Raw genomic sequence first — 57,671 nt, 5'->3', positions numbered from 1 at the left:
ACAAGGAAGGCAGCACCTGGTGGATTGTTGAAACCAGCGACACCGGCATCGGCGTTAAATACTCCGCCGATGGCAAGGCGTGGACCCAGGGCGTCAGCATCTTCGGCAGCGGCCTGTCGTGGTGGAAGACCTACAACGGCAGCACCACCGGCATCTGGGCGCCGGACATCAAGGTCTGGAACGGCAAGGCGATTCTGTACTACGCGGTGTCGACCTTCGGCTCGCAGAAGTCGGCGATCGGCCTGGCCACCGCCACCAGCATCGCCACCGGTGACTGGGTCGACAAGGGCGCGGTACTGACTTCCGCCAGCGGCGACGACTACAACGCCATCGATCCCAACTTCTACGTCGACAGCTCGGGCCAGCCGTGGCTGACCTATGGCTCGTTCTGGACCGGCATCTACACCACCCGCGTTGATTCCAGCACGCTGAAGCCGACCGGCTCGCGCTACCACCTGGCCTACGACAGCACCGGCATCGAGAACGGCTTCATTACCAAGAACGGTTCGTACTACTACCTGTTCGTCTCCAAGGGCACTTGCTGCGCTGGCGCCAGCAGCACCTATCACATCTCGTATGGCCGTTCGACCAGCATTACCGGCCCTTACCTCGACAAGAACGGCGTCGACATGGTGAGCGGCGGCGGCACCACGCTGGATGCCGGCGGCTCGCGCTACATCGCACCGGGCGGCGAGTCGTATAACAATGGCGTGATGGCGCGTCACGAGCTTGATAGCCAGAACAGCTATAACCCGGTACTGTTCATCAGCGACCTGACCTTCTCCAACGGCTGGCCGACCTACTGATGAAACAAGGGTACGCACTGACCGGCGTGGTGGCGGCGCTGCTGGCGGCGCTGACGCTATTCGTCTCGCAGCTGACGGCCGAACCGTCGCCGGCGCAGGCCAGTGCGTCCCCTACTTCAGCTACGCCCAGCGCCGCAGCAGTGCGCTTCTTTCGTGAGCTGGGAAATTCCGATCCCGGTCCGCAGCTCGAACTGGCGCTGACCGACACCCAGCAGCTGATCGCCGATGGCGCACTGCGCGCGGTGATGGATTACTTCTTGCTGGAGCGCAGCGACGATGGCCGTTTGCAGGCACTGCGCGACTATCTGCTGAAGCGCCTGCCGCCGGCAGCGGCGCAGGACGCGCTGCAACTGGCGGACCACTACAGCGCCTATCTGGCACAGCATGATGCGCTACTGGTGGCGCAGAATTTCGTCGGCGCGCCCGACCCGGTGCGGCTGGCCAGCTGGCAGCAGCAGCGCCGCCAATTGCGCGTGCGCCTGCTGGGCGAGCGCATCACCGAAGAATGGTTCGGCACCGAGGACACCTATCTGACACAGGCGCTGACCGAAGCAGCGCATCCATCGGACACGCCTGTCGCCGATGAAGACGAGGCGCGCCATCGCGCCCACATGCAGCAGGTGCTGCGCGACGCCGTCAGCAACGCCGCGCCGGTGCGTTATCCCGCCGCGCCCATGGCCAACTGAGACGCCAGCGCGTTGTGGCGCTCGATCACCACCGGCAGGTCAACGGTGCATAGCTGGCCATCGCGCACCACCACCTTGCCGTTGATGATGCTGTAGCTGACATTGGGCGGTGTGCAGAACACCAGCGCCGCCACCGGATCATGCAGCGCGCCGGCCATGCCGATGCCATCCAGCTTGAACATGACGATGTCGGCCGACATGCCTGGCTTGAGCGCGCCGATGTCGTCGCGGTTCAGCACCTTGGCGCCGCCCAGCGTGGCCACTTCCAACGCCTGGCGCGCCGTCATCGCATCCGGACCAAAGCCGACGCGCTGCAGCAGCATGGCCTGGCGCACTTCGCCCATCATGTGGCCTGCATCGTTGGACGCGCTGCCATCCACGCCCAGGCCGACCGACACGCCACGGTCCAGCATCTTGCGGATCGGCGCGATGCCGGAGGCCAGCCGCATATTCGAACATGGGCAGTGGGCGATGCCGGTGCCGGTGCGGGCGAACAGGTAGATACCATCGTCGTCCAGCTGCACGCAGTGAGCGTGCCACACGTCGGGTCCTACCCAGCCGCAGTCCTCGGCGTATTCGGCCGGCGTCATATTGAATTTTTCGCGGCTGTAGGCGATGTCGTTGACGTTTTCCGCCAGGTGGGTGTGCATCGAGACGCCATAGGCGCGCGCCAGTCTGGCCGATTCCTTCATCAAGTCTTGCGACACCGAGAACGGCGAGCATGGCGCCACCACCACGCGCTGCATGGCGTGGCGGCTGGCGTCGTGGTAAGTCTCGATCAGGCGCTGGGTGTCCTTGAGGATGGCGCCCTCTTCTTCCACCACGCGGTCCGGCGGCAGGCCGCCCTTGGACTGGCCGACGCTCATGGCGCCGCGCGAGGCGTGGAAGCGCATGCCGATTTTGTGCGCGGCTTCGATCGAGTCGTCCAGCCGGCAATCGTTTGGATAGATGTAGAGGTGGTCACTGCTGGTGGTGCAGCCTGAAAGGATCAGCTCCGCCATCGCCGTCAGCGTGGAGACGTGCACCATTTCGGCGGTCAGGCCGGCCCAGATCGGATACAGATTGGTCAACCAGTTGAACAACTCGCCGTTCTGCGCGGCGGGAATCACACGCGTCAGGCTCTGGTACATATGGTGGTGGGTGTTGACCAGGCCAGGCATGACCACATGGCCGCTGGCGTCGATGATTTCGTCGGCGTGTTGCTGCAGGTCGGCGCTGGCGCCCACCTGTTCGATCACGTTGTCGCGGATGTAGACCGCGCCGTCCTTGATTTCGCGGCGCTGGTCGTCCATCGTCACCAGCACGCGGGCGTTCTTGATAAGTAGTGTCTTCATTTGGCAAACAGGTAGTCGCAGCCTTGGTCGGCGGGATTGCGGGCGATGATGCGGTCGTACAGGCCGAGATTTTCTCGGAGCGTGCGCTCGACGTCCTCCACCAGCAGAAGGCCGGCGGCCACCTGCTTGTCGGCGGCGGCGCGCACGGCGGCCGCGTAGGCGTCACGCGTGGCGTAGCGCGCTTCCAGGCTAGGGCGCGGATCACCGGCGGCCACGCGCTCCGCTTCGGTGCGGGCGAACGGCACGAAACTACCGTCGAAACGCGAGGTGGCCCAGGCGAAGCCGGTGCCGGGGTCGCGCAGATTCCAGCCGGTGTGGGTCCCCAGTGGCGCCTGCAGCTCCACCAGCCGCACGCCGCCCTTGTCGTTGCCATCGGCGTCCGGTGTCGGCACGCGGGTTTCGAAGTCGTCGCCATGCTTGGGCGGGACCTGGTCGGCGGTGCCGTCCATGGCCCAGCGCGGGCCGAAGTTCAGGCGCGGTTCGCGCAAGTTCTGCTCGGGCGGCGTGATGCCCACGCCTTTAGGGAAGATGGCGCGATAGTCTGCCACCGTGGTCAGCGTGCCATCGGCCAGTTGTGGATAGGCGCTGGCGGGCGGCTGCTTGCCTTGGGTAGTCCAGTCGTCCAGCGCGACGATCAACGCGCGCATCGGCAGATAATGGTCGCTGGTGGAAACGCAGGCAGTGAATGGCGCGCGCGTTTTCGAACGACCGACATAGTGCTGCGCGCCCATGAAGCCGTAGATGCGCACATTGTCGGCCGGCGCCACATCGCGCTCGCCGTCTGGCGTGGTGGCGATCAGCGAGGCGCCGCGATTCCAGAACTCGGTCGAGGTGTTGGCATAAATGAGCTTGGGCAGATTGCCCTGCTTGTCGCGCGCCTTGTCCAGCGTGGACGCGGTGCGGCCGCTGGCCGGGTCGTGCGTCGGCGTGCTGGTGAACGGGAAGGCGTCGGCCGGGTAGTCGTGTTCTTCCATCATCGACGGATGGCGAGTAGGCTGGGCGAAACGGCTGTTGAAACCCGCCGAACCACCGGCCCCCGGCACCTGCAAATAAGCGCCGTTGAATACCAGCTTGCCGCTTTCGTCGACATTGAGGCCATCGTGCATCATGCGGCCGATCAGACGGCCGGACTGGCTGATGCCGAACATCAGCACATTGCGCGGCGCCGGTGCGCCTTCGAACGGATGGTCGCGCAGGTAGGACAGCAGATCGCGGATGCCGGCCAGACCGGCGCCTGTCACGTAAGGATCTTTGGCGACATAGCTGACTTCATAGATGGTGTCCGGCTGGAAGCCGCCTTCCAGCTTGATGCGTCCGGGGCCGCCCGCCAGTTCCGGCGCCACGAAGCTCCAGGCACTGCGAGCGATCACACGGCGCGCGTCGTCCGGACGTGCGCGTTGCGTCAGCACGGCGTGAGGATCGTTGGCCTTGGCCGGTTCGTAGGTCAGGCCGCGCATGCCGGCGTAGGTGACAATATCGGCCGGCGCGTTCACGGTGAATTCGTTCTGTACCCTGCCCTTGACGCCTTTGGTCACCGGCGGCGCGAACACCAGCGGGCGCGAAGGCGGCGTGCCGGCGACTGGCGCGGTTGGCGCCACATCCCAGGTCCAGGCCGAGAACAGCAGCGAGAAGCCGTGCCGCATCAGGAAGCCGTCACCGGCATCGGCGGCGGTGGTCGGGTCATTCTGCGCCGGGCTGCGACCATTGACCTGGCCCATAATGGCGATGTTGCCGCGATTGTTGACGTCATACAGCAGCGTGGTCAGCGTCGCGGCGGTAGGCCGCAGCAGCACGAATTCGCTGGAAAACAGTACGCGGCCTTTTTTATCGCGCGGCGCGTGTTTCAGGTCGACGATGCTGGCGTTGGCGGCGGCCTTGGGATCCAGCGCGTAGTAGGCTATGCCGCGTATCTTTTCGTATGCGCCGTACTCACCAAAGGAGACGCCGGGCGCGAACGGCACACGTTCAACTACTTGAATACGTTCCACCGCTGCGTGGGCGGATGCCACCGCCGCTGCGGCAGCCAACAAGGCGAGACGGCGCTTCATGCCGCGCTCCCGCACACGTCGACCCACTGTCCGGCCGTGATGGATGCCAGCACGGCCGGCGTGATGCGCACCGCGCTGTTGATCGAGCCGGCGGCCGGCAGCACTTCATCGAAGTCATTCAGCGAGTGATCGAGATAAATCGGCAGCGGCTGCGGCAGGCCAAAAGGACAGACACCGCCGACCGGATGGCTGGTCAGCTCCACCACCTCTTCCGGCGGCAGCATCTTGCCCTTTCCGAAAGCGTCCTTGAATTTACGGTTGTCGATGCGGGCGATGCCGCTGGCGACCAGCAAGATCACCTTGCCGTCGCCGACGCGAAAGGCCAGCGTCTTGGCGATGCGCCCCGGCTCAACGCCGTGCGCTTCCGCCGCCAGCGCCACGGTGGCGGTACTGGCTTCGGTTTCAATGATGGGGATCTGGAGATCGCGGGCGTGGAAGAATTCTCGTACCGATTGCAGGCTCATGGAAAATATGCTGGACAGTGGGGACTGTCCAGCATATTAGCAGAGCTGCTTAATTATTGAGTATCAGGCTGGCGATGATGCCGGTGGTGATCGCCACCAGCACATAGTCGCCGCCGGTCTGCACCCAATGGTAGCCGCGTGGCGGCGCGTTCAGATGGTGGTCGCGCCAGTTTTCAACCACGTACTGGCGGTTGCGGTATTCGGCTGGCAGACGGCCGCCCTTGCGCAGGTCATGACGCGGACCGGCGCCGCGATCGTTGTCGCGACGGTCGTCGTGGTGATAGTCCTGGCGGTCGTTGCGTCGTTCGGGGCTGTAGTCCACGCGGCGGTTGTCGCCTTTGTCACGATTATCACGCGCCTCGTGGGCCGGCTGGTCACGGCGATTGTCCCGGTTATCGCGATTGTCACGGTCACCGCGATCCTGCGCCGAAGCTACGCCACTCACGCCGATCAGGGCCGCCAGCACAGCGGCCATCATACGATTGCTATTCATATCGAACTCCTTGGTTAATTGCTTCGATGGGCGGAGTATAGCGTATCGCATCGCCATGCTATGTTCGGTAGCGAACGCAAATCAGGTCGGCGTGTCGACGTCGTCCCATTCGCGGTCTTCAAAGCGCACCAGCCAATTCAGCGCGTAGTGACGCTCCTGCAGCACGCCTTCGTTCAGGCCCGCCGGCACCGGCGTCTTTTTCAGGATAGCCTGGCGGCTGACCCAGTGCAGACGGTAGTGCAAGTCCAGCGCATCCAGCAGCTCCTGCGGCGCACGGGCCACCGGCTGCTTGCGCAAGCCATCGGTACCGCGATCGATGACGGTACTGGAGATAGAGGCGACGTCGCAGATCGCATCCGCGAACGGCAGCGTATCCTGCAGACCGAGCGCCCATTGCAGCACCAGGATGGCTTCATAACGCCACAGGAACTGAGTGATCTCCTGTTCCGACGGCTGCTCCTGCGCCAGGAAAGCGCGTTCGGCGTCGGTCAGGCCGGCGAAGGCGGGTGGGAAGCGCTGCTGCAGATCGGCCACCGCGATTGGGGTTTTGCTGGTCAACGACTCGGCGCGGATTGCCACCACAAACAGCGCCAGCATGCGGCGCAGGATGTCTTCCGGCGCGCGCACGCGCAGCTCCGGTTCCGACACCAGCGGCGGCAGATCGGCCGGCACCTGGATCTTGCGTTCGGCCAGTTGCGCATCGGTGCGAGCCTTGCGCTGCCAGGCCGATGGCGGATACGGCACCACCGCGTTTTTATCGCCCTCCCCGGCGCCGGCCGGCAGCAGCACGCGACCCTGCGGATCGCGCACCGAACCATCTTCCATGAAGACGATGGCGTTGGCCGCTTCAGCCCAGGCATGGAAAGCAGCCATCTGCGCCGGTTCGACCGACAGGCTGAGATGCTGCTGCACGCGCTGCACGTGACGGATGGTGTGATAACGGGTGCGCGTCATCGTACCCTGGCCCTGCTCCGCCAGATAGTGCATCAAACCGTTGAGGTGAGGCGGCAGTTCGGCATCCGACAGGCCGCGACGGCCGTTCAGCACATGCGGGAAGTCCAGCTTGGGCAGCACGGCCAGCGTGCAGTAGGCGTTGAGCAGGACGTGGTTACTGGTGTCCTGCGGTTTGGAGAACAATTGTTTGAGTCGGTTCAGCATAGATTCAAGGTCGATTAGCGCATGTCCAGCGCGCGGCGACGGCGTGGCGGAGGAAAGGCGCGGTCCAGCGCGGCCAGATCCTCAGCGGTCAGCTGCAGATCGGCGGCGGCGCGATTAGCGCGCAAGTGTACAACATCCACCGCCTTGGGGATGGCAATCACGCCATCCTGATGCAGCACCCAGGCCAGCGCGATCTGCGCCGGCGTCACACCGCGCGCGGCGGCGACGGCCTGCAGGCCGGGATTTTGAAGCAGCGCCGCCTGCTCGCGGCCGGAGGTTTCCAGCGGCGAGTACGCCATGATCGGCATGCGCTGCGCGCGCGCCCACGGCAGCAGATCGAACTCGATCCCGCGCTTCATCAGGTTGTACAACACCTGATTGGTGGCCGGCGCGCCGTAACTCAACGCCTCCTCCATGCTCTCCAGGTCAAAGTTACTGACGCCGTAAGCCTTGATCTTACCGTCCTTCTTCAAGGTTTCAAAGCCGTCGAAGGTCTCGGCCAGCGAGTGATGTCCTTGCCAGTGCAGCAGATACAGATCGATAGCATCGATCTTCAAGCGGCGCAAACTGCGCTCGCAGGCCGCCTGCACGCCATCGAAGCTGGCGTTATGCGGATAGACCTTGCTGACGATGAACGCCTCATCGCGCCGTCCTTCGATCGCAGCCCCGACCACCTCCTCCGCGCCACCCTCCGCGTACATCTCGGCGGTATCGATCAACGTCATACCCAGATCGAGCCCCAACTGCAGCGCGCGCACCTCGTCCTGGCGCCGCGCCGCCTTCTCGCCCATATTCCAGGTGCCCTGTCCCAACGCCGGCACCGCCGCACCAAACTCAAATTCCACCATTTTCATCATGTCCACCTTCGGGGTCAGTTCTCAAAATCGGACACGAGCCCATGCGTAAGCTGTTCTGATTGTTTGAGGTAGCGCATTCGCTGCTCTTCCAGGGTCCATACAATGCGCGGATGAGCCGTCCACTACGCATACAATTTCCGAAGGCACTTTATCACGTTACCTCGCGCGGCGATCGCAAGGGGATGATCTATCGCGACCATGTTGATCGCTCGGTATGGCTGTCCCTCCTTGCCAAGGTTTGCGCCGATTATCACTTCATCGTCCACAGCTTTTGCCAGATGGGCAATCACTACCATCTCGTGGTTGAGACGCCGGATGGCAATCTTTCTCAAGGCATGCGACAGCTGAACGGTATGTATGCGCAGTATTTCAATCGACGTCACGATCTGGTTGGGCATCTGTTTCAGGGCCGTTACTACGCAGTGCTGGCGCAGCGGGAGGCGTATCTCCAGCAGCTGAGCCGCTATGTAGTGCTTAATCCGGTACGCGCCCAGTTGGTGACGTCTCCCGGCGAATGGCCGTGGAGCAGCTATCGCCACGTCATGGCTCAGGACTCGTGCCCGGATTGGCTGGATGTCGGGTCCACGCTGCGGATTTTTTCGGACAACCCGGAGACTGCGGTAGCAGCGTATGAACGCTTCGTGATCGCCGGCATCGGCGCACCCAGCCCATTGCTGCAGGCTCGCCATCAACTCATTCTGGGAGACGACGCATTTGTCGCGAGCCTGCAGCTCCCCACATCCGCCGACAAGCTGCGCACCGTCGCCAAAGAACAGCGACGCGCCATGGCAACATCTCTGCAAGAGTACAGCGCCCAATCACCGACGCGGAACGACGCCATGGCCAGCGCCTATCTATCCAACGCCTACACAATGGCGCAAATTGCCGCGCATTTTGGCGTCGCGATAAAAACCGTCAGCCGCGCCGTCAAAAAGAATCGTGTACGATGAAATGTCCGTTTTTGGGAACTGACCCCGAAGTGGACAATGTAGCGGATGCGATGCAATGTCCTATTTCGGGGTCTGACCCCGAAGTGGACACGAGGTGGGCATTAGTGGCCGCCGCCGAGGTAGGCGGCGATGACTTTGGGGTCGGTTTTCAGGCTGTCGGCCGGGCCGTGCACGGAGATGCTGCCGTTTTCGAGGACGTAGCCGTAGTCGGCAACATTTAGTGCGGCGGCGGCAAATTGTTCTACCAGCAGCATGGTGACGCCTTCCGATTTCAGGCGCTGGATGATGCGGAACACTTCTTCCACCAGGATCGGCGCCAGTCCCATTGAGGGTTCGTCCAGCAGGATGACTTCGGGATTCAGCATGACGGCGCGTGCCATCGCCAGCATTTGCTGTTCGCCGCCGGATAGTGTGCCGGCCAGCTGGTGCTGCCGTTCTTTCAGACGCGGGAACAGTTCCATGGCTTTTTCCAGGTCGCGCTTGATGTCGCCTTTGGGCCGTGCATGCGTGAAGCGCGGGAAGGCGCCCAGCAGCAGGTTGTCGGTGACGCTCATGGAGGCGAATACGCGCCGTCCTTCGGGTGAATGCGCCAGCCCGGCGCGGGCGATTTTGTGCGAGTCGTGGCCGGTGATGTCTTTGCCGTCCAGTGTGATCTTGCCGCCTTTCGGTTTGATCATGCCGGAGATGGCGCGCATGGTGGTGGTTTTACCGGCGCCGTTGGAGCCGATCAGGGTGACCAGTTTCCCTTTCGGGACGTCCAGCGAGATGCCATGCAAGACTTCGACTTTGCCGTAGGCGGCGTGCAGGTTGGAGATGGTGAGCATGTCTTGTCCTCGTCAGTGCGCCGCCGGCGCTTTCATGCCGCCGTGTTCTTCGCCGCTGCCGCCCAGATAGGCTTCGATCACTTTCGGATCGCTTTGCACGGCGGCCGGCTTGCCTTCGGCGATTTTCTGGCCAAAGTCCAGTACCGTCACGGTGTCGGACAGCGCCATCACGACGTCCATATGGTGTTCGATCAGGATGATGGTGATGCCGTGGTCGCGGATTTTGCGGATGATGGCCATCAGTTCCTTGATGTCGGGCGCGGTCAGACCGGCCGCCGGCTCGTCCAGCAGCAGCAGGCGCGGACTGAGGCCGAGCGCGCGTCCGATCTCCAGCAATCGCTGTTTGCCATACGGGAGGTTGCGCGCTTCTTCGTTGGCGAGTTCGGACAGGCCGACAAATTCGAGGATGCTGGCGGCGCGTTCGCGGGCCTCGCGCTCTTCTCGCTTGTAGCGCGGGCTTTGCAGCATGACGTCCAAGACGTTCGAGGCGAAGGTGTTGTGCAGGCCGACCAGGACGTTTTCGGTGGCGGTCATTTCGCCGAACAGTTGGACGTTCTGAAAGGTGCGTGCCACGCCGCCCAACGCAATCTGCGATGGCGTACGGCCGGCGATCGCCGCGCCTGCAAACGCCACCTGCCCCGCAGTCGGTTTGTAGATCCCGGTCAGTACGTTCATCATGGTGCTTTTGCCGGAGCCATTGGGGCCGATCAATCCATGCACCGAACCTTGCACGACGTTGAGGTTGACCTGATTGAGCGCCTTCAAGCCGCCGAACTGCATCAGGATCTGCTGCACGTCGAGCAGCGTGTCGCCATCCTTGCCGCCCTGCGCGCGCGGGAACGGTTCGGCGCCGCTGGCGGTGACGGCCTTGGCGTGCACCGCGCCGCGCCCCAGCAGCCCTTGCAGGAAGCCGACAATGCCGTCCTGCAGGTAGTAGACCACGAACAGTGTCATCAAACCGAAGATGGTCAGGCGCCAGTCGACGATGTTTTCCAGCTTGTAGGAGAAGGCGGCCATGCCGATCACCGCGATCAACGGTACGGCGACGCCGCCCGGCGTGGCGCGCTTGCGGACGATGGCCAGCACGGCACCGATCACGCCCAGCACGGCGGCGACAACGGCGATCTGGCGGAACAATTCAATATCGGCCAGCAGGCTGGGAAGCATGACCACGATCAGCGCGCCGATCAGCGCGCCGGAGCGCGTCTTGCGGCCGCCCATGATCACCGCTAGCAGGAACAAGATGGTTAGTTCGAAGTTGTAGGTGTTGGGCGAGATATACTCTTCCGAGTACGCATACAGGCTGCCCGCCAGCCCGGCAAAGCCGGCACTGATGATGAACGCATATACCTTGTACTTGTAGACCGAGACGCCCATGCAGTCGGAGGCGATCGGGCTGTCGCGCAGTGCTTCAAAGGCGCGGCCGAGATTCGATTTGAGGATGCGGTGCACCACCACCAGCGACAGCACCATCAGCACCGCCACCATGTAGTAGTACTCCACTTCACTGAGCTTGGCGCCAATCACCGGCTTGGTGATCTTAATGCCCATCGGCCCTTCGGTCAGGAAGGTCATTTCGTTGATGAGGATCTGGATGATGGTGCCGAAGGCCAGCGTGACCATGGCCAGATACGGCCCGGTGACGCGCAGCGCCGGCAGCGCGAGGATGGCGCCAAACACCGCCGCTCCCGCCACACTGGCCGGAATGGCGATCCAGAACGGTGCACTCAGTTTGAACACCACCACGCCAGTAACGTAGGAGCCGATGCCAAACAGGCCAGCATGCCCCAGCGACACCTGGCCGGTGTAGCCAACCACGATATCCAGCCCGAATAATAGTATGGCGTAGATGAGTATCGTCTCGAACAGATGGATATAGTAAGGATTAGGAATCAGTACCGGGTAAAGCGCCAGCACCGCCAGTCCCAACACGCTTGCGACTACCGTCGTCTTCTTCATGGCTCAGACCTTTTTGATGGCGGTTTTGCCGAATAAGCCGGCCGGTTTGATGGCCAGCACCAGCAATAGCAGCACCAATCCCGGCACGTCCTTGTAGCCGGTGGAGATGTAGTAACCGGCGGTGGTTTCAGCGATCCCCAATATCAGCCCGCCGACGATGGCGCCGACGCCCGAGGTCAGGCCGCCGATAATCGCCACCGCAAACGCTTTAAGGCCAAGCGAGGCGCCCATGGTGGCGCCGGTCAGCGTCAGCGGCGCCACCAGCACACCGGCGAAGGCGGCGACAGCGGACGACAGCGCGTACGAAAACGTGATGACCATGCCGGTGTTAATCCCCATCAGCCCCGCCGCATCGCGGTCGTTGGAAGTGGCGACCACCGCTTTGCCGTAAATCGATTTGCGGTTGAAGATTTCGACGGCGGCCATGATGGCCAGCGCGCCCACCACCACCGCTATCTGCATCGGCTGCACGTTGGCGCCCAGGATTTCGATCGGCGCCGACGACAGCGGCGACGGGAAGGTCAGGTCGTCCTTGCCCCAGATGTTTTCGGCCACGTTCTTGAAGATGATGGCCAGCGCGATGGTGGACATGATCCAGCCGAATTCGGATTTGATCTTGATCGCCGGCCGCACGCCGATCCATTCCACCAGCATGCCTTGCAGCGCGCCGAAGATGATCACCAGGGGAATCATCAGCAAGTAGCTCATGTAAGGACCGCCGTGGATATTCCCCACCAGGCTAAGCCCCACCAGCGCGCCCAGCATCAGCGATTCGCCCTGGCCGAAGTTCAGCGTGCCGGAAGTGGCGAAAGTGAGCTGGTAGCCGAAGGCGATCACCGCGTAGATCATGCCCAGCGCGATACCGCTGAACACCAGTTGCAACAGGATTTCCATGTTCTTCCCCTGCGGACGATAGAAAAATGGCCAGCCTTGTTCGCACAAGTCTGGCCACTGCGGCGCGGCACCAGGCGCGGGCCTTACTTGGCGGCGTGTACGACCTTGCCGTCCTTGACTTCACCGAACACGGTGATGTCGGCGGTGATGGCTTCGTGATCGTCTTTGCTGTATGGCTTGGTGTAGGTGGTGACCACACCCTCGACTTTTTCGTTGAGGTTTTCCAGCGCCGCCTTCACTTTCGGGCCGTCGGTGCTGCCGGCCTGCTTGATGGCGGCGGCCAGCAGGTAGATCGAGTCATAGCCCTGCGCGGCGGACACCGCCGACGGCATGCGCCCCTGCGGCGGGTTGTAGGCTTTGACGTAGGCGTCGATGAAGGCTTTGCGCTTCGGCGTATTGGGGTCCTGGATGAAGGTTTGCGGCATGCGGGTGCCGTTGCCATTCTTGCCGGCGTTGTCGATGAAGTTGGCCATCGACAGCGGCCAGCTGCCGATCATCGGCACTTTCCAGCCCAGTTTCTCCATGCCGTTGGCGATCTGCGCCAGCTCGGGGCCGATGCCGTAGGTGAGCACTACGTCGGCGCCGGCCTGCTTGGCCTTCAGCAGCTGGGCGGTCATGTCGACGTCCTTGATGTTGTACTTCTCGACCGCGACCGCTGTCAGGTTGCGCGACTTGAGTACTTTTTCCAGGTCTTCGCGACCCAGCTGGCCGTAGTTGGTGGAGTCGGCCAGGATGGCGACTTTTTTGAATTTACGGTTGTCGATCGCTTCCTTGATGATCATCTGCGACTGAATCTGGTCGCTGGCCGAGGTGCGGAAGATGTAGTTCTCCGGCTGGTCGGCAAACTGTTTGGTGATGATGGAGCCGGTGGCCACGTTGTTCATTACCGGGATCTTGGCGTCCTGGTAGAAGCGCTGCGAGGCCAGCGCCACGCCGGTATTGATATAGCCAACAGTGGCGACGACCTTCTCTTTGTTGATCAGTTCCTGGGCGATCTGCACGCCGCGTTCATTCTTGGCTTCGTCGTCGCGTTCGATCAGCTGGATCTGACGGCCCAGCAGGCCGCCTTTGGCGTTGATCTCGGCCACAGCCAGCTTGACGCCGTCGCGCATCGACACACCCATCGGCGCCGAGCCGCCGGTGAAGGGACCGGATACGCCGATCTTGATGGGGTCTGCGGCCTGAGAGGACGCCGCGAAACCCAAAGCCAGACCCGCCACCAGCAATTTCAACTTGAAATTCATCTGTCATCTCCTGTTATACAACGCTTTTTTTCGTAGTCGTACGCTGGAAAGTCGCCCCATCGGGAACCCATTGTAGGTTAGTAGAACGACAGCAGCAACAGATAGATGTGCGGCAACGCAGCAAGGGCTACATGCCCCGGCCCGCATGCTTGAGGGCGCGGTTGGCGAAACGCATCTGGGTTTCGGCCAGCGCCTCGTTGCGCTCAAAGCCCATGGAGCCGTCGCGCAGGCCAATCGCCATCGCCATCACGGCTTCCGGGTATTCGAGATCGGCGGCTTTTTCGATCCAGCGGCGGGCGCTTTGCTCATCGCGCGCGATGCCTTCGCCAGCCAGCAGTAGCTGAGCCAGCGCGTACATGGCGGCGGGCGTGCCGCGCTTGGCGGAGAACTGCAACCATTGGGCTGCGGTCTTGTAGTCGCGGGCGACGGCCATGCCGTTCTTGTACATCATGCCCAGATAGTAAGCCGCTTGCGGGTCGCCTTTTTCGGCGGCGCCACGGAACAGCTGGAAAGCGCGCGGCAGATCGGCCGGCGTGCGCTCGGAGCCACGCAGGCATAAGCGCCCTTCTTCCACCGGCCCGGCCGACGCGACACCGGCCAGCGCGAGGCTGACGGCGATGGAGAGCAGGAGGCGGTGCTTCATTTGCTCAGGTCCACAGCGTACAGGGCAAAGCCTTTGCCACCGCCGTCGTCGGCTTTCAGCTCGCTGACGTTGGACAGGCCGGCTTCGCGCGCCAAATCCAGCAGGCCAGGAGCGCTGTGGAAAACCACCGGACCGCGCAGCACGACCGGGGCGAAACGCCAGCTGCGGGTGCTGCCATTGCGGGTACGGGTCAGCTGTCTGGCTTTCTGGATGTAGGCGATCAGCACATCGCGGCTGGAGTCCGGCGCGGCGATGACGGTTTTGCTGCCATCCAGCCCAGGGAAGCCGCCACCGCCGCTGGCGCGGTAGTTATTGGTGGCGATCAGGAATTCCTGCGTCGGCGCCAGCGGCGCGCCTTTGTAGCGCAGGTCGACAATGCGCCGCCCCTCTGACTGGGTCACGTCGATCTGGTAGCTGATGTCGGCGTTGGTCAGCATGTCGAAGTTGAAGCCGGCGAAATTGGTGTTGACCAGTTCCTGCGCCGCCGTACTGGCGGGATCGATCCGGTTGAAGCGTCCGGCGGCTTTCTCCAGCCAGGCTTTGAGGCCGGCGCCATCCAGTTTCACCGCGTGCAACGCGTTCGGGTACAAATACAGATCGGCCGCGTTGTTGAGCGCCACGGCGCCGGGCTTGACGTCGGTGTAATCGGCCACGCCGGCGGCGCCGGTCTTGAACGGCGACGCCATCGACAGCACCGGTAGCGCGGCGTACTGCGGCAGGTTGGCGCGCACATAATCCTGCACGTACGCGGTCTGCGCCTGGTTCACCAGTTCGATCGCGCTGATGTCGCCCACGTCCGCAAAGTAGCTGCTCATGCGGAAATCGCTGGTGCCGACCGGCGTCTGGACGTAGCGGATGGTGGCTTCGTGTTCGGCCGCGACCAGCGGCGCGATGGCCGGATCAGCGGCGACATAGCTGCCGTCGGGCTGTTTGGTGCTGCGCGCTTCCACCGTGGTGCGGCTGCGGTCCACCAGCCAGCGCTGGCCGTCATACTTCAGGTGCAGGCCGATCACGCCCAGGTGCTTGCCCCACAGGTTGGCCATCACCGCCGGCACGCCATAGACCGTGCCCTTGTTCTTGTCCACGCCCGGCAGGTTGAAACCGGCGTGCTTGCTGGCGGCGTCCGGGAATGGCAGGTGTTCGTGCCCGATCAACATGGCGTCGACACCCGGCACCTGCGCCAGATAGTAATTGGCGTTTTCCATCTCCGGCGTGTATGACGCGCCGTCGATGCCACCGTGCGAGATGGCGACGATCAGGTCGGCGCCCTCGGCGCGCATCCGCGGGATGTATTTTTGCGCGGTCTCGCGCACACCCTCGGCGTAGACCTTCCCGGCCAGCCAGTGTTTGTCCCACGACAGCACGCCCGGTGGCGTAAAACCGATGATGCCGATCTTGATGCTGGACTTGAGCGGCTTGCCATCCGGCCCGGTGGCGCTGATCTCGCGCGTCAGGATGCGGTATGGGGCGAACAGCGGCTGGCGCGTGCGGACACTATAAATATTCGCCAGCACGATGGGGAACGCCGGGCCGGCGCAGCGCGGTGCGTCGGCTGCCACGCCGTCGACATCGAAATGGCTGCCGGTCACCTGATTCAGGTAGGCCAGCCCGTAGTTGAATTCGTGGTTGCCGATGCCGGCGCCGTCCACGCCCAACTGGTTCAGCGCTTTGTAGATGGCCAGCGTGTCGCCGCAGGCCACCGGCTTTACCAGCGCCTGATAATCGGCCAGCGCGGTGCCCTGCAAGGCATCGCCGTTATCGATCAGCAGATTATTCGGATACTCGGCGCGCGCCTGCCGGATCAAGGTGGCGGTGCGTTCCAGGCCGATGGCCGGATCGGCCTTCAGCTTGTAATAGTCATAACTCAGCACGTTGGCGTGCAGGTCGGTGGTCTCCAGCAGCGCCAGCGTGGCCTCGGCGCCGGATGGCGTGGCGCTGCCGGCGCGCAGGTCGGCGCAGCCCATCAACAGCGTGGGCAGGACGAGATAAGCGGCGTGGCGGCGGAGGCGCATCAAGGGCATCATGAAGTTATAGGCTGCGGTATTCTATCCGCTTTGTGGCATAAATGACAGCATTTCGGTTTTGGCGCACGGATCGCGGGGCGGCGCTGGGAGAGCGTAGCCGCTTACGGTATAATCCAAGGTTTGATTTCAGCCTGAGAAAAGAAGAAAACATGGAAGCCGAACGCATTAACGCCCTCACCTCCCTGCTCGCCGATCTGACCACGCGCGAAGCCGAACTTCGGAGGTATCTTTGACTTCGATAAGAAGTCGGAGAAACTCGAACAAGTAAACGGCGAGCTGGAAGATCCGGCCGTCTGGAACGACCCGAAAAAAGCCCAGGATCTGGGCAAAGAGAAAAAATCGCTGGAAGCGATCGTCTTCGCGCTGACCAAGGCCGACGCCGACCTGAAGGACATGGGCGATCTGATCGACATGGCCAAGGAAGAAGGCGATGACGACACGCTGGAAGCGCTGATCGTCGACGCTGAAGAAGTCCGCAAGGTCATCGAAGGCATGGAATTCCGCCGCATGTTCAGCAACCCGATGGACCCGAACAACTGCTTCGTCGACATCCAGGCCGGCGCCGGCGGTACCGAGGCTCAGGACTGGGCCTCGATGCTGCTGCGCCAATACCTGCGCTATTCCGAACGCAAGGGCTTCAAGGTTGAGATCATGGAGCAGTCCGACGGCGAGGTGGCCGGCATCAAGACCGCTACGCTGAAAGTGGAAGGCGAATACGCCTACGGCTTCCTGCGCACCGAGACTGGCGTGCACCGTCTGGTGCGCAAATCGCCGTTCGACTCGGCCGGCGGCCGCCACACGTCGTTCGTGTCGCTGTTCGTCTATCCGGAAGTGGATGACTCGATCGACATCGAGATCAATCCTGCCGACCTGCGTATCGACACCTACCGCGCGTCCGGCGCCGGTGGTCAGCACATTAACAAAACCGACTCCGCGGTGCGTCTGACCCACGGCCCATCCGGCATCGTCGTACAGTGCCAGAACGACCGTTCGCAGCACCGCAACAAGGCCGAGGCGATGGAAATGCTGAAGGCGAAGCTGTACGAACTGGAACTGCGCAAGCGCATGAGCGAGCAGCAGAAACTGGAAGACTCCAAGACCGACGTCGGCTGGGGCCACCAAATCCGTTCCTATGTGCTGGACCAGTCGCGCATCAAGGACTTGCGCACCAACTTCGAGACCGGCAATACCAAGGGCGTGCTGGACGGCGACCTGGACGACTTCATCTCGGCATCGCTCAAACAAGGCGTTTAATTCATGACCCAGCGTGCATTCATCTTCGACATGGACGGTACCATTGTCGACAATATGTCCTTCCACGTGAAATCGTGGCTGGAGTTTTTTCAGCGCCGTGGTCACGTGATCGATGCGGATGACTTCTTCCGCAACACGGCCGGCCGTCAGGGCCATGAAATCATGAGCACCTACTTCGGCAAATCGCTGACCAAGGAAGAAAGCGCCGCGCTGGACTTCGAGAAGGAAGCGTTGTACCGCGAAATGTACGCGCCGCACCTGGCGCCGACCACCGGTTTCGTCGACTTCATCACCCGCGCCAAGGCAAACGGCATCAAGCTGGCCGTGGCCACCGCCGCGCCGACGGAGAACATCGATTTCACGCTGGATGGCCTGGACCTGCGCAAGGAATTCAACGCCATCGCCGGCGCCGCCGACGTGGCGCGCGGCAAGCCGAATCCGGACGTATTCCTGCTGGCCGCCGAGCGCGCCGGCACGCTGCCCGTCAACAGCATCGTGTTCGAAGACGCGCCGCTGGGCGTGGAAGCGGCGCGCCGCGCCGGCATGCGCGCGGTGGTGCTGACCACCACCCTGCCGGCCGAAGCGTTTGCGGAATTCGACAATGTGATCGCGGTCGTGCGCGATTTCAGCGAGCTGGATGTGGACGAGTTGTTCGCCTCCGCCACCAATTAATCATCACCTCAACAAAAGTAAAGACCATGACTACGGATCTTCAAGACCAAGCAGCCGCCCCGGACGAAAATAAAATCATCGCCGAGCGCCGCGCCAAACTGGCCGCCATCCGCGAACAAGGCGTCGCCTTCCCGAACGACTTCAAGCCTGAACACAAGGCGGCCGACCTGCACGCACAGTACGGCGAGAAGACCCGCGAAGAACTGGAAGCTGCACCGGTCACCGTTAAACTGGCAGGCCGCATGATGCTGAAGCGCGAAGCCGGCAAGAAAGCCGCTTTCGCCACGCTGCAAGATGCCTCCGGCCAGAAAGCCGATGGCCGCATCCAGATCTACGCCACGCTGGATCTGACCGGCGAAGCCGCCATGGCCGCGCTGCACCACTATGACCTGGGCGATATCCTGGGCGTGGTTGGTACCCTGTTCAAGACCAAAACCGACGAGCTGACCATCAAGGTCACCGAGCTGCGCCTGATCACCAAGTCGCTGCGCCCGCTGCCGGACAAGTTCCACGGCCTGGCCGACCAGGAGACCAAGTACCGTCAGCGTTACGTCGATCTGATCATGAACGAAGACACGCGCCGCACCTTCAAGGCGCGTACCGCCGCGATCTCGTCGATCCGCCGCTTCATGGAAAAGAACGACTTCATGGAAGTCGAAACGCCGATGCTGCACACCATTCCAGGTGGCGCGGCGGCCAAGCCTTTCATCACCCACCACAACGCGCTGGACATGCAGATGTTCCTGCGTATCGCCCCTGAGCTGTACCTGAAGCGTCTGGTGGTGGGCGGCTTTGACCGCGTATTCGAGATCAACCGCAACTTCCGTAACGAAGGCGTGTCGATCCGTCACAACCCTGAATTCACTATGATGGAGTTCTACGCTGCCTACACCGATTACAAGTGGCTGATGGACTTCACCGAAGCCGTGATCCGCCAGGCCGCGATCGATGCCCACGGCACCGCTACGCTGACCTACGGCGGCCGTGAGCTGGATCTGTCCAAGCCATTCCACCGCCTGACCATCGTCGAAGCGATCAACAAGTACGCGCCTTCGTACACCAACGAACAGCTGAACGATGCGGAATTCATCAAGAAAGAACTGCTGAAGTTCGGCGTCAAGCCATTCGCCACCGCCGGCCTGGGCGCGCTGCAACTGGCGCTGTTCGAAGAAACCGCCGAAGCGCAGCTGTGGGAACCGACCTACATCATCGACTACCCGGTCGAAGTGTCGCCGCTGGCACGTGCCTCGGACACCCGCGAAGGCATCACCGAGCGCTTCGAACTGTTCATGGTCGGCCGCGAAATCGCCAACGGCTTCTCGGAGCTGAACGACGCCGAAGACCAGTCGGCCCGCTTCCTGGCCCAGGTGGCCGCCAAGGATGCCGGCGATGAAGAAGCCATGTACTACGACGCCGACTACATCCGCGCGCTGGAATACGGCATGCCGCCAGCCGGCGGTTGCGGCATCGGCATCGACCGTCTGATGATGATCATCACCGACTCGCCTAACATCCGCGACGTGCTGCTGTTCCCGCACTTGCGCCGCGAAGAGTAAGCCACACTGAAAGCCGCTCGATGAGCGGCTTTTTTTTAATGGACTTCGACGCGGTTGCGGCCCAGTTGTTTGGCGCGGTAGAGCGCCTGGTCGGCGGCTTGCAGCAGGTCGGCGGGTGATTCGCCGGCTTTCGGCATCCAGGCGGCGACGCCGATGCTGACGGTGAGCGTGCCGTTGGGGGCGACCGCGTGCGGCAGTTCCAGCGCTTCCAGCGCGCGGCACACGCTATCGGCGATCGCCAGCGCTTGTTCGGCATCCACCGCCGGCGCGATGAAGGCGAATTCTTCGCCGCCGTAACGCGCCACCAGGTCGCCGCCGCGCTGCAGTTGCGTCTTGAAGGCGGCCGCCACGCGGCGCAGGCAATCGTCGCCCTGCTGGTGGCCATAGTGGTCGTTGTATTGCTTGAAGTAGTCGATGTCCAGCAGGCCGATCGCCAGTGGCCGCTGCTGCCGCGCCGCCCTCGCCCATTCGGCCGCCAGCACTTCGTCGAAGCGGCGGCGGTTGGCGATGCCGGTCAGGCCGTCGGTCATGCTGAGCGCGGCCAGATGTTCATTGGCTGCCTGCAGTTCGCGGGTGCGTTGTTCGACCCGGCCTTCCAGCAGGCGTTCGGACTGCTGCAGGCCGACGATCAGGCTGGCCTGCGCGGCCAGCGCGTCGCGCTGTGCGGTGGCTTTTTCGCGCCGCATCACGTGCAGGCGGTCGGCCAGCGCAAACGCCAGTACCATCATTTCGATCGCGGAGCCGATCTGGCTGCCGTAGTTGGTGATGGGGTTATGCGGCAACCAGCCCAGCGCCGCCAGCGAACTGGATGAGTTGCCGATGAAGAGCAGTACGAAAGCGGCCGTGAAATAGTAGGCGCTGCGGTGCCGCTTGAATACGCATACCACGCCGATCAGCATGATCAGCGGTGAGGCAATCGCCCAAATGGTGGTGATCTTGCCGGCCGTTTGCACATAGAAGAACAGTGTTGCCAACGGCGAGACGAAGAAGAACACCAGCAGCATCCGCAATACCCAGTCCAGGCGCGGCACCAGCTTGCGCGTGCCGATCATGCGTCGCATGAAGGCGGTCAGCATGCCGGCGGATAGCGAGAATCCCAACGATGCGGCCACGTTCGGCCAGCTGCCGCCCACGCCGGGCCACAGCCATTCATGCGCCAGGCCGTTTTGCCCGGACAGCGCCATCACGGCGAAGAATACGAAGCCGACGTATTGCAGATACAGGCGGTCGCGCAGGTTCAGGAACAGCACCAGATTAAACGCCAACATGGCCAGCGCCGCGCCGAAGTAGGCGCCCTGCACCAGATAGTCGTGCCGCTCGTAGGCGGCGTAGGCCAGCGGGTCCCACAACGTCATCGGAATCAGCTTGGCGCCTTCGGACCAGACGCGCACATAGATCACCTGCCGCTCATGCGGCGCCAGTTCGATCGGGAAGACGTAATAGCGATTTGGGTACGGCCGCGAGGCGTAGGGCCGCGCACTGCCGGTATGGTGTTCGTGATCGCGGTAGTAAAAGCGGATGTCGCTCAGCCGCGCATTGCTGATTTCGAACATGCGCGCCAGCGCCTGTTCGCCAGGATTGTACAGCTCCACCCGCAGCCAGTAGGTAGAGCGGGTATAGCCGAAGCTGAAGGCTTCGTCGGCCTGGCCGGTGCTGCGGAAGTCGGCGGCGCGCGCACGGGCGCCGTCAAGATCGAGCGCGCCGGCGGGATCTTCAAGCACGGTGGCGTAAGCGGTCAGCGATTGGGCGCCGGATGGCATGGCGTTGACGTCCAGCGCGGACGCAGGCGCGAGCGCCCACGCCGGGCCGCACAACCAGAACAGCAATAACAGCAGCGCAGCGACTACGGCACGTGTGGCGGCAATCGCCACGCGTGCCGTGTCGCTTATTGAATCACGCGGTAGCAAGGGGTGTACGGCTTGCCGGCCAGTTTCATGCGCGATTGCGCGACGAAGGATGCCAGTAGCGCGTCCATCGGCCCCATGATCTCCTTGTCGCCATGGATTTCAAAGTGGCCATGCTTCTCGATGGCGCGAATGCCCTCTTCCTTCACATTACCTGCCACCACGCCGGAGAAGGCGCGACGCAGATTGGCCGCCAGCAGGTGCACCGGCTGGTTCTTGTGCAGACTCAGATTGCGCATGTTCTCGTGCGTCGGCGGGAACGGACGCTGGAACTCGCTGTCGATCTTCAGACCCCAGTTATAGTAATAGGCATCGCTGCGGGCCTTGCGGTACTCGCGCACCTGCTTGATCCCGGCCTGCATCTCGCGCGCCACCGCTTCCGGATCGTCGATGATGATCTTGTAGCGCTCTTGCGCCTCCGGTCCCAGCGTGTCGTGAATGAACTGGTTGATCTGCACGAAGTAGTCGCGCGACGTTTCCGGGCCGGTGAACACCAGCGGGAACGGCACATCGGCATTATCCGGATGCAGCAGGATGCCAAGAATATAGAGGATTTCCTCGGCTGTTCCGGCGCCGCCCGGGAACACCACGATGCCATGGCCGGTGCGCACAAACGCTTCCAGACGCTTTTCGATGTCCGGCATGATGACCAGTTCATTGACGATCGGGTTAGGCGATTCGGCGGCGATGATGCCCGGTTCGGTGATGCCCAGATAACGGCCGCGATGCAAGCGCTGCTTGGCGTGACCGATGGTGGCGCCCTTCATCGGGCCCTTCATCGCGCCCGGACCGCAACCGGTGCAGATATCCAGGTCGCGCAGCCCCATGGCGTAGCCGACTTCCTTCGAGTAGTTATATTCCGCGCGGTTGATCGAGTGACCGCCCCAGCACACCACCAGGTTCGGATTCAGCATCGGCTTCAGCACGCCCGCGTTGCGCAGGATGTGGAACACGGCGTCGGTAATGCCGTCGGTGCGGCTCAGATCAAATTTCGGGTTATCGGTGACTTCATTGCTGACAAAGACAATATCGCGCAGCACCGAGAACAGGTGCTCGTGGATACCTTTAATCATTTTGCCGTCGACGAAAGCGATCGCCGGGGCGCCCTTGATATCCAGCTTGATGCCGCGCTCGCGCTGAACAATGCTGATGTCAAACGATTGATACCGTTCCAGCAATTCCTTTCCATCGTCGATCGTGCTGCCGCAATTCAGCACCGCCAGGGCGCACTTGCGGAAGACGTTATACAGGCCGCCCTGGCTGGTATCGAGCAGTTTGTTCACTTCAGCCTTGGACAGTATCTCCAGTTGACCTTCAGGAGAAATCAGGGTATCGACAACGTCATATTCCATGATGCGTAAATCCTTATTCATATCTAAGAGTCCTGCGCCACCAATATACGACAACTCAGGCATTTGTGGGGCTGAAGAATGATTAACACAAATGACACATGTTTGCAGAGAGGTCATCAAAAAGTGCATCGCCACCGGATTTGTAGATTACAATGGCGCCCAATTTGGCCGCCCCACAAGGGCGGTCCGTCCTTTTAGACCATAACGATTAGGAGGAGCCGCATGAGCGGTGCTACCACCCAGACGGAAGTCGCCATTCCGGAGTTTAAGCAGATCATGGGTCACCCGGCCCCGCTGTGGATGTTGTTCATGACCGAGTTCTGGGAACGCTTCGCGTTCTACGGCATACGCTGGGCACTGGTGCTCTACGTGGTGGCCCAGTTCTACAACGGCGAAGCGTCCGGCGAATCGGCGGCCAATCTGGTGTACGGTTCCTATCTGGCGCTGGTGTATGCGGCAGCGCTGTTCGGTGGCTATGTGGCCGACCGCGTGCTGGGCTACCAGCGCTCTATTCTGGTCGGCGCCGCGTTCATGGCGGCCGGCCTGTTCATGATTGCGCTCCCTAACGAGACCATCTTCAAGTTCGGCCTGGCCACCATCATCGTCGGTAACGGCATGTTCAAGCCGAATATCTCGACCATGGTCGGCAAGCTGTATTCGACCGCCGATACGCGCCGCGATTCCGGCTTTACGATCTTTTACATGGGCATTAACTCCGGCGCCATGGTCGCGCCGGTGCTGACCGAATGGCTGGCGTCTTCGGTGTTCGGCAACGGCGGCATGCCCGCCTATAAAGTGGTGTTCATGTCGGCTGGCGTCGGCATGCTGGTCAGCCTGGTGTGGTTCTACATCGGCCGCCGCGGCCTGAAAGGCATCGGCGCGCCGGATGCGCAAACCGCCGATCCGAAGCGCCTGCTGTACGTGGTGCTGGGTTCGGTGTGCGTGATTCCGGTGGTGTATCTGCTGCTGGCGGCGGGCGCCAAGAGCCTGCAACTGGTGCTGTCGGCGCTGTTCATCCTGCTGTCGGTGATGCTGCTGATCGAAGGTATCAAAAACGGCAAAGTGGCGCGCGACAAGGTGATCGCCATGCTGGTGATCTTCTTCTTCAACATCATGTTCTGGTGCTTCTTTGAGCAGGCCGGCAGCTCGTTCACCTTCCTGGCCGAGAAAATCGTTGACCGCGACATGTTCAACTGGAATTTCCCGGTCGCCTGGTTCCAGACCGTGAACTCGCTGGCCATCATCGCGTTTGCGCCGCTGATCGCGTTTATCTGGGTGGCCATGGGCCGCGCCAATCCGTCGATTCCGCGTAAATTCGGTATCGGCCTGATCTTCAACGGCACCGCCTTCCTGCTGCTGATGTTCGCGCTGTCGTCGCTGGTGGACGCCAATAACAAGATCCCGTTCTGGACCCTGTTCATGGTCTACGTGCTGCAATCGATCGGCGAGCTGTGCCTGTCGCCGATCGGCCTGTCGATGGTGACCAAGCTGGCGCCGACCCGTCTGGTGGGTCTGGGCATGGGCGGCTGGTTCCTGTCGACCGGTATCGGCAACAACCTGTCGGGCATCTTTGCCTCGGCGGTGTCGGGTGAAGGCGGCATGTCGGTGCCGTCGGCGCTGCAGGGCTACACCTTCGGCTTCTGGTCGCTGATCGCCGGCGGCGTGATCCTGTTCGTGATCGCCCCGTTGATCCAGAAATTGATGCACGGTGTGAAGTAATCACGACAACGGCGCCTGAGGGCGCCGTTTTTATTTGTCCTGCACCACAAACCCAATGGGCCGCTTGCGCCCCTGCGGAGGCGGCGGCGCCATCAGGCTACGCAACGTGTCAAAGATCTGCTGAAACTGCTGCGCCGTCCTGCCCTCGTGATCGTCCTGGCGCTGCGCCATGGCCGCCAACTGTGCCTCCAACTCGCTGAGCCGGGCTGCCAACAATGTGTCCGCTACAAACATCTCTCGCAACCGAATAAAAGACCGGACAACGTAGACACCCATTTGTATGGCTTGCGGCGATGCCAGTACATTCGCCGCTTGAATAGCACCATGCTCGGTAAATGCAAACGGAAGCGTCTTAGAAAATCTAAGATTGGCGAGGTGGTCGCAATTTGCGACCACCTCCGTGAGACCAATACTAGACAAACAATTAATTTCTATGGCAACATTATCATCGTAATACCCAACGTTCATTCTCCCAAGGGGCGGTACGATGAAAGCAACACTTCCAACGCTGGCTGTATTACTCGTCTGTTTGAGCGGCGCCACCGAGGCGGCCGAAAAACGCCTCTACCTGTATGGCACGCCGACCGGCTGCCTGGTCCAGCTGACCGCGCCGCTGGAAGATAAACAGTCGCTGCGCTGGGAAGGCTCGTGCGAACGCGAGTTTGCGCAAGGACCGGGCGCGCTGGCTGTCGTCGACGGCAACGGCCAAGTGGTTAAAAGCACCGAGGGCACCATGCTGCGCGGTGTGATGGGGGAATTGGCCAACACCGATACCGCCGCAGCGCCGGCTGCCGACACCCAGGCAGGAACGACCACCGCCAACACCACGCTGGTGGTCTACTTCGACCACAACTCCTCCACGCTGTCCGACGCTGCGCAGTCGCAGCTGCAAGCGTATTACGCCGCCCTCCCCGCAACCGACAAGCTGCGCATCAAGATCTCGGGACATTCCGACCCCAGCGGCAGCCTGCGGGCACGAGAGAAAGTCGCACAAGCCCGTGCTCAAAGCGTGCGTGCCCACCTGACAATGTTGGGCCTGACCAGCGAGCAGCTGATTGTCGCAAGCAAAGACGACCCCAGCACCACGACGACATCGCAGCTGGCGGCGTCGGAGCGCCGCCGGGTTAACCTGGAAGCATGGTCCGAGCCCTGAGCCGGCACTCGCATGCTGCTTCCTCTCCACCTCGTTTCCTCAGTCACCTGGTTCGGTGTCGCTGTATTCCTGCTGTCCGCCGCGTGGTTGATGCGGACCGGCCGATTCTGGCTGCTGCCCTTCGCGGCTGCATTGCTGGCCCTGTTCTCGCTGCGGCTGACTTACGCATCGCGCCAGGCCTGGCATATGTTCGACGGCACCATTCCTGCCCGCTATCTTGCCGCGATGGCATTGGTGGTGTTGATCTCGGGCGCGGTGTGCTGGCTGCTGGCGTGGCTGATCGCGCGCCGGCTGCGCTGGATACCCCGTAGCGCATGGCTGCTCGGCATCGCGTGGGCGGTAGCGGCGTTGGTATCGGATATGGAGGGATGCGACAGCCACGCCATCCACACCGACCATCGCTGCCCATGGATACACAGCGCAACAATCACCGGCCTGCCGTTCATCAGCGCCGCCAGCGCCCAGGACGAAGCGCCACCGCCCGCTTTCATGCTGGCGCGGAACCGATTTTTCAGCACCTATCAAAAGTGCCTGCTCAGCTATCAGGATGGCCGCTGCGAGTATGAACTTGGTTCCTCGTTCGAAAACGCACCTGGCGACAGCCGCAATATGCGGGAAGCCTTGTCCTACTATCGGCTGGGTGCAAAAAAGGGCCACGTTGCCGCCGCTGGCCGGACCGGCTTCTTCGAAGTGTATGGCATGGCAGGCCCGCGCAATGTTCCGGCCGCGCTGCTGTTGCTCAACCAGGCCGCCGACCAGGGGGATCTCCTGGCCCAGAGGGCGCTGGCGGAGATTTACACCAAGTCGCAGATCGCCTTGCCAGAGCTGCCGCCCGATCCCCAGCTGGGACTGAGATGGCATATGCAACTGGCCATCCGTGGCGACGCCAACTCGGCCTATCTGGTGGCGCAATCCTATGCCACCGGCGGACCGCTCGGACAGGACATCGTACGTGCGATAGATTTCTGGTCGCGCGCCGCGAATGCCGGTCATGCCCAAAGCTGGGTGGAATTGGGCAAACTGTTTACCTATGGCGGCGGCGTGCCGACCGATCCCGCGCTGGGGCATGCCTTGCAGGTGATGGGCGCCGAAATCGGCAAGCCCGACTTCCTGCGCGTCCTCACGCTGCGCGCACAGCAAGACTTGTCCGCAGCGGATAAGGCACGCGCAGAGGCGCTGGCCAGCGCCATGCGCAAGAGCCGCATCGTGGCGATGACCGTATCGCCAGCGGCGATCAGCAGCTTCGCCAGAGCGCCAGCAAAGTCGCCAAATGGACTACGCCAAGTCGACCTCGCTGAACACTGCAAGAATGCGGAGACCTTGCCCGATTCGTTTCCCGTGCTGGCCCATCATAGCGATCCCTACGCGTGGAAGTGTGTGAATCAGTATGGCGCCTACAAGGTGGTGGTGGTGCCGGAGATTTGTCTGGCGCAAAAACCTGCCGCCATCGCGGTGCTGGAAAACCCGGCCGACGCCCGCAGTTGGGCCTGCGTCAGCGCCGGTACGCCGGTGCCGCCCGGGCTGCTGTCGGCCGACGTTGCCGCCGCACCGCTGGAGGGCACGGACGACAAAACCGGCGTCGAATGGTTTGAGCGAAACTTTGTGCGTGTCTCACCACGGCCATTTCTCAACGCCGGCCTGGAGATCTCGCGCCTGCGCCTGAGCAGTGACGGCGGCGTCAGCGTCGATGCCTGGCCTATCGGCTGGAGCCTGTTTGGCAGCAATGCCATGATGCTGCTGACCGAAAATCTCCCCAAGTTAAAAGCCAGCCAGGCAGATGTTCTGCTGGACCACACCCTCGACCAGCTGCAACGCGAATCGCCGGTACTGTCCTACCAATTTTCCAAACACGTGCTGCTGCGCGACTATGCCGCCAGCGATGCCGCGCTGGCGCGCAGCCTGCTCGGCCGCGGCTATTCGGTATGGGTGGCAAAGGTCCCGGCGGCGCTGGCCAGTCAATTGCTGCGACACTCACTGACCACAGAGAACGCATTGGTGCTGCTGGATAAGCATAGCTATTTGCGGGCCTACACCAACCCCGGCGCCTTGGTGCCAGCCGAGCGGCCAGCCGGCACTGTTGCGTGGCTGACGTCGGCACTGGGGCCTTACACCGCCCCGCCGATGCCCGACAAATTGCCGTTGGCTGAGCTATTCCGGCGCACCTCAAGTGCGGGCAAATTGGCGCTCGCCCCGAATGCCCTGCCCACTGAGATTACTTTGCCGGCACCGATGCAAGCACAGATGCGTGGCTTGATTAGCCGGCAAACTGGTGAGGGACGAGAACTTCAGGGCATCGTCATCGCTGGCGCAGACGGCGTGCCGATGCTCAATAGCGAGTTGCTGGAGCAAACCGGCAGCTACTCAAGCGCCGACTTCCGCGTTGATGCTACACGCCTGTTCCAAGCCTTAACGGTTGCCGGCCCCGCCACCTGTAGCGGCACAGCGTGCACCACGCAACGGCAGTGGCAATCCCAGATCGTTGGAGACTTTCATACCCATCCTGCCGAGCTTGGCTTCAGCTCGATGGACATCCGCTACGCCGCCGACCATGCAACGCACATGTTTGTCAGCACGCCGGCAGGACTGCAACAGCTATTGGTGCCGACCATGGCCCTGGGCGGTTCGCATGTCGGGAATTATTGGGCCTGGCCGGTGATCCCGCTGCGGATGACCGCCGCTTATCTGGAGCCGTCGGCCCAACTGGGATGTCAGTTCAAGGAGCAGCAAGAGCTGTCGCGCCAGGCCATACACGCAACCGCGCTGGGGATGGCACTCTATAGCGGGACAAACGGGGTGCTGCGGCGGGTGCAACTGGATGCGAAGATGCAGGCGGCCGTGCGTAGCGGCCATCCGCTGGATCTGCTGTTTGATGGCAGCGGCAAGCTGGCGTCACCGGTGGACCGGCTGCGCATTGCCATCGTCGCGCGTCAGAAACGCCAGCCGAGTCACTTGCTGGACGATCTCGGCCCCGAGGACGCGTTTTCCCCGGAACTGTCGGCTGCCACGCGCGCACTGCTCGGCGGCAAGGTCAATCGCGAAGCGGTCGAACTCGCGTTATGGGAGCACTACGCCATGGCCTACCAGATGGCGATGTCGAGCAACGACATCATCTCGGGTGCGCCCAGACTGTATTTTGGCCAGAATAATGTGTACTGGATGGATTCCATTTGCGACCCTGATTCCGTCTGGGGATTTTCGGCGCAAGCGATCAAGGCTAACACATTCCAGGAAGTTAAAACGGAGCGTAGGGCTGTGCTGGATAAACCTCAAGGCGACTATATCGCCCAGTGTGTGCAGGAGTTGCGGATTGTCGAGCCGCGAGATGCCGCCGGCAACCGGCTGATACGCGGCTATTGCGATAACGGCCTGGCACGCGAATGGATCAATGACGCGGAAGGCCACACACGCCCCGGATCGCTGCATCCACTGGCGCCCTGGAAGGCAAGATAGCCAGTGCGGGATTAGCGCGCCAAAGGATGGTCGTGCAGCCAGGCGGTCAGGGTGTCGGCGGCGGCGGGCGGCAGGTGCAGGCCAAGCTTGGTGCGGCGCCACAGGATGTCCTGCGCGCTGCGCGCCCATTCGTAACGGCGCAGGTATTCCACTTCGGCCGCGTACAGGCCTGGCGCGATTTCGTCGCCCATCTCGTCCAGGCTGGTGCGGTCGCACAGCAAGGTGTGGATGCGGGTGCCGTAGGCGCGGCAGTAGCGCGCCAGCAGCGCGGTCGGCAACCAGCCGTAGCGGCTTTGCTGAGCGCGAGTCCATTTGTCGTACTCCAGCACTGAGCGGTTCTGTGGGTCGGCGCCAAACAGATCGCCACCCGGCAGGCAGGCGTTGTGGGTCCAGCCGCCATGACGGTTATCCAGCGCCCGCGCGATATGGTCGACCGCTTCTTCGGCCAGCTTGCGGTAAGTGGTGATCTTGCCGCCGAAAACGCTCAGCAGCGGCGGGCCGTGATCGTCCACCTCCAGCCGGTAATCGCGCGTCACCGCCTTGGCGTCGGCGCCATCTTCCACCAGCGGGCGCACGCCGGAATAGGTCCACACCACGTCGGCCGGCGTGATCGGCTGGGCGAAGTATTCGCTGGCCAGCTGGCACAGGTAGGCGATTTCGTCCTCGCTGATGTCGACCTGGTTGGCGTCGCCGTGATAATCGAGGTCGGTGGTACCGATCAGCGTGAACTCGCGCTCGTACGGAATCGCAAACACAATGCGGCCGTCGCGGTGCTGGAAGATATAGGCATGCTCATGCTCGAACAACTTCGGCACCACGATGTGACTGCCCTTGATCAGCCGCAGCTGGCCGCCGCCCTCGCGCGGCAGTGCCGCGTGCAGCAGTTCGGCGGTCCACGGCCCGGCCGCGTTCACCACATAGCGCGCATGGACGCGGATCTCGCCGCAGCCAGGTTTGTACAGCGAAGCTTCCCAGTCCGCCGTTTTGCGCTCCAGCCGGTTGCAGCGGGCCTGGGTCAGAATGGTGGCGCCCTTCTCGCAGGCGTCGATGGCGTTCAGCACCACCAGCCGGGCATCGTCGACCCAGCCGTCGGAATACATGAAGCCGCGCGTGAACTGGGATTTGAGCGGCCGCCCGGCCGCATGACTGCGCAGGTTGATGCCTTTGGAACCCGGCAGCAGCTCGCGGCGCGCCAGCATATCGTACAAAAACAGCCCGGCGCGGATCAGCAGCGCCGGCCGCTGGCCCGGCGCGTGCGGCATCACGAAGCGCAACGGCCGCATGATGTGCGGCGCGGCCCGCAGCAGCACCTCGCGCTCGATCAGCGCCTTGCGCACCAGGTTGAATTCGTAATACTCCAGATAGCGCAAGCCGCCGTGGATCAGCTTGGTCGAAGCGGACGAGGTATGGGCCGCCAGATCGTCCTTTTCGCACAGGACGACCGACAGCCCGCGCCCGGCCGCGTCGCGGGCGATGCCGGCGCCGTTGATGCCGCCGCCAATCACCAGGACATCACAATCGAGTATGTGCTGAGGTTCCGCCATGTTGGCCCTAAAGAACTGTACACCTGTACGTTACGACAAGTAACGCGAAGTAACAATAGGCATGTTCTATAATCGCGCATACTTCTGTCACCGAGAGATGCTGTTTTGACAACCACCACCCTTTCTGGCCGCTGGCTGAACCGACGCAATATGATCCGTGCCGCTATCCTCGCTGGTCTGGCCGCCCTGGTGGGCGGCGGCCTGCTGCTCGCCTACCTGCTGCTGTACGTGGCGCCGAATCTGCCGTCGCTGGAAGCGATTACCGACTACCGGCCCAAGATCCCGCTGCGCGTCTACACCGCCGACAACGCCCTGATCGGCGAATTCGGCGAGGAGCACCGCGACTTCATCGCCATCAAGGACATGCCGGAGATGATGAAAAAGGCGCTGCTGGCGATCGAGGACAAGCGCTTCTACGAGCATAACGGCATCGACTGGGTGCGCGCGCTGGGCGCGGTGCGCTCCAACCTGGGCGGCTCGTTCCGCCAGGGCGGTTCCACCATCACCATGCAGGTGGCGCGCAACTTCTACCTGTCGCGCGAAAAAGTCATCGGCCGCAAGCTGCAGGAAGTGATGCTGGCCCTGAAAATCGAGGCGGCGCTGAACAAGGAACAGATCCTGGAGCTGTATATGAACCAGATCTACCTGGGCCAGCGCTCGTTCGGCTTCGGCAGCGCCTCCCAGACCTACTTCGGCAAACCGCTGAAGCAGCTGGACGTGGCGGAGATGGCGATGCTGGCCGGCCTGCCGCAGAATCCGGCCCGTCACAATCCGATCGCCAACCCCAAGCGCGCCAAACAGCGCCAGCACATCGTGCTGCGCATGATGCGCGACCAGAACGTGATCAGCGAAGAGCAGTATCAGAAGGCCGTGCATGAAACCCTGCACTTCGCGCGCAAGGGCCAGGACTTCGACGTTCACGCCGAATACGTGGCCGAGCTGGCGCGCCAGCAGGTGTATGCGCAGTTCAAGGAAGAATCGTACACGCGCGGCATCAGCGTCTACACCACCATTCTGAAGGCGGACCAGAAAGCGGCCTACGAATCGATGCGCCGCAATGTGCTGAACTACGACCAGCGCCACGGTTACCGTGGTCCGGAAGCGGTGATCGAACTGCCGGCCGGCGAAGAGGAACGCGACGACGCCATCGAAGACGCGCTGCAGAAGCGCCCTTCCAGCGACGGCCTGATTCCGGCCGTGGTGCTGGAAGCCGGTCCGAAAGCGGTCAAGGTGCAGAACCCGGCCGGCGAGGAAATCACCATCAGCGGCGATGGCCTGAAGCTGGCCGCTCCGGCACTCAGCGAAAAAGCCAAGGACACGCTGCGTCTGCGTCCCGGCGCCGTGGTCCGCATCGCCCAGGGCGACAAAGGTGGCTGGAGCATCACCCAGGTGCCGCAGGTATCGGCCGCCTTCGTGTCGATCGATTCCGTCAGCGGTGCCTACCACGCCATGGTCGGCGGTTTCGATTACAACCTGCAGAAGTTCAACCACGTCACACAGGCATGGCGCCAGCCGGGTTCCTCGATCAAGCCGTTCGTATATTCGGCGGCGCTGGAACGCGGCTTCTCGCCGGCCACCATCATCAACGACGTGCCGCTCAACCTGACCGGCGCCGAAACCGGCAACGAAGCCTGGTCGCCAAAGAATGACGACGGCAAGTTCGATGGCCCGATCACCATGCGCCGCGCGCTGTCGGAATCGAAGAACGTGGCGTCGGTGCGCATTCTGCGCGCCATCACCGTGCCGTACGCGCACAGCTATCTCGGCAAGTTCGGCTTCGACCTGGCCAAACATCCGAAGAATCTGACCATGGCGCTGGGCACCGGCTCGGTCACGCCGGCGCAGCTGGCCGGCGCCTACTCGGTGTTTGCCAACGGCGGCTATTCGGTCGAGCCCTACCTGATCGCCAAAATCGTTGACGGCGACGGCAAGGTGATCGACGAAGCCAAGCCACGCACCACGCTGCCGGACGAGGCGCGCGTGATCGATCCGCGCAACGCCTACGTCACCGACTCGATGCTGCGCGAAGTGACACGCACCGGTACCGGCGGCGCGGTGGCCCGTCTTGGCCGCCCTGACCTGGCCGGCAAGACCGGTACTTCCAGCGACGCGGTCGATGGCTGGTTCGCCGGCTACGGCGGCGGCATCGTGGCGGTGTCGTGGATGGGCTTTGACGATTCGCGTTCGCTGGGCGGCAAGGAATTCGGCGCCACCGCCGCGCTGCCGATCTGGATCGATTACATGAAAGTGGCGATGCAGAGTCGTCCGCCGCAGGAGCGTCCGCTGCCGGCCGGCCTGACCCAGGTGGATGGTGAATGGCAGTACGACGAGTTCACCGGCGACACCGGCCGTCATACGCTGGATATGGATGAGGATGCGGGCGGCGCCGAGAACATCGCGCCGCAGCCGCCAGGGACGGCTGGTGCTGGTGCTGGTGCTGGTGCCGGTGCCGGTGCCGCCGCGCCGGGCGCGCCAGCGGCTGGTGCCCCCGTGCCGGCGGCCACGCCGAATGCGGAAAACATCAAGCCGGTGCCAACCGGCCCGGGACGCTGATTACTCGGCGTTAGCGTCGGCCTCGGCCGGCGCAGCGGATGGCGCCAGATAGCCGCGCGCCATCCTCACCACGCTGTCAGCAAAACGATCCGGCCCGATATCGGCGGCGCGGTACTTCCAGCGCTTGACGTACCAGTCCTGGAAGCTGGCCAGGATGTGGGAAGCAAGCAGGTCCGGGCTGTGAGGCAGCTGCGGCACCTGCGCGATCACGCCGGCGAACAGCGACTGCACGTGCAGCTCCGACTCCTTGGCCGTGCTGCGCTGCTCGGCCTGCAGCACGCGCGAATCCATGAACACAAAATAAAACCACGGCTGCAGGATCTCGGACACATAGATCGAGGCGCGGATCAGCGCCTCCAGCCTGTCCAGCGGATCGGCCACGGTGCTGAACATCTTCGGCACCTCGTGCGTGGCGTGGCGCACCACATCCTCGATCATCTCGGCCAGTTGGTCCTTGCTGCTGATGTAGCCGTACAAGCCGCCCATCGATAACCCGGTCTCGCCGCACAAGTCGCGCAGATTCATGGCCCGGAAGCCGACCTCGTTGGCCAGCTTGAAGGTGGCGTTAAAGATGCGTTCCAGGTTCTCCAGCGCCGGCTTGCGGCGCTTGACCGTGATCCGGTCGGCATAACGGTCGAGCAAATAGGCCCAGATATTGGCGCCGTCCAACGGCGTCATCCCCTGAAATTGGTGGAAGTCGAATTGCGCCTGCAATGTTGGTCCCTTCTAGTTATTTTTTTGGATTATAGCGCAGCGGATTGCGTGTGCTCATCAGACATGCAAATTGGCCCGTCAGGCCGTGCGGACGGGCTGCAAAGCACGAATCCGGATGCTACAGTGGTTCGACCGGGCCGTGTAGCGGCCCCATAACGACAACCCGGAGACCACCATGCGCCATCGCTTGCCGACCAGTTTGACGTTTTTCCTGACCCTGTGCCTGAGCCTGCTGCTAGTCCTGCCCGCCAGCGCCGCCGGCTACACCCAGACCAAATACCCGATCGTGCTGGTGCACGGCCTGTTCGGCTTCGACAATGTCGGCCCGGTCGACTATTTCTACGGCATCGCGCCGGCGTTGCGTAGCGGCGGCGCGCAGGTGTATGTGACGTCGGTCTCGGCCGCCAACAGCACCGAAGTGCGCGGCGAGCAGTTGCTGTTGCAGGTCAAGCAGATCCTCGCCGCCACCGGCGCCACCAAGGTCAACCTGATCGGCCATAGCCACGGCGCACCGACCTCGCGCTATGTCGCCTCGGTGCGGCCGGATCTGGTGGCGTCGGTCACCAGCGTGGGTGGCGTCAACCAGGGTTCGCGCGTGGCGGACGTGCTGATCGGCGCGGTGCCGGATGTGACGTATAGCGTGGCCAATGCCGTCGCCGGGCTGATCAGTTTCCTGTCCGGCAGCCCGACCTTGCCGCAGAATGCGCGCGCGGCGGCCACTTCGCTCAGTACCGCCGGCACCGCCGCCTTCAATACGCGCCATCCGGAAGGTGTGCCGACCACGGCCTGCGGCGAAGGCGCGTCGCAGGTCAACGGCGTGTACTACTTCTCGTGGAGCGGCGCCCAGCCGTACACCAATGCGCTGGACGCCGGCGATCCGGTGCTGGCGCTGACCGCGCTGGCGTTCAATGGCGCCAAGAACGACGGCTTGGTCAGCAGCTGTTCCAGCCACCTGGGCAAGGTGATCCGCGACGATTACGCGCTCAACCATCTGGATGAAGTGAATCAGCTGATCGGCATCACCAATCTGTTCGAAACCAATCCAGTGACGTTGTATCGGCAGCAGGCTAACCGACTGCAGGGGCTGGGGCTGTGATGCCACGGGCGCGGCTCTATGCGCTGGCGGTGCTGGCGGCCGCTGTGGCCGGCGGCGTGCTGCTGTGGCCGGCGCAACAACCGGCCACGGCCGCTCCTGCTGCTACCGCTGCCGCGCCCGATTACTTCGCTTTCGTGCCATCCATGCTGGGCACGCAGCCGGACGGCGGCGCCCGCGCCGACGCCAGCGAGCGGCTGGTCGTCAACACCGAACTGGCCTATTTGTTCGATTACTATCTGGCCGGACTGGGGGAACAGTCGCTGGCCGCGATCCGCGCCGAAATCGTCCGCGAGCTGGAGCGGCGCTTGCCGGCTGGCGCCGCCGCCGAGGCACGACGGCTGCTGGATGCCTATCTGGCCTACAAAGGCGCACTGGCTACGCTGGAGCAAGGCTTGCCGGCCGGCGCCACGCCGGCCGAGCGCGCGCGCCAGCGGCTGACGGCAATGCAGCGGTTACGCAAGAACTACTTCAGCGACACCGAGGTCGCCGCGCTGTTCAGCGCCAGCGATGCCTACGATCTGGACGCCATCGCCCGCCTCGACATCGCCGCCAACACTGCGCTGAGCGACGCGCGGCGCCAGCAGCAACTCAGCGCCCTGGACGCCGCGCTGCCGGCCGCCGCGCGCGCCGACCGTGACGCGCCCACTTCGGTGATCCGGCTGGAAGACGCCGTCGCCAGAGCGCGCGCCGCAGGCACCGACGACAACGAAATTTACCGCATGCGCGCTGCGGCCCTGTCACCATCGGCCGCCGCGCGTCTGGCCGAGGTCGACCGTGAGGAAGCCGACTGGCAGCGCCGCATCGGCGCCTACCAGGCGCAGCGGCGTCAACTGCTGCAAAGCGCGCCCAACGAGGCCGCGCTACAGCAACTGCGCGAGGCCGGCTTTAACCCGTCAGAGCAGAAACGGCTGCCGGCTTATGAATGATCAGTGCACATAGCGGGCGATATAGTACACGGCGCCCAGCAACAAAGAGGCAAAGCCGTACACCTTCCAGACATGCCCCATCAGCGCGCGATGCAAATCCATCTTGGTATCCGCTAGCGCGGTGTGGAAATCCTCGCGTTGCCTGGCCTGCGCAGTGTAAAAATCTTCGCGCTGTTTGGCCAGAGCGGACTGCCAATCATCGCGCTGAGCGGCCAATGCGGCATGAAACTCTGCGCGCTGAGCGGCCAATGCGGCATAAAACTCTTCGCGTTGTTTGGCCAGCGCGAGCTGAAAATCTTCGCGTTGCTTGGCTGAGACTGTTTGCAATTCCAGCTTGAGGTCGTACAGCAAGGTCAGGATGCGCTCGTGGCTGGCGTGCATTTCTGCACGCAGTGCCTGAATGTCGTCCTTGGTGGCAAAACTGTTGCGTATCACGGCCACCTCCGTCTCCAGTGCGCCCAGACGTACATCATAAGAATTTCTCGCCGAGTCTTCAACTCGGTGGTTTTCATTGGCGCCGTGCATGATCGTGCTCCTCCATTGCCGAGCTCCCAAATTAGCAGCACCATTCCGCCCACTCTTGATCTGCATCAGACGTCCATCCACCGAGTCCTGAGAAATTTGCAAGATTGCCGAGACAACTAGTTTTATTTAATGATATTATTTCCAAATAACATCTAAGTTGCCGCTAAAAAAGCGTTTTTTGAATCACCTATGCAGATTATTTCTATTCCGGGCAAGGTCCGCAATGAGGCAGACGCGCTTGAAACCGCAAAATACCGGATCAAACGTCGGCCCGGTCGGTCCAGCATCTGGCACCAACCATGAACACACCGATCATCAATCTCGTTCTGTTAAAACGCTTCGTCACCAACGAGCCCAGCGTTTTTGACGACACCGTTTATTCGGTCCGCTATCACCTGCAGCAAGCCGGCTTTGAAGTGCTGGTGTCGTGCAATGTGATCGCGCCCGATGCGCTGAATATCATCTGGGGCGTCGGCACCTGGGGCAGCCCGACGCTGGAACAAATGCGCCAGCTCGCCAAGCCTGAATACTCCATCATTTTCAATATGGAGCAACTGGGCAGCGACAGCGCTCTGGTGACCGACGAGTATCTGCAGTTCCTGTCCGAATACCGGGTATTCGACTACAACCAGCACAATATCGATGCGCTGCAGGCACGTTTCCCGACGCCCAGTGCCAGGAATTCCCGTTATTGCCGGCCCCCTCCTTCGCCGGCGACTTTGCCGTCGACTGGACGCAAACCAATCAACGCGCCGACGTGGCGTTCTGGGGCACGCACAACGACCGTCGCCTGAAACTGCTCCACTTCCTGGTAAGCAAGGGACGGGATGTGCGGGCGCTGACCGGGCATTACGGCCAGCACCTGTCGGCCGCCGTGGCGCAAAGCCGGCTGTGCCTGAATGCGCACTTCTACGCCAGCGGGATCTTCGAACTGGCGCGCTGCCTGCGTCCGCTGGCGATGGGCATGCCCATCGTGTCCGAGACCTCGAATCTGCCGACGCTGGTCGACTGGCGGCAAAGCGGCATCTTCTTCCGTGAATACGATGAGCTGGCCGCAAGCTGCGACGAGTTGCTGTTCCAACCCGAACTGCTGCATTACTCGATGCGCCAGACCCAGCACTTCCTGAACCGTCCCGACTGGGCCGAACTGACGCGACAGTCCATGCTGTCCATGGTGGCGTAGCGCAAAAAAAAAAGCAGCCCGCAGGCTGCTTCAGTTTGCTACTGCGCCAGATAGTGGCTTACTTTATTGTTGGTTAGAACTCTTCCCAGTCATCCGAGGCTGCGGCCGCCATTTGTCGCGGCGGACGCTTGGCGGTTGCTGGCTTGGACGCAGCCGGCTCGGTTGCCGCCGCAATGGCGCGCGCCGCCGGCTTCACCGCCTGCGATGCGGGCGCGCTGGCGGTCTTGCGCACCGCCATCGCCTGCGCGCGCGGTGCGGCCGACTGGTCCATGCGGAACACACTGACCACCTCCGCCAGTTGCGCCGCCTGCTCCTGCAGCGACGCCGCAGCGGCCGCCGCCTCTTCCACCAGCGCCGCGTTCTGCTGCGTCACCGTATCCATCTGCCCCACCGCCATATTGATCTGGTCAATGCCGGTGCTTTGCTCCTGGGTGGCCATGCTGATCTCGCCCATGATATCGGTCACGCGCTGCACGCTGGTGACGATTTCGCCCATCGTACTACCGGCCTCCTCCACCAGCTTGCTGCCGGCGCCCACCTGCTCCACCGAATTGTTGATCAGCTCCTTGATCTCCTTGGCCGCCGCCGCCGAGCGATGCGCCAGCGTACGCACCTCGCCGGCCACCACCGCAAAGCCACGTCCCTGCTCACCGGCACGGGCCGCTTCCACCGCCGCATTCAGCGCCAGGATATTGGTCTGGAACGCGATGCCGTCAATCACCGCGATGATGTCCACAATCTTGGCCGACGAGGCGTTGATCGAATCCATGGTCTCCACCACCCGCGACACCACGTCACCGCCGCGCTGCGCCACGCCGGAGGCCGAGGCCGCCAAGGTATTGGCCTGGCGCGCATTGTCGGCATTCTGGCGCACGGTCGAGGTCAGCTCTTCCATCGACGATGCCGTCTCTTCCAGCGAACTGGCCTGTTCCTCGGTGCGCTGCGACAGATCCAGATTGCCGCTGGCGATCTGCTGGGAGGCGGTGGCAATGGTGTCGGTGCCGGTGCGCACCTGGCCGACGATGCGGATCAGGCTATCGTTCATTTCCTTCAGCGCGCCCAGCAACTGGCCGGTTTCCTCGCTGGTGGCCACCTCGATGCGGCTGGTCAGGTCGCCCGAGGCCACCGTCTGCGCCACCCGCACCGCTTCATTGATCGGCTGCGTGATGGCGCCAGTGATGTAGGCCGCGCAGCCGATCGCCACCGCCGCCGCGATCACCGCCGCTACCACCATCGCCCATTCGGCGCTGGACACCGCCGCCATGCCATCGGTCACCGCAGTATCCGACACATTCTCGTTCAGCTTTTCGATTTTCAGCAGCGTGCCCTCGGCCTTGCGGAATAGCGGCCGCGACTGGCTGTACTGCTGATGGAAGTCTTCCAACAACGCCTTCTGCTTTTCCTCATCCTTGCTGGCCGCCAGCGCCGCGATGGTGCTACCCAGCTTGTCATCGAGCGTCTTCCATTCCGCCCACTCGCCGGTGAACTGCTTCCACAGCACCGCTTCCTCGTCGGTCTGCGGCAGCGGTTCATAGCGTTTCCAGCCGCGGTCGATATTGGCCCAAGCCGCCTTGCGCATGTCCAGCGCCTCGGCAAACTTGTCCTGCGCCTTCGGATCGTGGGCATAGGTGCCGGCGTACAGCGTGGCCGCCGCCACCGCAGTCTGGCCCTCGCTCATCGCCAGCAGCCCCTGGATCGACGGCAGCCGCACCACCCCAATTTCATTGACCGAGCCGCCCACCTTGACGATGCCGCGATATCCGGCCGCCCCGACCACCAGCAAGGCCACCATCATGATGGCCACCAAGGTCGCCAGCTTCCATTTGATGAGCAAATTCTTGAACATCCCGGCTCCCACAGGTTAGATTTGGTGAATGTTGATCCAGCTCAAGCAATATGCGGCTACGGCAAGGATGACGTCAATCACTATTATGTATGGTGTGGCGCAACATGCACACTCAGCCGGCCACCACGCGGTTGCGGCCGGCGCGCTTGGCCTCATACATGGCGGCGTCGCCGGCCGAGATCAGACGGATCAGATCGTAGCTGTGCTGGTCCGAGCACACCACACCCATGCTGGCGGTATAGCGCACCGACAGCTTTTCCAGCTCGGCCACCTCGTATTCGATGCGCGCGCGCAGCCGCTCCGCCACCTTGAGCGCGGCCTCGCGGTCAACGCCATCCAGCACCAGCACGAATTCCTCGCCGCCAAAACGCGCCAGCAAATCGTGCGGCCGCAGCTCGACCCGCAGCAAGCGCGCCAAATGGCGCAGCACCTCGTCGCCGACCGGATGGCCGTAGCTATCGTTGATGACCTTGAAGTAATCGACATCGATCATGATGACCGCCAGGCTGCGGCCACCGCGCAGCGCGCGCAGACCAACCCGCTTACCCTGAATCTCCAGCCCGGCGCGATTCAGCGCCCCGGTCAGCGCATCCAGCGTCGACAGCCGGCGCAAGCGCTCGGCGTAGCGCCACATCACCATCAGAATCAGGCCGAAGGCGATGCAAATCTGCGCCAGCGGCACCACCAGCGCGCTCAGCGCGATCACCAGCGAGTTGCTGCCATCGGCCGGCTCGCCTCGCAACAGCAGATGGGCGCCGCGCCAGCACAACGCCAGCCCGAGCAGCGTGAAGCCGGCGATCGCAATGCCGGACACCCGCCAGGCCCGGTGCCGCGCCAGCATCAGCGCGCCGGCCCAGTTAATCAAGCCAAAATAAAAACCGGTAAAACACAGCCGCGCGCGCAGGCTGGGCGCCAGCACGGTGTAATACGCCGCGACCAGCAGCGCGATCAAGGTTAGGATGGCGATGGTAAGCCAGGACAGCGACTCGTTGCAGTACACGCGCAGGCCGCGCAACACCAGTCCCAGGCCAAACGCGATCACGCCATAGCTGACAATGGCATGCAGCAGCAACGGCAGACCGGCCACCTGCGACAAAGTCATGCCGCCCGCCACCGCCACATTGCCGGCTGCCCACCAGCGCTGCTCGGGCGGACTCTCGGTATAGCAGGCCGAGGCCACCAGCAAGGCCGTGGTCAGCGCCGTCACACATATTTGCACCAACACCAGGGTATCGAGATTCAGCACACTAGCCCCCGTCGAAACGAATCGTCAATGTAGCGCAGTGACTGACAGGAAGCAATGACTATCTTGCAGAAAAGAAATCCCCGTTACAGGCCGCCGCCGTGGGCGCGAATCGGTTACAGTAGCGGACATCGCAGACTACCCCGTCATCCATGCCCTACCCCATCGAGCACAAACTGGTGATCGGCATCGCCTCCAGCGCGCTGTTTGACCTGACCGCGTCGCACCAGGTCTATCTGGAACACGGTCCCGAGGAATACCGGACCTACCAGCAAGCCCATCTCGACACCGTGCTCGACAAGGGGGTCGCCTTTCCCTTCATCCGCCGCTTCCTGAGCATCAACAAGCAGCATCCGGAGACGGCGCCGGTGGAAGTGGTGCTGTTTTCGCGCAACTCGCCGGAAACCGGGCTGCGCGTGATGAATTCGATCGCCCACTACGGCCTGGACATCTCGCGCGCCTGCTTCCTGACCGGCGAGTCGCCGTACCGCTACTTGCCCGCGTTCAACACCTCTTTATTCCTGAGCGCCAACGAGGACGACGTGCGCAAGGCGCTGGACGCCCACTATCCGGCCGGGCTGGTGCTGCCGTCGCGCACCGAGGATGACGAGGCCGACGGCGAACTGCGCATCGCCTTCGACTTTGACGGCGTGATTGCCGACGACGAATCGGAAGCCATCTTCAAGCGCAACAACGATGTCGACGAATTCCACGCCCACGAGACCGAACGGGTGGCGATCCCCCACCAGCCCGGCCCGCTGGCCGAGCTGTTCCGCAAGCTGTCGCTTATGCAGCAGATCGAGGACGACGCCCAACGCGCCGACCCGGCGTACAAAAAAATCCTGCGCATCGCCATCATCACCGCGCGCAGCGCGCCTGCGCACGAGCGGGTGGTGACCACGCTGAAAAGCTGGGGCGTCTCGGCCAATGAAACCTTCTTCCTGGGCGGCATGGAGAAAGCGCGGGTGCTGGCCATCTTCAAGCCGCACATGTTCTTCGACGACCAGCTGAGTCACCTGAAGTCCCCGGCCGGTAATATCCCTATGGTCCACATCCCCTTCGGTGTAGCTAACCGGCTATAATGTAGCGCTTAGATTAACCGTTGAATGTATGTTGTGTCGTCAGCCTTAACTAAATCTATTCCTAAACCCGGCAACCGTTTTGCCCTGCCCGCGCTGCATGGCTCGGCGGATGCCTACGCGTTGGCGCAAATCGCGCTGGATCTGAAATCCTGCGGCCAGATGCTGGCCGTGGTTGTCGCCAGCGCCAGCGATGCCCAGCGTCTGCTGGACGAAATCCCCTGGTTCGGCGGCGATCAACTGCGCTGCCACTTGCTGCCAGACTGGGAAACCCTGCCCTACGACGCCTTCTCGCCGCACCAGGATCTGGTGTCCGAGCGTCTGGCCACGCTGCACGAAATCTCCAGCGGCCAGTGCGACGTGATGCTAGTGCCCGCGACCACCGCGCTGGTGCGCATGGCGCCGCCGTCCTTCCTGGCCGCCTACACCTTCTTCTTCCAGCAAGGCGAGTCGCTGGACGAGGCACAACTGAAATCGCAGCTGACGCTGGCCGGCTACACCCACGTCACGCAGGTGATGTCGCCCGGCGAGTACTCGGTGCGCGGTGGCCTGATCGACCTGTTCCCGATGGGTTCCGCGCTGCCCTACCGCCTCGATCTGTTTGGCGACACCATCGAAACCATCCGCACCTTCGACGCCGACACCCAGCGTTCGCTGTATCCGGTCAAGCAGGTACGCTTGCTGCCGGGCCGCGAGTTCCCGATGGACGAGGCGGCGCGCACCGCCTTCCGCAGCCGTTGGCGCGAGCATTTCGAAGGCGATCCGTCGCGCGCCGTGATCTACAAGGACATCGGCGCCGGCATCGCCTCGGCCGGTATCGAATACTATCTGCCGCTGTTCTTCGACCAGACCGCGACCCTGTTCGACTACCTGCCGCAAGGCGCGGTGGTGGCCACTGTCGGCGATATCGAAGCCGCCATCAAGCGCTTCTGGACCGATACCGCGTCGCGCTACCGCTTCATCAAGGCCGACCGCGAGCGCCCCATCATGGCGCCGGAACAGCTGTTCCTGTCCGACGAACAGTTCTTCGTGCTGGCCAAGCCGTATCCGCAGGTGGCGATCCGCAACAGTGCCGATGCCGGCGCCTCCGAGCTGTCGGCGCCGGTGCCCGACATCGCCGTCAACCGCCATCTGGACGACCCGCTGACCAATCTGCGCAGCTATCTGCTGCAAGCCGGCAGCCGGGTCATGATCTGCGCCGAATCCAACGGCCGCCGCGAGACGCTGCAGCAGTACTTCAACGAATACGATCTGGCGTTGGCGCCGGTCGAGGGCTTCGACGGTTTCGTCGCCTCCGATGCCAAACTGGCGCTGGGCGTGGCGCCGCTGCACGCCGGCTTTGAATTGTCCGCCGATGGCGCGCGGCTCATTTTCATCACCGAGACCGAGCTGTATGCAGGCTCCGGCCGCCGCGTCGGCAAGAAGAAACAGGAAGCCGTCACCCAGGTCGAATCGATGGTGCGCGATCTGTCGGAGCTGAAGATCGGCGATCCGGTGGTACACGTCAACCACGGCATCGGCCGCTACATGGGCCTGACCAGCATGGACCTGGGCGAAGGCGATGCCGAGTTCCTGCATCTGGAATACGCCAAAGAGACCAAGCTGTATGTGCCGGTGTCGCAGCTGCACGTGATTTCGCGTTACTCCGGCGCCTCGCCGGAAGACGCGCCGCTGCACACGCTGGGCTCCGGCCAGTGGGAAAAGGCCAAGCGCAAGGCCGCTGAACAGGTGCGCGACACCGCCGCCGAACTGCTGAATCTCTACGCCCGCCGCGCGCTGCGCCAGGGCCACGCCTTCGAATACTCGGCGCACGATTACGAGCGTTTTGCCGACAGCTTCGGCTTCGACGAAACGCCGGACCAGCAGGAAGCCATCAACAACGTGATCCGCGACATGACCTCGGGTAAGCCGATGGACCGTCTGGTGTGCGGCGACGTCGGCTTCGGCAAGACCGAAGTGGCGCTGCGCGCCGCCTTCATCGCCGTCATGGGCGGCAAGCAGGTGGCGATTCTGGCGCCGACCACGCTGCTGGCCGAACAGCACGCGCAAACCTTCGCCGACCGCTTTGCCGAATGGCCGGTACGCATCGCCGAAATGTCGCGCTTCCGCACCGGTAAAGAGATCGCGCAAGCGATCAAGGGCATGGCCGACGGCACGCTGGACATCATCATCGGCACCCACAAGCTGCTGTCGGACGACGTCAAGTTCACGCGACTGGGCCTGGTCATCATCGACGAGGAACACCGCTTCGGCGTGCGCCAGAAGGAGGCGCTGAAATCGCTGCGCGCCGAAGTCGACGTGCTGACGCTGACCGCGACCCCGATCCCGCGCACGCTGGGCATGGCGCTGGAAGGTCTGCGCGACTTCTCGGTGATCGCCACCGCGCCGCAGAAACGGCTGGCGATCAAGACCTTTGTGCGCAGCGAGGGCGAATCCATCATCCGCGAAGCCTGCCTGCGTGAGCTGAAGCGCGGCGGCCAGGTCTACTTCCTGCACAACGAGGTGGAGACCATTCAGAACCGGCTGGCGATGCTGACCGAGCTGCTGCCGGAAGCGCGCATTGGCGTGGCCCACGGCCAGATGCACGAGCGCGATCTGGAAAAAGTGATGCGCGATTTCGTCGCCCAGCGCTTCAACATCCTGCTGTGCACCACGATTATCGAAACCGGCATCGACGTGCCAACCGCGAACACCATCATCATGCACCGCGCCGACAAGTTCGGCCTGGCGCAGCTGCACCAGCTGCGCGGCCGGGTCGGCCGTTCGCACCACCAGGCTTACGCCTATCTGCTGGTGCACGATGTGCAGTCGCTGACCAAACAGGCGCAGCGCCGGCTGGACGCGATCCAGCAGATGGAAGAACTGGGTTCCGGCTTCTATCTGGCGATGCACGATCTGGAAATTCGCGGCGCCGGCGAGGTGCTGGGCGACAGCCAGTCCGGCGAGATGACCGAGATCGGCTTCCAGCTGTATTCCGACATGCTGAACGAAGCGGTACGCTCGCTCAAGGCCGGCAAGGAGCCGGATCTGGCGGCGCCGCTGGCCACCACCACCGAAATCAATCTGCACGTGCCGGCGCTGCTGCCGGCCGATTTCTGCGGCGATGTGCACGAGCGGCTGTCGATCTACAAGCGCATGGCCAACTGCGCGTCGCAAGGCAAGATCGACGACATGCAGGAAGAGCTGATCGACCGCTTCGGCAAGCTGCCGGACCCGGTGAAGGCGCTGATCGAAACGCACCGCCTGCGCATCGCCGCCAAAACGGTGGGCATCATCAAGATCGACGCCCACACCGAAGCGGCCAACCTGCAGTTCATGGCCAAGCCGCCGATCGACCCGATGCGCATCATCGAACTGATACAGAAAAACCGCCAGATCAAGCTGAATGGCCAGGACAAGCTGAAGATCACCGCCGCCATGCCGGACCTGTCCGCGCGGGTGACACAGATCAAGGCCGCCATCAAGCAGTTGACCGGCTGATCGAATCCTCACTACCATACGAAACATGACAAACGCTAACACCGCCATGAATCTCGTCCTGCAAGGCGCGGACGACGAGTGCCAGGCACGCCTTGAACGCATCGCCGCGCTCACCGCCCCGGCCAACACCACCTGGGTCGGCGAGCGCGCGCTGCGCTGCGAAGGCATCACCTACTCGCCAGCGCTGCACCGGACGATTGAAGTCGCGACGCAGGCGGCGCAACTGGACGCCACCTACTCGATCGGCTTCCATAAAATGAGCGAGTTCAAACTGATCGCCATGGACATGGACTCGACCCTGATCACCATCGAGTGCATCGATGAAATCGCCGACATGCAGGGTCTCAAGCCGCAAGTCTCCGAGATCACCGAAGCGGCGATGCGCGGCGAGCTGGATTTCTCCGAAAGCCTGAAACGCCGCGTGGCGCTGCTGGAAGGTCTGGACGCGTCCGCGCTGGAGCGCGTGTACGAAGAACGCCTGCAGCTGTCGCCGGGTGCCGAGACCATGTTGAAAGCGGTGCAGGCGGCCGGCCTGAAAACCCTGCTGGTATCGGGCGGCTTCACCTATTTCACCGAACGCTTGAAAAAACGTCTGGGCCTGGACTACACCCACGCCAACCAGCTGGAAATTGTTGACGGCAAGCTGACCGGCAAAGTCCTGGGCGACATCGTCGACGCCGAAGAGAAGAAGCGCACCGTGGAACGCGTGTGCGCGGAGCTGGGCATCTCGCCATCGCAAGCGATTGTCATGGGCGACGGCGCCAACGATCTGAAAATGATGAGCATTTCCGGCATGTCGGTCGCGTTCCGCGCCAAACCGGTGGTGCGCGAACAAGCCAACGTGGCGCTCAACCACGTCGGTCTGGATGGCATCCTGCCGCTGCTGACCTGATCGATCCTGGCCGGCCTCAGTGCCGGCGTTTGGCTTGCTTGGCCGCGTACATCTGCGTATCCCCCGCGACCAGCAGCGCTTCCAGCGATAACGGCGCCGTGGGCTGGAACTCTTCCAGCCCGTAGGAAAATTCCAGCGCGTAGCCGCGATTGGCGCGGGCGTTGTAGTCGTGTAGCAGATCGCGGAACTTGTGGATCACCACTTCCGCTTCGTGCCTGTTGGCGCCGGTCAGCAGCACCACGAATTCATCACCTCCCAGGCGTGCGCACAGGTCGGTGCTGCGGAAGCTGGAGCACATCACTTCCGCAAACGCCGCCAGCGCGATATCGCCTTCGGCGTGGCCGTAGGTGTCGTTGATCGGCTTGAAGCGATCCAGATCGATGAAAGCCAGCGTCGCCGGCTGATGGTGGCGCATGCAGAAATTCAAACCATAGTCGGCCAGTTGCAGGAAACCGCGGCGATTCGAGATGCGCGTCAACTCATCGGTGGTGGCGGTCTGCACCGCGCTCAATTCATCCTCCACCATGGAAGCCAGATCGCGCAGCGCAACCTCGTCCTCGCGGTCGAACTCGCGCGGCTCGCTGTCCAGCAGGCACAGTGTGCCCAGCTTGGCGCCATTGGCCGCGCGTAGCGGCGCGCCGGCGTAAAAGCGGATATTCGGTGGCCCGGTCACCAGCGGATTGTCGGCAAAGCGCTGGTCCGCCAGCGCGTTGCGGATCAGGAAAACATCGTCGCCGAGAATGGCGTGGCCGCAGAACGAGATATTGCGCGGCGTTTCGCAGGCATCCAGCCCGGCGCGCGATTTGAACCATTGACGGTTCTCGTCAACCAGGCTGACCAGCGCCGTCTGCACCCGGAACATGCGCCGCGCCATCCGCGTCACACGGTCAAAACGCTCTTCTGGCGGTGTATCCAGAACATCCAGCGACTTGAGTGTTGCAAGCCGCACACCTTCATTGTGGGGAATACCGGGCTGTTCCAAAGGATCTCCTTGGTTGTCCGCATAGTCGTCCCCATCATACTACCGCTGCCCGGCATTGGCAAAAAGAACAGTGTTGCGGATTAGCGTGTACGCGACGCCAGTTGGCTGGCCGGTGCGGTGCGCTCCACTTGCACCGCGCTGACGCTGCCGTTGTCGGCCTGCGTGAAAGCGACCCGCAGCGCGCCCGACTCGGTGCGCCAGACGGTGCCGCCGGCGGCTTTCAATTCGACCGGCGCCTCGTCGCCGATTTGCACATACAGCTTGTGCCGACGCTCAGTGACGTGCAACACGCGGCCGTCTTCCAGCGTGTAACTGCCCTTCAGTGCTTGCAAGTCAACCGCCGTGTCGGCGGCGTTGGCGATGCCGCAGGCCAGCATCAAGGCCAGGATGAAAGTACGCATGATAGCTCCCGTTCAGGTAAGTATCACCATCGCTCACAATGGATGGTAATCCTTCCACGGTAGGCAAAAAGATCACACTTTGCCCGCGCTATCCGACCAATGGCGGCTGGCGATGGATGAACCGCGTTTGAACGGGGATGAACTGCGCACCTACTTGCGCAGGCTGGACAGTAGGCCTTCAGCGGCGTCTTCCAGATAGTCGAGCACCAGGTCGAAGCCCTTGGCGCCGCCATAGTAGGGATCGGGCACCACTGCCGAGCCGCTGTGGCTGGCGTGGGCCATCATCAGGCCCAGCTTGTGCCGGTGTTCGGGCGGACAGGCGGCCCGCAGCAGCTTGAGGTTGTCGTGGTCCATGGCCAGCAGATGGTCGAACTGGGCGAAGTCTTCAGCACGCACCTTGCGCGAACGCTGGGCCGACAGGTCGTAGCCGCGTTTGGCGGCGTATTCCATCGAACGCGCATCGGGCGGCTCGCCGACGTGGTAGCCATGCGTGCCGGCCGAGTCGATGTGAAAACGCTCGGCCAGCCCGGCCGCCTCGACGCGATGACGAAACACGCCCTCCGCCGTCGGTGAGCGGCAGATATTCCCCATGCAGACAAACAGCACCGATATCGGTTTGGACACGCGCCACTCCTTATATAATCAACATGCTTGCATTTTATCGTCCAAGGAGAAGGAATGACACTGAGCTGCGGCTGCCGTCTGCTGAATATTCATGATGCCGTACAGGGCGCGGTGGTGCCCACCGCTTTCCTCTATCCCGCCAGCGGCGCGGAACAGAACGAACACTTCGGCCCCTACGCGCTGGAGGTGGCGCTGGACGCGCCGCCGGCCGATGGCGCCTGGCCGCTGGTGGTGATCTCGCATGGCCATTCCGGCACGCCGTGGGCCTATCGCGAACTGGCCAAACACCTGGCGCTGGCGGGCTTCATGGTCGCCCTGCCCGCCCACACCGGCAACACCCGCACCGACAACACGCTGGCCGGCACCGCCGCCAACCTGGCCAACCGGCCGCGCCATATCACGCTGGCGATCGACGCCGCGCTCAATGACGCGGCGCTGGGCGCGCACGTCGCCCGCATCGGCTCCGACGCCAACGTGGCCGTGATCGGCCATTCCATTGGCGGCTATACCGCGCTGGCGGCGGCCGGCGGGCTGGCGTGGAGCGGACCGTACGAACGCAAGGACTCGAACGCGCCGCCGGAACCGGTGACGGTCACGCCCGACCCGCGCATCCGCGCGCTGGTGCTGCTGAATCCCGCCACCTTCTGGTTCATCGCCGGCTCGCTGCGGCCGGTCCACCTGCCGATCCTGATGCGCACCGGCGAAAAGGATGAGATCACGCCGATCGAACACGCGCACAAGATTATCGAAGGCGTCGGCGATCCTTCACTGGTTGAGCATGTGGACGTGCCGGGCGCCGGCCACTTCGCCTTCATGAGCAAGTTCCCGCCAGAGCTGACGCGGCCGAACTTCAAGCCGTCGCAAGATCCGGCTGGCTTCGACCGGGAAAGCATCCAGCCGCAATTCTTCGCCGACGTCACCGCTTTCCTGCGCCGGACACTGTGCGCCACGCGGCCCGCCGCCTAGCTATACTGGTAGCAAATCGATAAAAGGAGTGCACATGTCGCAAGAACTGATACTGGACGGCCGCCTGGAATCGGCCAAAACCACCGCGTGGTGGCTGTACGTGGTGCACGCGGTCAGTTTCGTGTTTTCGCTCGGCGCGTTTTCCATCGTCCCGCTGATACTCAACTACATGCAGCGCCCCGGCACCGAGGGCACGTTCGTGCACAGTCATCACAGCTGGATGATACGGTCGTACTGGTGGTATATCTTCTGGGTGGTGGTTGCCTGGGCGTTTATCGGCACCTTCATCGGCGCGCCGGTCGGCATCCTGATCTGGATTTGCGCCTGGCTGTGGAAGGCATACCGGCTGATCGTCGGCGTTACCCGCATCAACCGGAACGAGCCGGCGCCGCTGTAAGCTTCAGCGCCTGGCGCAGGCCGTCGACGATCACGTCGTAGGCCTGCCGGCGCGTTTCCTGGTCCGGCGCGCGCAGCACGTAGGATGGGTGGTAGACCGTGACCACCCAGCGGCCCTCATGCTCGAACGGCGCCGCCATCACATCCTTCATGGTCGCGCTGCCGTTTTTCAGCACCGACTTCAGCGCGGTGCTGCCCAGCGCGACGATCACTTGCGGCTTGACCCGCTCCAGTTCCTCCTCCAGCCACAGATGACAGGCCGCGATTTCGCTTTGCGCCGGCGTCTTGTGCAGGCGCCGCTTGCCGCGCAACTCCCATTTGAAATGCTTGACGGCGTTGGTCAGATAGACCGCCTTGCGCTCGACGCCCGCCTCGGCCAACGCGCGCTCCAGCACCGCGCCGGCAGGGCCGACAAAGGGCAAGCCTTGCAGGTCTTCCTGATCGCCCGGCTGCTCGCCCACCAGCATGATGCGCGCCGTATTCGGCCCCACGCCGGGCACGGCCTGGGTGGCGTTGCGCCACAGGTCGCAGCGGCGGCACTGGTCCAGCGTGGCCGACTGCTCGCGCTGTGGTTGCGCGCGTTCCGCCGTGACCGGAATCATCGTACCCTTGCGGCGGCCGACAGCGCTGGTCTGGCCGGTGCGACGCTCGCCGTTGGCGGCGGCGCTGATCATGTCCGGCACGATGGCGCCTTCCGGCAGATTTTTCCAGAAGCGCGACGGGATATGGCTGCGCAGCAGATCCGCGTTGACGCGGGCCGGGTTGAAGATGCTGCGGTAATAAGTCAGCCATAGCGCCTCGCCGCTGTCCTCCACGTCGGCAGCGCTGCGCATCAGCGGCGGCGCGTCGTGCAGTTGGGCGCCATCCCACACCACGGCGGCGTTGGGGGTGGCGATCATCCAGGTGGCCTTGCCCATGCGCTCCGCAAAATGGCGCGCGACTTGCGGCAGCACGTCGTGCGTCGGCTCGAACCAGGCCACGAAGCGCGGCGCGCCGTCTTCCGGTTTGCGCTCGCGGAATCGGACGTAGGCATGCATGTCATGCTGCTCGCGGCGAACCGCTTTGAGCATGGCGTGCAGCCGCGCGCCGTCCGGGTCCGCCGCCGACATCACCTCGCGTTCGCCCAACTGCCAGCGCCACAACACCTTGTACAGAAAGGCCCAGCGGTCGGCAGCGCTGTAACAGGCGGCACCGGCCAGCATGGCCATCAGTTCGCGCGGGATGCGCATCGCCGCCGCCGGTACGACGGCCTCGCCCGCGCCTGACGGCGCCGGCACCGGCGGCAGCACGGCCGAGAACAGATCGCCATCGTCTTCGCTGGAAGCCCATTCCACGGACTCCGGCGTCACCCGGCGCGCGATGAGCGCACGCGCCGCCGCCCGCCACTGCTCAAATGAGCGCACCACATGCCGTTCGCTCATGCCGCCTGCAACTCCGGCCACAGCGGCATCTGCTGCGGCACCTCCGCCATCGCGCGCCGCAAGTGTTCGGACGGACTGCTGTCACGCGATGGAAAATAATCCGCCGTCACCACAAACGGCGCCACCTTCTTCATACTGCAGCGCAGCCGCGACAAGTCCGCATAACGAATCTGCCGCAAGCGCCGCAACTCCACCAGCCGCTGCGCATTGCGCAAGCCGATGCCCGGCACGCGCGCAATCATGTGCTGCTCCGCGCGATTCAGGTCGAGCGGAAAATGCTCGCGATGCGCCAGCGCCCACGCCAGCTTGGGATCGATGTCCAGCGCCAGATTACCATCCGCCGGCAGCAGTTCACTCACCTGAAAGCCATAGCCACGCAGCAGAAAATCCGCCTGATACAGCCGATGCTCGCGCTGCAAAGGCGGTGGCGCCAGCGGCACGCTGCCGGGACTGTGCGGAATCGGACTAAAGGCCGAGTAGTACACGCGCTTGAGCTTATAGCTGCCGTACAGCGTTTCGGCGGTGGACAGGATCTGACTGTCGTCACTGGCGTCGGCACCCACGATCATCTGCGTGCTTTGCCCGGCCGGCGCAAAGCGCGGCGCCTTTGGATGCGTGTCGCTGTCATCCAGCTTGCGGCGGATCGTGCCCATGGCCAGCTTGATGGTGTGGACGCTTTTCTCCGGCGCCAGCTTCTGCACGCTGTCCTGCGTCGGTAGCTCGATGTTGACGCTAAGCCGATCCGCATAGCGCCCGGCCTCCGCGATCAGCGCCGGATCGGCATCCGGTATCGTCTTCAAATGGATATAGCCACGGAACTGGTGCACCTCGCGCAGCTCGCGCGCCACCTGCACCAGCTGCTCCATGGTGTAGTCGGCGGACTGGATGATGCCCGAACTGAGAAACAGGCCATCGATGTAATTGCGCAGATAGAAATCGGTGGTCAGCTTGACCACCTCCGCCACCGCGAAGCGCGCACGCGGCACGTTGGAGCTGCGCCGGTTGACGCAGTACTGGCAATCGTACAGACAGTAATTGGTGAGCAGGATCTTCAACAGCGACACGCAACGCCCATCCGGCGTGTAGCTGTGACAGATGCCCATGCCGGTGCTGGCACCCAGCCCTTCCTTGCCGGCCGAACCGCGTTTGGGCGCCCCGCTGCTGGCGCAGGACGCATCGTATTTGGCCGCATCGGCCAGGATTTCCAGCTTGTCCTTCAACTCCATGGTACTTCCGATATACTGTGTTTATATACAGTATATCAGCAAACACCCAGAATACAAGCCTAGCGTGACGCCACCGCCAGCCGTCGTTGCGAAGTGGCGCCACGCCCCACCGCTACCGTTGGCGTGCCCGGCACCACGTGCAGCTGATGCAGCGCGCGCTCTTCCTGCGCGCTCAATCGGAACACGCTGACCAGTTGCGCCAGCGCGGTGGCCTGCTCTTGCATGCTCTGCGCCGCCGTCGTCGCCTGCTGCACCAGTTCCGCGTTCTGCTGCGTCACCGTATCCATCTGCGCGATGGCCTGGTTGACTTGTTCGATGCCGTTGCTTTGCTCCTTGCCGGCGTGCGTGATTTCGGCAATCATGTCGGTCACGCGGCGCACGCTGGACACCACCTCGTCCATCGTGGTGCCGGCTTCCGCCACCAGCTTGCTGCCCTCTTCCACCTGATTGACCGAATTGCCGATCAATTCCTTGATCTCCTTGGCTGCGCCGGCCGAGCGCTGCGCCAGATTGCGCACCTCGGACGCCACCACCGCGAAGCCGCGTCCCTGCTCACCGGCGCGCGCCGCTTCCACCGCCGCGTTCAGGGCCAAAATATTGGTCTGGAAGGCGATACCATCGATCACCGAGATGATGTCGCCAATCTTGCGCGACGAAGCGTTGATCGATTCCATCGTATGCACCACGCGCCCCACTACCTCGCTGCCGGCCTGCGCCACCTTCGAGGCCGAACCAGCCAGTTGATTGGCTTGCGAGGCGACGTCGGAATTCTGCCGCACGGTGGACGTCAGTTCCTCCATCGAGGCGGCGGTCTCCTCCAGCGAACTGGCTTGCTGCTCGGTGCGCGACGACAGATCCAGATTACCCGCCGCGATCTGGTCCGAGGCCGACGCGATCACGTGGGTCGAGCCACGCACGTCGGTGACGATGCGGGCCAGGCTGTCGCGCATGGTCTTCATCGCGTACAGCAGGCTATGACTGTCGCCAGCGCGCACCTCGACCTGCTCGGACAAATCGCCGGCGGCGATGCGGGTGACGATATCGGCCGCGTAACCTGGCTCGCCGCCGAGACCACGCACCAGCGAGCGCGTGATGATCAGCGCCGCCGCCGCGCCCAGCACCACGCTGCCCACCATCAGCGACACGATCAGCACGCGCGATGACGCGTAGCGGCGCACGCCTTCCAGCGCCGCGTCCTTGCCACCCTCGGAGTAGTAGTTGACCAGCTTATCGACCTGGCCGCGCAGCGACACAATCAGCTTGTTCGATTCACCGCGTATTAGTTTCTTGCCCAGATCGGAATTACCGGCGCGGACGGCGGCGCGGATTTTCGCATCTTCCGCCATATACAGCGCCCACTGCTCGACGAATTGGCTATACAGCTGTTTTTCCTCTGCCGTTTCCAGCAGCTTTTCATAATCTTTCTGCATTTTTTGCAGATCTTCCAGGTCTGTGGCGATTACCTTGTCGTATTTATCCATTTCCACTGGATCAGTAGAAATAATATATTGAAATTCCCTGGTGCGGACACGCGCCACTTGCGATTTAATATCCTCAATAACGCGCACACTGGGTAACCAGCGGGATGAAAGCCGGGTCGATATTTCATTTACCCGTGCCAGCTCAAATATGGAAAACACCCCGACGATAGCAGTCATCAATAACACTGCAAAAAACGCCAGCCCAAGCTTGGTTGCAATCGGCAATTCACGTAGTCGTTTCATCACAATCCCCTGTATTTATGCGGCTCACGAGCCCATCATAACGTAGGAAATGGCTGTCCCGCGAGAACTGTCTGCATTAAGCCACAGGTCGAACAAACTAGCAAAATAATATTTATCACAATATTTTCCATAAATATAAACATAAGCATTTTGCTCAGAGGAATATACAACAAACTGTTTTAATTTATTCGCCTAAAATAATCCTCGTTTAAATCAAACGGAGATTAATCATGCTTTCATCGGTGCAGTATCAGGGGAAAATAGTTCAGGCCGTTGCTGATTTCTCATGGGGTAATGATCTGAATATTATCTTCGAGCTATTAAGCGCGCGTTTCAATGGTTTTAACGACAATGGTTTCTATCCGCACCCGGACGAGGTGGCGCTGCGGCAGGAATTGAAGGAGGTGGCCACGCTGCGCAAGCTGGCCGAACGGATACGCGGGCTGGACGCCAACGGCGTGGTGCTGCGCAATCTGGGCCTGAGCGAGCTGCCGGAAGAGCGCCGCAACGCCGCCCTGTATGCGCTGACGCTGCTGCTGGGCTATCCCACCTCCACCGATCAGCGCACCGGCCGCGTGGCCTGGGATGTCAAGGCGCGGCCGGAACTGGGCGCGGATGGCCGCTTCGTCACCTTCTCAGAACGCGTCGGCAGCGCGGACATGCATACCGATTCGTCGTTCTACCCTATGCCGGAAGAGCAGTTCATCCTGTACGTAGTGAATGCGGCGCGCTGCGATGGCGGGCATTCGATCCTGATCGATGGCGAGGATATTTATAACGCCTTGCAGCGCACGCCCGAAGGCGCGGCGGCGTTTGAGCTGTTGAGCAGCACCCCGGTGCCGTTCCGCGTGCCGGCCGTGTATGCGGCGGGCGACGAAAATATCGAGTATTACATCGCGCCGGTGTTTGGCGCGCCGACACGCAAGGGCGACCGCTTCACCATGCGCTGGCGTTACGACGCCATCAAGAAGGGGCTGGATACGCGGCCGGACCTGTGCACGCCGGCGCTGGCGGAAGCGGTGGAAATCATGCATTGCGTGGCCGAGCAGGAAGCGGTGCGCTTCATGGAACAGCTGCCGACCGATACGCTGATGTTGGCCGATAACCACCGCATGCTGCACGGCCGCACCACCTATACCGACGAGCGCCGCCACCTGATCCGCATCCGCATGTCCGACCTGCCGAACGCCCAGCGCACCGGCCCTTCCGGCGTGGTGCGGGACTAAGCTATGGCGCCGCCATCCGCCATCCACGCCCACCGGGCCGCAGGCCGCAGCGCGCATCCGCGCATGGCGGCCATGCTGGCGGTGATGGCCGCCGTGGCCATGGCCTCGCTGGACACCGCCATCGCCAACACCGCGCTGCCGTCAATGGCGACGCAGTTGCAGGCCACACCGGCCGCCTCGGTCTGGATCGTCAACATCTACCAGCTGGCGATGGTGGCGACTCTGCTGCCGTTTGCCGCGCTGGGCGAAATCGCCGGCTACCGCCGCGTATTCCTGGCCGGCCTGATTACCTTCACCGCCGCCTCGCTGGCCTGCGCGCTGGCCTGGTCGCTGCCCGCACTGATCGCCGCCCGCTTCCTGCAAGGCGTGGGCGCCAGTGCCGTCATGGCCGTCACCACCGCGCTCATCCGCACCATCTACCCGGCCAGCCAGCAAGGTCGCGGCTTCGGCACCAACGCGCTGGTGGTCGCAGTGGCCTTCGCCATCGGCCCCACCCTCAGCTCACTGATCTTGTCGGCCGCCTCCTGGCCCTGGCTATTCGCCATCAACCTGCCCTTTGGCCTGGCCGCATGGTGGATGGCGCGCGGCCATCTGCCGGACAATGTGCGCGCCACCCACCGCTTCGATTATCTGGCCGCGTGCTACAACGCCATCGGCTTCGGCGCGCTGGTGCTGCTGTTTGGAGAAGGCGCACATGGCGCGGCGCCACAACAATGGCTGCCGCTGCTGGCGGTAGCAGCCATCAGCTTCATCCTGCTGCTGCGCCGCCAGCGCCATCACACCGCACCGATGCTGCCGGTGGATCTGTTCCGCAAACCGGTGTTCACGCTGTCCGCGCTGACCGCAAGCTGCACCTTCGCCGTGCAAGGCGCGGCGCTGGTGTCGCTGCCATTCTATTTCGAAGCCATGGGGCGTTCAGCCATCGCGACTGGATTTCTGATCACGCCGTGGCCAGTCATGGTGGCCATCATGGCACCAATCGCCGGCCGCCTGAGCGAGCGCTATCCCGCCGGCGCATTGTGCGGCGCCGGCCTGCTGCTGATGTGTGTGGGAGTGGGCACGCTGATCGCGCTACCAAGCGCCGCGTCGGACTACGCCATCGCCTGGCGCATGGCGCTGTGCGGCGCCGGCTTCGGCCTGTTCCAGGCGCCGAACATGAAAGCCATCATGCACAGCGCCCCGGCCTCGCGCGCCGGCAGCGCCAGCGGCATCGTCGCCACCGCGCGCCTGATGGGACAAGCGACCGGCGCCGCCACCGTCGCCGGCTGCTTCCTGCTGGCTGGCGCCAGCGGTCCGCGCGACGCCTTGATCGCCGCCGCCGTCTTCGCCGCGCTGGGCGCGGCAGCCAGCTTCGCGCGGCTGAAGTTTAAGCCAGGATCTGCTTGAGCGCGTCCACCAGCTTGCCGCATTCCTCGTCGGTGCCGATGGAAATGCGCAGGAACTGGTCGATGCGGGGCGCCTTGAAGTGACGCACCAGTATCGCTCGCTCGCGCAAGGCCGCTGCCAGCGCCGCGCCGTCGCGCTGCGGATGGCGGGTAAAGATGAAGTTGGCTTGCGACGGCAGCACCTCGAAGCCCAGCGCCTGCATCTGCGCCGCCAGCCACGCGCGGGTGGCGATGATGGCTTGCGAGGTCTGCTCGGTATAAGCCTGGTCGTCCAGTGCAGCCACCGCGCCGGCCTGCTGCACCTGGCCCAGCGGATAGCAGTTGAAACTGTTCTTCACACGCTCCAGACCCGCGATCAAGTCTGGATGACCGAGCGCGAAGCCAACCCGCAGGCCGGCCAGCGAACGCGATTTGGACAGCGTCTGCACCACCAGCAGATTGTCGTAGCGGCCCAGCAGCGCGGCTGCGCTTTCGCCGCCGAAGTCCACATAAGCCTCGTCGATCACCACCGGCTGTTCCGGATGCGCCTTCAGCAGCGCCTCGATCTGCGCCAGCGACAGCGCGATGCCGGTCGGCGCGTTCGGATTGGCCAGGATGATGGCGCCGCATGGACGGTCATAATCCTTGACGTCGATCTCGAAACGCTCATTCAGCGGCACCTGCACGCACTCGATGCCATACAGGCTGCAATAGGTTGGATAGAAGCTGTAGCTGATATCCGGCGCCAGCAACGGCAGCTCGTGCTTGAGCAGCGCGTGGAAGGTATGCGCCAGCACCTCGTCCGAGCTGTTGCCG

48 protein-coding genes (2 of these 48 only partly in view) are annotated in these 57,671 nt (G+C 63.0%); 21 read left to right on the top strand and 27 right to left on the bottom strand.

What is annotated here, in order from left to right:
* On the top strand, positions 1–806 hold the 3' portion of the coding sequence (locus GJ699_RS27130; protein WP_154382294.1) for a family 43 glycosylhydrolase. Its footprint begins 115 nt before the window's first position; 806 of the gene's 921 nt are visible here — the last part of the coding sequence; its start codon lies off the left edge, out of view; its stop codon occupies positions 804–806.
* Positions 806–1,492, top strand: a complete 687-nt coding sequence (locus GJ699_RS27125; RefSeq protein WP_154382292.1) for a hypothetical protein — start codon at positions 806–808, stop codon at positions 1,490–1,492. The genes GJ699_RS27130 and GJ699_RS27125 overlap by 1 nt, the downstream gene beginning before the upstream one ends.
* Here GJ699_RS27125 and GJ699_RS27120 read toward each other — a convergent pair.
* From GJ699_RS27120 to GJ699_RS27095, 6 genes are all read right to left on the bottom strand, one after another.
* Positions 1,465–2,826 carry an 8-oxoguanine deaminase gene (locus GJ699_RS27120; protein WP_154382290.1) on the bottom strand — a complete coding sequence of 454 codons (1,362 nt, stop codon included), beginning with the start codon at positions 2,824–2,826 and terminating at the stop codon, positions 1,465–1,467. The genes GJ699_RS27125 and GJ699_RS27120 overlap by 28 nt on opposite strands.
* Entirely contained in the window at positions 2,823–4,874 is a 2,052-nt protein-coding gene (locus GJ699_RS27115; RefSeq protein ID WP_154382287.1) for an alpha/beta hydrolase domain-containing protein, read from the bottom strand. Before GJ699_RS27115 ends, GJ699_RS27120 begins: the two co-directional genes overlap by 4 nt.
* A complete protein-coding gene (locus GJ699_RS27110) occupies positions 4,871–5,338 on the bottom strand; it encodes a YbaK/EbsC family protein (protein WP_154382285.1) in 468 nt (155 codons plus the stop codon). The genes GJ699_RS27115 and GJ699_RS27110 overlap by 4 nt, the downstream gene beginning before the upstream one ends.
* 49 nt (positions 5,339–5,387) lie before the next feature.
* On the bottom strand, positions 5,388–5,831 hold the full coding sequence (locus GJ699_RS27105) for an RcnB family protein (protein WP_154382283.1): 444 nt from the start codon (positions 5,829–5,831) through the stop codon (positions 5,388–5,390).
* 81 nt (positions 5,832–5,912) lie between these two features.
* Positions 5,913–6,989: a DUF4272 domain-containing protein gene (locus GJ699_RS27100; RefSeq protein ID WP_154382281.1), complete on the bottom strand. Its 1,077-nt coding sequence runs from the start codon at positions 6,987–6,989 to the stop codon at positions 5,913–5,915.
* 14 nt (positions 6,990–7,003) lie between these two features.
* On the bottom strand, positions 7,004–7,843 hold the full coding sequence (locus GJ699_RS27095) for an aldo/keto reductase (RefSeq protein WP_154382380.1): 840 nt from the start codon (positions 7,841–7,843) through the stop codon (positions 7,004–7,006).
* A 113-nt stretch (positions 7,844–7,956) separates the two neighbouring features.
* On the opposite strand from GJ699_RS27095, the gene GJ699_RS27090 reads away from it, so the two are divergent.
* Entirely contained in the window at positions 7,957–8,796 is an 840-nt protein-coding gene (locus GJ699_RS27090; RefSeq protein WP_154382279.1) for a transposase, read from the top strand.
* Positions 8,797–8,897: 101 nt separating this feature from the next.
* Here the strand turns inward: GJ699_RS27090 and GJ699_RS27085 are convergent, their stop codons facing one another.
* The 6 genes from GJ699_RS27085 to GJ699_RS27060 all read right to left on the bottom strand — a co-directional run bounded on the left by GJ699_RS27085 (position 8,898) and on the right by GJ699_RS27060 (position 16,372).
* On the bottom strand, positions 8,898–9,620 hold the full coding sequence (locus tag GJ699_RS27085; protein WP_154382277.1) for an ABC transporter ATP-binding protein: 723 nt from the start codon (positions 9,618–9,620) through the stop codon (positions 8,898–8,900).
* Between the two features lie 12 nt (positions 9,621–9,632).
* Positions 9,633–11,579 carry a branched-chain amino acid ABC transporter ATP-binding protein/permease gene (locus GJ699_RS27080; protein WP_154382275.1) on the bottom strand — a complete coding sequence of 649 codons (1,947 nt, stop codon included), beginning with the start codon at positions 11,577–11,579 and terminating at the stop codon, positions 9,633–9,635.
* A 3-nt stretch (positions 11,580–11,582) separates the two neighbouring features.
* Positions 11,583–12,473 carry a branched-chain amino acid ABC transporter permease gene (locus GJ699_RS27075; protein WP_154382273.1) on the bottom strand — a complete coding sequence of 297 codons (891 nt, stop codon included), beginning with the start codon at positions 12,471–12,473 and terminating at the stop codon, positions 11,583–11,585.
* An 83-nt stretch (positions 12,474–12,556) separates the two neighbouring features.
* Positions 12,557–13,717 carry an ABC transporter substrate-binding protein gene (locus GJ699_RS27070; RefSeq protein ID WP_154382271.1) on the bottom strand — a complete coding sequence of 387 codons (1,161 nt, stop codon included), beginning with the start codon at positions 13,715–13,717 and terminating at the stop codon, positions 12,557–12,559.
* A gap of 127 nt (positions 13,718–13,844) precedes the next feature.
* Positions 13,845–14,360, bottom strand: coding sequence for a tetratricopeptide repeat protein (locus tag GJ699_RS27065; protein WP_154382269.1), 516 nt, complete (start codon positions 14,358–14,360; stop codon positions 13,845–13,847).
* On the bottom strand, positions 14,357–16,372 hold the full coding sequence (locus tag GJ699_RS27060) for a bifunctional 2',3'-cyclic-nucleotide 2'-phosphodiesterase/3'-nucleotidase (protein ID WP_154382267.1): 2,016 nt from the start codon (positions 16,370–16,372) through the stop codon (positions 14,357–14,359). Before GJ699_RS27060 ends, GJ699_RS27065 begins: the two co-directional genes overlap by 4 nt.
* Positions 16,373–16,533: 161 nt before the next feature.
* On the opposite strand from GJ699_RS27060, the gene prfB reads away from it, so the two are divergent.
* The 3 genes from prfB to lysS all read left to right on the top strand — a co-directional run bounded on the left by prfB (position 16,534) and on the right by lysS (position 19,866).
* A protein-coding gene (prfB, locus tag GJ699_RS27055) for a peptide chain release factor 2 (protein ID WP_154382265.1) occupies positions 16,534–17,638 on the top strand; the annotation gives its coding sequence in 2 pieces (ribosomal slippage) (positions 16,534–16,614 and positions 16,616–17,638; 1,104 coding nt in all).
* A gap of 3 nt (positions 17,639–17,641) precedes the next feature.
* Entirely contained in the window at positions 17,642–18,310 is a 669-nt protein-coding gene (locus GJ699_RS27050) for an HAD family hydrolase (RefSeq protein ID WP_154382263.1), read from the top strand.
* Between the two features lie 26 nt (positions 18,311–18,336).
* Positions 18,337–19,866, top strand: a complete 1,530-nt coding sequence (gene lysS / locus GJ699_RS27045) for a lysine--tRNA ligase (RefSeq protein WP_154382261.1) — start codon at positions 18,337–18,339, stop codon at positions 19,864–19,866.
* A gap of 35 nt (positions 19,867–19,901) precedes the next feature.
* On the opposite strand, the gene GJ699_RS27040 is transcribed toward lysS, so the two are convergent.
* On the bottom strand, positions 19,902–21,737 hold the full coding sequence (locus GJ699_RS27040) for a diguanylate cyclase (protein WP_371867684.1): 1,836 nt from the start codon (positions 21,735–21,737) through the stop codon (positions 19,902–19,904).
* Positions 21,738–21,751: 14 nt separating this feature from the next.
* Positions 21,752–23,122, bottom strand: coding sequence for a nucleotide 5'-monophosphate nucleosidase PpnN (gene ppnN, locus GJ699_RS27035; RefSeq protein WP_154382376.1), 1,371 nt, complete (start codon positions 23,120–23,122; stop codon positions 21,752–21,754).
* 222 nt (positions 23,123–23,344) lie between these two features.
* Here ppnN and GJ699_RS27030 point away from each other — a divergent pair, with 222 nt between their 5' ends.
* The gene (locus GJ699_RS27030; RefSeq protein ID WP_154382259.1) at positions 23,345–24,841 is read left to right on the top strand and encodes a peptide MFS transporter; all 1,497 of its coding nucleotides are present in this window, start codon (positions 23,345–23,347) and stop codon (positions 24,839–24,841) included.
* A 30-nt stretch (positions 24,842–24,871) separates the two neighbouring features.
* Here GJ699_RS27030 and GJ699_RS27025 read toward each other — a convergent pair whose 3' ends face one another.
* Positions 24,872–25,309 (bottom strand): ORF6N domain-containing protein, encoded by a 438-nt coding sequence (locus GJ699_RS27025; protein ID WP_229262315.1) that lies wholly within the window; start codon positions 25,307–25,309, stop codon positions 24,872–24,874.
* 19 nt (positions 25,310–25,328) lie between these two features.
* On the opposite strand from GJ699_RS27025, the gene GJ699_RS27020 reads away from it, so the two are divergent.
* Both GJ699_RS27020 and GJ699_RS27015 read left to right on the top strand, forming a co-directional pair.
* On the top strand, positions 25,329–25,994 hold the full coding sequence (locus tag GJ699_RS27020; RefSeq protein WP_154382257.1) for an OmpA family protein: 666 nt from the start codon (positions 25,329–25,331) through the stop codon (positions 25,992–25,994).
* Positions 25,995–26,006: 12 nt separating this feature from the next.
* On the top strand, positions 26,007–29,444 hold the full coding sequence (locus GJ699_RS27015) for a tetratricopeptide repeat protein (protein ID WP_154382255.1): 3,438 nt from the start codon (positions 26,007–26,009) through the stop codon (positions 29,442–29,444).
* Positions 29,445–29,455: 11 nt separating this feature from the next.
* On the opposite strand, the gene glpD is transcribed toward GJ699_RS27015, so the two are convergent.
* Positions 29,456–30,988, bottom strand: coding sequence for a glycerol-3-phosphate dehydrogenase (gene glpD, locus GJ699_RS27010; protein WP_154382253.1), 1,533 nt, complete (start codon positions 30,986–30,988; stop codon positions 29,456–29,458).
* A gap of 150 nt (positions 30,989–31,138) precedes the next feature.
* On the opposite strand from glpD, the gene GJ699_RS27005 reads away from it, so the two are divergent.
* A complete protein-coding gene (locus GJ699_RS27005) occupies positions 31,139–33,541 on the top strand; it encodes a penicillin-binding protein 1A (RefSeq protein ID WP_154382372.1) in 2,403 nt (800 codons plus the stop codon).
* On the opposite strand, the gene GJ699_RS27000 is transcribed toward GJ699_RS27005, so the two are convergent.
* Positions 33,542–34,255: a TetR/AcrR family transcriptional regulator gene (locus GJ699_RS27000; protein ID WP_229262314.1), complete on the bottom strand. Its 714-nt coding sequence runs from the start codon at positions 34,253–34,255 to the stop codon at positions 33,542–33,544.
* Between the two features lie 175 nt (positions 34,256–34,430).
* Between GJ699_RS27000 and GJ699_RS26995 the strand changes: the two genes are divergently transcribed.
* Both GJ699_RS26995 and GJ699_RS26990 read left to right on the top strand, forming a co-directional pair.
* Entirely contained in the window at positions 34,431–35,351 is a 921-nt protein-coding gene (locus GJ699_RS26995) for a lipase family alpha/beta hydrolase (RefSeq protein ID WP_154382251.1), read from the top strand.
* Positions 35,351–36,277 carry a lipase secretion chaperone gene (locus GJ699_RS26990; RefSeq protein WP_154382249.1) on the top strand — a complete coding sequence of 309 codons (927 nt, stop codon included), beginning with the start codon at positions 35,351–35,353 and terminating at the stop codon, positions 36,275–36,277. Before GJ699_RS26995 ends, GJ699_RS26990 begins: the two co-directional genes overlap by 1 nt.
* Here GJ699_RS26990 and GJ699_RS26985 read toward each other — a convergent pair whose 3' ends face one another.
* Positions 36,278–36,802, bottom strand: a complete 525-nt coding sequence (locus GJ699_RS26985) for a hypothetical protein (RefSeq protein WP_154382247.1) — start codon at positions 36,800–36,802, stop codon at positions 36,278–36,280.
* Between the two features lie 299 nt (positions 36,803–37,101).
* Here GJ699_RS26985 and GJ699_RS26980 point away from each other — a divergent pair, with 299 nt between their 5' ends.
* Positions 37,102–37,596, top strand: coding sequence for a hypothetical protein (locus GJ699_RS26980; protein WP_154382245.1), 495 nt, complete (start codon positions 37,102–37,104; stop codon positions 37,594–37,596).
* On the top strand, positions 37,560–37,985 hold the full coding sequence (locus GJ699_RS26975) for a hypothetical protein (protein ID WP_195763660.1): 426 nt from the start codon (positions 37,560–37,562) through the stop codon (positions 37,983–37,985). The genes GJ699_RS26980 and GJ699_RS26975 overlap by 37 nt, the downstream gene beginning before the upstream one ends.
* 73 nt (positions 37,986–38,058) lie before the next feature.
* Here GJ699_RS26975 and GJ699_RS26970 read toward each other — a convergent pair whose 3' ends face one another.
* Positions 38,059–39,831, bottom strand: coding sequence for a methyl-accepting chemotaxis protein (locus GJ699_RS26970; protein ID WP_154382241.1), 1,773 nt, complete (start codon positions 39,829–39,831; stop codon positions 38,059–38,061).
* Between the two features lie 112 nt (positions 39,832–39,943).
* Positions 39,944–41,077, bottom strand: coding sequence for a GGDEF domain-containing protein (locus GJ699_RS26965; protein WP_371867683.1), 1,134 nt, complete (start codon positions 41,075–41,077; stop codon positions 39,944–39,946).
* A gap of 149 nt (positions 41,078–41,226) precedes the next feature.
* On the opposite strand from GJ699_RS26965, the gene GJ699_RS26960 reads away from it, so the two are divergent.
* From GJ699_RS26960 to serB, 3 genes are read left to right on the top strand one after another with little or no spacing between them, the layout of a single operon-like run.
* On the top strand, positions 41,227–42,156 hold the full coding sequence (locus GJ699_RS26960; RefSeq protein WP_154382239.1) for a 5'-nucleotidase: 930 nt from the start codon (positions 41,227–41,229) through the stop codon (positions 42,154–42,156).
* Positions 42,157–42,180: 24 nt separating this feature from the next.
* Positions 42,181–45,633, top strand: coding sequence for a transcription-repair coupling factor (gene mfd, locus GJ699_RS26955; RefSeq protein WP_154382237.1), 3,453 nt, complete (start codon positions 42,181–42,183; stop codon positions 45,631–45,633).
* A 46-nt stretch (positions 45,634–45,679) separates the two neighbouring features.
* The gene (gene serB / locus GJ699_RS26950) at positions 45,680–46,525 is read left to right on the top strand and encodes a phosphoserine phosphatase SerB (RefSeq protein WP_154382366.1); all 846 of its coding nucleotides are present in this window, start codon (positions 45,680–45,682) and stop codon (positions 46,523–46,525) included.
* Between the two features lie 16 nt (positions 46,526–46,541).
* Here serB and GJ699_RS26945 read toward each other — a convergent pair whose 3' ends face one another.
* The 3 genes from GJ699_RS26945 to GJ699_RS26935 all read right to left on the bottom strand — a co-directional run bounded on the left by GJ699_RS26945 (position 46,542) and on the right by GJ699_RS26935 (position 48,532).
* Positions 46,542–47,507, bottom strand: coding sequence for a sensor domain-containing diguanylate cyclase (locus GJ699_RS26945; protein ID WP_154382235.1), 966 nt, complete (start codon positions 47,505–47,507; stop codon positions 46,542–46,544).
* Between the two features lie 80 nt (positions 47,508–47,587).
* Complete coding sequence (locus GJ699_RS26940) at positions 47,588–47,908, bottom strand: hypothetical protein (RefSeq protein ID WP_154382233.1); 321 nt, start codon at positions 47,906–47,908, stop codon at positions 47,588–47,590.
* Positions 47,909–48,058: 150 nt separating this feature from the next.
* The gene (locus GJ699_RS26935) at positions 48,059–48,532 is read right to left on the bottom strand and encodes a low molecular weight protein-tyrosine-phosphatase (protein ID WP_371867682.1); all 474 of its coding nucleotides are present in this window, start codon (positions 48,530–48,532) and stop codon (positions 48,059–48,061) included.
* 54 nt (positions 48,533–48,586) lie between these two features.
* Here GJ699_RS26935 and GJ699_RS26930 point away from each other — a divergent pair, with 54 nt between their 5' ends.
* Positions 48,587–49,498, top strand: coding sequence for an alpha/beta hydrolase family protein (locus tag GJ699_RS26930; protein WP_154382231.1), 912 nt, complete (start codon positions 48,587–48,589; stop codon positions 49,496–49,498).
* A 34-nt stretch (positions 49,499–49,532) separates the two neighbouring features.
* On the top strand, positions 49,533–49,895 hold the full coding sequence (locus GJ699_RS26925) for a DUF4870 family protein (protein WP_154382229.1): 363 nt from the start codon (positions 49,533–49,535) through the stop codon (positions 49,893–49,895).
* Here the strand turns inward: GJ699_RS26925 and GJ699_RS26920 are convergent.
* Genes GJ699_RS26920 through GJ699_RS35170 form a run of 3 tightly spaced genes read right to left on the bottom strand, consistent with a single transcriptional unit; the run spans position 49,867 to position 54,265 of the window.
* On the bottom strand, positions 49,867–51,315 hold the full coding sequence (locus GJ699_RS26920) for a UdgX family uracil-DNA binding protein (protein ID WP_154382227.1): 1,449 nt from the start codon (positions 51,313–51,315) through the stop codon (positions 49,867–49,869). The genes GJ699_RS26925 and GJ699_RS26920 overlap by 29 nt on opposite strands.
* Positions 51,312–52,541, bottom strand: a complete 1,230-nt coding sequence (locus tag GJ699_RS26915; protein ID WP_154382225.1) for a putative DNA modification/repair radical SAM protein — start codon at positions 52,539–52,541, stop codon at positions 51,312–51,314. The genes GJ699_RS26920 and GJ699_RS26915 overlap by 4 nt, the downstream gene beginning before the upstream one ends.
* A gap of 59 nt (positions 52,542–52,600) precedes the next feature.
* Positions 52,601–54,265, bottom strand: a complete 1,665-nt coding sequence (locus GJ699_RS35170; protein ID WP_195763659.1) for a methyl-accepting chemotaxis protein — start codon at positions 54,263–54,265, stop codon at positions 52,601–52,603.
* Positions 54,266–54,495: 230 nt separating this feature from the next.
* Between GJ699_RS35170 and GJ699_RS26905 the strand changes: the two genes are divergently transcribed.
* Together GJ699_RS26905 and GJ699_RS26900 are read left to right on the top strand one after the other, a co-directional pair.
* Positions 54,496–55,491, top strand: coding sequence for a TauD/TfdA family dioxygenase (locus GJ699_RS26905; RefSeq protein WP_154382223.1), 996 nt, complete (start codon positions 54,496–54,498; stop codon positions 55,489–55,491).
* Between the two features lie 3 nt (positions 55,492–55,494).
* On the top strand, positions 55,495–56,877 hold the full coding sequence (locus GJ699_RS26900; protein WP_154382221.1) for an MFS transporter: 1,383 nt from the start codon (positions 55,495–55,497) through the stop codon (positions 56,875–56,877).
* Here the strand turns inward: GJ699_RS26900 and hisC are convergent.
* Positions 56,858–57,671 carry the 3' portion of a histidinol-phosphate transaminase gene (hisC, locus tag GJ699_RS26895; protein WP_154382219.1) on the bottom strand. The gene runs 245 nt beyond the window's last position, so only the last 814 of its 1,059 coding nucleotides appear in the window; its start codon lies off the right edge, out of view — the gene reads right to left on this strand; the stop codon is at positions 56,858–56,860. The two genes, GJ699_RS26900 and hisC, sit on opposite strands and share 20 nt — an antisense overlap.

Source organism: Duganella guangzhouensis, assembly GCF_009674535.1.
GTDB classification, from domain to species: Bacteria; Pseudomonadota; Gammaproteobacteria; order Burkholderiales; family Burkholderiaceae_D; genus Rugamonas; species Rugamonas guangzhouensis.
The sequence above is the reverse complement of the archived record's forward strand: the minus strand, read 5'-3'. Positions and strand labels throughout refer to the sequence as shown.

Bases quoted from the DNA above. Each gene is read 5' to 3' on its own strand.
- GJ699_RS27125 (WP_154382292.1), top strand. From the start codon at position 806: ATGAAACAAGGGTACGCACTGACCGGCGTGGTGGCGGCGCTGCTGGCG.
- GJ699_RS27120 (WP_154382290.1), bottom strand. From the start codon at position 2,826: ATGAAGACACTACTTATCAAGAACGCCCGCGTGCTGGTGACGATGGAC.
- GJ699_RS27115 (WP_154382287.1), bottom strand. From the start codon at position 4,874: ATGAAGCGCCGTCTCGCCTTGTTGGCTGCCGCAGCGGCGGTGGCATCC.
- GJ699_RS27110 (WP_154382285.1), bottom strand. From the start codon at position 5,338: ATGAGCCTGCAATCGGTACGAGAATTCTTCCACGCCCGCGATCTCCAG.
- GJ699_RS27105 (WP_154382283.1), bottom strand. From the start codon at position 5,831: ATGAATAGCAATCGTATGATGGCCGCTGTGCTGGCGGCCCTGATCGGC.
- GJ699_RS27100 (WP_154382281.1), bottom strand. From the start codon at position 6,989: ATGCTGAACCGACTCAAACAATTGTTCTCCAAACCGCAGGACACCAGT.
- GJ699_RS27095 (WP_154382380.1), bottom strand. From the start codon at position 7,843: ATGAAAATGGTGGAATTTGAGTTTGGTGCGGCGGTGCCGGCGTTGGGA.
- GJ699_RS27090 (WP_154382279.1), top strand. From the start codon at position 7,957: ATGAGCCGTCCACTACGCATACAATTTCCGAAGGCACTTTATCACGTT.
- GJ699_RS27085 (WP_154382277.1), bottom strand. From the start codon at position 9,620: ATGCTCACCATCTCCAACCTGCACGCCGCCTACGGCAAAGTCGAAGTC.
- GJ699_RS27080 (WP_154382275.1), bottom strand. From the start codon at position 11,579: ATGAAGAAGACGACGGTAGTCGCAAGCGTGTTGGGACTGGCGGTGCTG.
- GJ699_RS27075 (WP_154382273.1), bottom strand. From the start codon at position 12,473: ATGGAAATCCTGTTGCAACTGGTGTTCAGCGGTATCGCGCTGGGCATG.
- GJ699_RS27070 (WP_154382271.1), bottom strand. From the start codon at position 13,717: ATGAATTTCAAGTTGAAATTGCTGGTGGCGGGTCTGGCTTTGGGTTTC.
- GJ699_RS27065 (WP_154382269.1), bottom strand. From the start codon at position 14,360: ATGAAGCACCGCCTCCTGCTCTCCATCGCCGTCAGCCTCGCGCTGGCC.
- GJ699_RS27060 (WP_154382267.1), bottom strand. From the start codon at position 16,372: ATGCGCCTCCGCCGCCACGCCGCTTATCTCGTCCTGCCCACGCTGTTG.
- GJ699_RS27050 (WP_154382263.1), top strand. From the start codon at position 17,642: ATGACCCAGCGTGCATTCATCTTCGACATGGACGGTACCATTGTCGAC.
- lysS (WP_154382261.1), top strand. From the start codon at position 18,337: ATGACTACGGATCTTCAAGACCAAGCAGCCGCCCCGGACGAAAATAAA.
- ppnN (WP_154382376.1), bottom strand. From the start codon at position 23,122: ATGGAATATGACGTTGTCGATACCCTGATTTCTCCTGAAGGTCAACTG.
- GJ699_RS27030 (WP_154382259.1), top strand. From the start codon at position 23,345: ATGAGCGGTGCTACCACCCAGACGGAAGTCGCCATTCCGGAGTTTAAG.
- GJ699_RS27025 (WP_229262315.1), bottom strand. From the start codon at position 25,309: ATGAACGTTGGGTATTACGATGATAATGTTGCCATAGAAATTAATTGT.
- GJ699_RS27020 (WP_154382257.1), top strand. From the start codon at position 25,329: ATGAAAGCAACACTTCCAACGCTGGCTGTATTACTCGTCTGTTTGAGC.
- GJ699_RS27015 (WP_154382255.1), top strand. From the start codon at position 26,007: ATGCTGCTTCCTCTCCACCTCGTTTCCTCAGTCACCTGGTTCGGTGTC.
- glpD (WP_154382253.1), bottom strand. From the start codon at position 30,988: ATGGCGGAACCTCAGCACATACTCGATTGTGATGTCCTGGTGATTGGC.
- GJ699_RS27005 (WP_154382372.1), top strand. From the start codon at position 31,139: ATGATCCGTGCCGCTATCCTCGCTGGTCTGGCCGCCCTGGTGGGCGGC.
- GJ699_RS26995 (WP_154382251.1), top strand. From the start codon at position 34,431: ATGCGCCATCGCTTGCCGACCAGTTTGACGTTTTTCCTGACCCTGTGC.
- GJ699_RS26990 (WP_154382249.1), top strand. From the start codon at position 35,351: ATGCCACGGGCGCGGCTCTATGCGCTGGCGGTGCTGGCGGCCGCTGTG.
- GJ699_RS26985 (WP_154382247.1), bottom strand. From the start codon at position 36,802: ATGCACGGCGCCAATGAAAACCACCGAGTTGAAGACTCGGCGAGAAAT.
- GJ699_RS26980 (WP_154382245.1), top strand. From the start codon at position 37,102: ATGAACACACCGATCATCAATCTCGTTCTGTTAAAACGCTTCGTCACC.
- GJ699_RS26970 (WP_154382241.1), bottom strand. From the start codon at position 39,831: ATGTTCAAGAATTTGCTCATCAAATGGAAGCTGGCGACCTTGGTGGCC.
- GJ699_RS26960 (WP_154382239.1), top strand. From the start codon at position 41,227: ATGCCCTACCCCATCGAGCACAAACTGGTGATCGGCATCGCCTCCAGC.
- mfd (WP_154382237.1), top strand. From the start codon at position 42,181: ATGTATGTTGTGTCGTCAGCCTTAACTAAATCTATTCCTAAACCCGGC.
- serB (WP_154382366.1), top strand. From the start codon at position 45,680: ATGAATCTCGTCCTGCAAGGCGCGGACGACGAGTGCCAGGCACGCCTT.
- GJ699_RS26940 (WP_154382233.1), bottom strand. From the start codon at position 47,908: ATGCGTACTTTCATCCTGGCCTTGATGCTGGCCTGCGGCATCGCCAAC.
- GJ699_RS26930 (WP_154382231.1), top strand. From the start codon at position 48,587: ATGACACTGAGCTGCGGCTGCCGTCTGCTGAATATTCATGATGCCGTA.
- GJ699_RS26925 (WP_154382229.1), top strand. From the start codon at position 49,533: ATGTCGCAAGAACTGATACTGGACGGCCGCCTGGAATCGGCCAAAACC.
- GJ699_RS26920 (WP_154382227.1), bottom strand. From the start codon at position 51,315: ATGAGCGAACGGCATGTGGTGCGCTCATTTGAGCAGTGGCGGGCGGCG.
- GJ699_RS26915 (WP_154382225.1), bottom strand. From the start codon at position 52,541: ATGGAGTTGAAGGACAAGCTGGAAATCCTGGCCGATGCGGCCAAATAC.
- GJ699_RS35170 (WP_195763659.1), bottom strand. From the start codon at position 54,265: ATGAAACGACTACGTGAATTGCCGATTGCAACCAAGCTTGGGCTGGCG.
- GJ699_RS26905 (WP_154382223.1), top strand. From the start codon at position 54,496: ATGCTTTCATCGGTGCAGTATCAGGGGAAAATAGTTCAGGCCGTTGCT.
- GJ699_RS26900 (WP_154382221.1), top strand. From the start codon at position 55,495: ATGGCGCCGCCATCCGCCATCCACGCCCACCGGGCCGCAGGCCGCAGC.